Here is a 53047-nt window from a genome sequence, read left to right as displayed (position 1 = left end):
CCAGCTGCCGCCGCCGAACGTGACCGGCACGCTGCACATGGGCCATGCGTTCAACCAGACCATCATGGACAGCCTCACGCGGTACCACCGCATGAAGGGCTTCAACACGGCCTGGATCCCCGGCACCGACCACGCCGGCATCGCCACGCAGATCGTGGTGGAGCGCCAGCTGCAGCAGCAGGGCGTGAGCCGCCACGACCTGGGCCGCAAGAACTTCGTGGCCAAGGTGTGGGAGTGGAAGGAGCAGTCCGGCAACACCATCACCACCCAGATGCGCCGCATGGGCGACACGGTGGACTGGTCACGCGAGTACTTCACGATGGACGACAAGCTCTCGCGCATCGTGACCGAGACCTTCGTCCAGCTCTATGAGCAGGGCCTCATCTACCGCGGCAAGCGCCTCGTCAACTGGGATCCGGAGCTCAAGACCGCCGTGTCCGACCTCGAGGTCGAAAGCGAGGAGGAAGACGGCTCCCTCTGGCACATCAGCTATCCCCTGGCCAGCGGCCAGGGCGCGCTGACCGTGGCCACCACCCGTCCTGAGACCATGCTGGGCGACGTGGCCGTCATGGTCCACCCCGAAGACGAGCGCTACCAGCACCTGATCGGCCAGCAGGTCACCCTGCCCCTGTGCGACCGCACCATCCCGGTCATCGCCGACGAGTACGTGGACCGCGAGTTCGGCACCGGCGTGGTCAAGGTCACCCCGGCGCACGACACCAACGACTACGCCGTCGGCCAGCGCCAGGGCCTGCCGATGATCAACGTGCTCACGCTCGACGCCAAGATCAACGAGAACGGCCCCGCCAAATACCAGGGCCTGGACCGCTTCGCGGCGCGCAAGCAGATCGTCGCCGACCTGGAGGCCCTGGGCCTGCTGGTCGAGGTCAAGAAGCACAAGCTGATGGTCCCGCGCTGCGCCCGCACCGGGCAGATCGTCGAGCCCATGCTCACGGACCAGTGGTTCGTCGCCATGAGCAAGGTCAGCGACAAGGACCCCACCGGCAAGTCCATCGCCCAGAAGGCCATCGACGCGGTCGAATCTGGCCAGGTCCGCTTCGTGCCCGAGAACTGGGTCAACACCTACAACCAGTGGATGAACAACATCCAGGACTGGTGCATTTCGCGCCAGCTGTGGTGGGGCCACCAGATCCCGGCCTGGTACGACGAGGACGGCAAGGTCTACGTCGCCCGCGATGAGGCCGAGGCCCAGGCCCAGGCGCCCGGCAAGACGCTGCGCCGAGACGAGGACGTGCTCGACACCTGGTACTCCTCGGCCCTGGTTCCCTTCTCCACCCTCGGCTGGCCGGAGAAGACGCAGGACATGGACCTGTACCTGCCGTCCACCGTGCTGGTCACGGGCTACGACATCATCTTCTTCTGGGTCGCCCGGATGATCATGATGACGACGCACTTCACCGGCCGGGTGCCGTTCCGTCACGTCTACATCCACGGCCTGGTGCGCGACGCGCAGGGCAAGAAGATGTCCAAGTCCGAGGGCAACGTGCTCGACCCGGTGGACCTGATCGACGGCATCTCGCTGGCCCCGCTCCTGGACAAGCGCACCACCGGCCTGCGCAAGCCCGAGACCGCGCCGCAGGTGCGCAAGCTCACCGAGAAGGAATTCCCCGAGGGCATCCCGGCCTACGGCGCCGATGCCCTGCGCTTCACCTTTGCCTCGCTCGCCTCGCTGGGCCGCAGCATCAACTTCGACTCCAAGCGCTGCGAGGGCTACCGCAACTTCTGCAACAAGCTCTGGAACGCCACCCGCTTCGTCCTCATGAACTGCGAGGGCCAGGACCTGGCCGAGGAAGGCGCGACCCGGACCGCCGCGGACCGCTGGATCGTCTCGCTGCTGCAGCAGGTCGAGGCCGAGGTCGCCAAGGGCTTCGACGAGTACCGCCTGGACAATGTCGCCAACGCCATCTACCAGTTCGTCTGGGACGAGTACTGCGACTGGTACCTGGAGATCGCCAAGGTCCAGATCCAGACCGGTGACGATGCCCAGAAGCGCGGCACCCGCCGCACCCTGATCCGCGTGCTCGAAGCGATCCTGCGCCTGGCCCACCCGGTCATCCCCTTCATCACCGAGTCGCTGTGGCAGGTGGTCGCCCCCGTGGCCGGCAAGGGCGGCGACTCCGTCGCCGTCGCACCCTACCCGCAGTCGCAGCCCGAGTTCATCGACGCCGCCGCCATCGCCTGGATGGGACGCCTCAAGCAGGTCGTCGATGCCTGCCGCAACCTGCGCGGCGAGATGAATGTCTCGCCCTCCACCCGCCTGCCGCTGTACGCCGTCGGCGACGCCGCCTTCCTGCGCGAGGCCGCCCCGGTGCTGCAGGCCCTGGCCAAGCTCAGCGAGGTCAAGGTCTTCGACGACGAGGCCGCCTGGGCCGCGGCCGCCCAGGCTGCGCCGGTGGCCGTGGTGGGCGATGCCCGCCTGTGCCTGTTCATGGAGATCGACGTCGCCGCCGAGAAGGCCCGCCTGGCCAAGGAAGCCGCCCGCCTCGAGGGCGAGCTGGCCAAGGCGAACGGCAAGCTCGCCAACGAGTCCTTCGTCGCCAAGGCGCCGCCCGCGGTCATCGAGCAGGAGCGCCTGCGCATCGCCCAGTTCAGCGCCACGCTGGCCCGGGTGCGCGAGCAACTGCAGCGCCTGGGTGCCTGAAGCCGGGGCCGGCTGGATGCCGCGGCATCCGGCCGTTAAGATGACCCGCGGCAGGTGTCCCCGTCCGACAGCAGCTCGCGCCTGAGGCAGACGCCCCCGGCCGGCTCCGGCCGGGACATTCAGGCGAACCCACCGATCCCCACGAACGCAGTCGATGAAGCCCTCCAGCACGCTCCAGAAGGCCGTCTTTCCCGTCGCCGGGCTCGGCACGCGTTTCCTGCCGGCCACCAAGGCCCAGCCCAAGGAAATGCTGCCCATCGTCGACAAGCCCCTGATCCAGTACGCCGTGGAAGAGGCCTACGAGGCGGGCATCCGGCACATGGTTTTCGTCACCGGCCGCAGCAAGCGCGCCATCGAGGACCATTTCGACACCGCCTACGAACTCGAGACCGAACTCGAAGCCGCCGGCAAGGACCAGCTTCTGGAGCTCGTGCGCTCCATCAAGCCCGAGGACATGGACTGCTCCTATGTGCGCCAGTCCCGCATGCTCGGCCTCGGACACGCCGTCCTGTGCGCGCAGCCCCTGGTGGGCAACGAACCCTTCGCCGTCCTCCTGGCGGACGACCTCATGATCGGGCCCGAGGGCGGCCGCGGCGTGCTCTCGCAGATGGCACAGAAGTTCAGGGAAGTCGGGACCTCGCTCCTGGCCGTCCAGGAAGTTCCGCTGGCGCATGTGCGCCGCTACGGCATCGCGGCCGGCGAGCCGGCTGGCGACGGCCTGCTGCGCGTGCGGCGCCTCGTGGAGAAGCCGCTCCCCGAGGACGCGCCGTCACGCCTGGGCGTGGCCGGCCGCTACATCCTCACGCCGGCCGTGTTCGACCACATCCGCCAGCAACCGAAGGGGGCCGGGGGCGAAATCCAGCTCACCGACGGCATCGCCCGCCTCATCGACACGGAGGGCGTCCATGCCTTCCAGTACCAAGGCAAGCGCTACGACTGCGGCAGCAAGCAGGGCTTCCTCGAAGCCACCGTGGAACTGGCGCTCAAGCACCCCGAGGTGGGGCAGGAATTCAGGCAGTACCTGAGAAGCCAGATCTGCTGAGGCCTGGCCAGGCCATCCGCCTCAGCGGCGGCGCAGCACGTGGATGTATTCGCTGCCGAACGTGCTCTGTTCGACCAGCTCATTGCCGGTCTGGCGGGCAAAGGCCTGGAAGTCCCGGACGGACCCGGCGTCGGTCGCCACCACCTTCAGCAGCTGGCCGGACTCGATCTCGGCGAGCGCCTTCTTCGCCTTGAGAATGGGCAGGGGGCAGTTCAGTCCGCGGGTGTCGATTTCCTTGGCGATGTCCATGGGTGCATCCTTAAGCTGTATCGATTCTAGGCGCTGGCCGGCGGCTCGAGGAAACGCGGCTCGATCCCCCGGCGTCGAAGCCAGTCCGCCAGCGCCAGCCCGGTGCCGGCACGCCAGCAGCGGACCTCGTCGAGCGCGAACCGTCGCCAGTCCACCAGTTCCGGCGACAGGCGCACCTCGCCATGGGCCACGGCGTGGAAGGCAATGATGACTTGGTTCATGCGCTGGAAGTCATACACGCCGATCAGGCTCAGCGCGCTCACCTCGAGCTGCGTTTCCTCCCGGATTTCACGCACGATGCCCGCTTCCGCGGTCTCGCCGGCCTCCATGAAGCCGGTGATCAGCGCATAAGTCTTGCCGGGCCAGGCCGCGTTGCGGGCCAGCAGCACGCCGCCTTCGTACTCGATCACCGCCGCCAGCACCGGCGTCGGGTTGTTCCAATGGGTCCAGCCACAGGCCGGGCAACGCAAACGCTCGCGCGGCCCGCCGTCCTCCTGCGCGGTGATAGGCGCCAGCCGGGCGGCGCACATCAGGCAGAAGCAGGGCGTCGCCGGGGTCATCGCACGTCAGGCGGGGAACACGCCGGTGGACAGGTACCGGTCCCCCCGGTCGCAGACGACGAAGACGATCGTCGCGTTCTCGACCTTCCGGGAGATCTCCTGCGCCACCCACAGGGCGCCAGCCGCCGAGATACCGGCGAAGATGCCCTCCTCGCGGGCCAGGCGGCGGCACATGTCCTCGGCATCGTCCTGGGACACGTACACCAGCTCGTCGACGGTGCTCGGGTCGTAGATCCGCGGCAGGTACTCCTGCGGCCACTTTCGAATGCCGGGGATGCGCGAACCTTCGCTGGGCTGCGCCCCGATGATCCGGATCGCGGGGTTCTTCTCCTTGAGGAAACGCGACACGCCGGTGATGGTTCCGGTCGTTCCCATCGCGCTCACGAAGTGGGTGATGCGGCCCCCGGTCTGTTCCCAGATCTCCGGGCCGGTGGTTTCGTAGTGGATACGCGGGTTGTCGGCGTTGGCGAACTGGTCCAGCACGCGCCCCTTGCCTTCGCGCTGCATGTTCTCGGCCAGGTCGCGGGCGTACTCCATGCCGCCGCTCTTGGGCGTGAGCACGAGCTCGGCGCCGAAGGCCTTCATGGTCTGGGCCCGCTCGATCGACAGGTCCTCCGGCATGATCAGCACCATCCGGTAGCCCTTGATGGCGGCGGCCATGGCGAGGGCGATGCCGGTATTGCCCGAGGTGGCCTCGATCAGGGTATCGCCGGGCTTGATGTCGCCGCGCTCCTCGGCGCGGCGGATCATCGACAGTGCCGGCCGGTCCTTCACCGACCCTGCGGGGTTGTTGCCTTCGAGCTTGCCCAGCACCACGTTGCCCCGCCGCTGGTTCTCCTGCGCGCCGATGCGCTGCAACGCCACCAGCGGCGTCTTGCCGATGGCGTCTTCGATGGTCGGGTACTTCATGCGTGTCACTGTGCCATAATTTTCGACCGCTCCTTCGAGCCTGGCCCGAGTGGTGAAATTGGTAGACGCAGGGGACTCAAAATCCCCCGCCGCAAGGCGTGCCGGTTCGATTCCGGCCTCGGGCACCACGCGATGTACCGCCCTTCCCGGGCGGAACCTTCCTCCGGACATGGTCACGAACTGGCACTGCCGCATTCGCGGCTAGAGTCATTCCAAAATGAACCTCATGTCCATCGCCAAGCCTCTTCCCGCAGCCGGCGGCGCCGAGCTGACCTTGAACACCTTCCGCGAAGTCGCGCGCGAGTGCCCGCCCGGCGCCGTGCTCACGGTGGAAGGCAACCAGCTGACCGTGCTGGGCAAAGGCAGCCTGAGCGGACGCGATGTCGCCATGGTCGGCCCCACCCTGGCGATCCGATCCTTCCGTGCGGTGATCAGCGAAGAAATCAGTCCGTTCGCCAGCCAGACGATCACCTCGCGGCACGGCCTGGCGGATGCCTCCAGCCGCCTCGAAGGGCACGCGGTCGAAGCACTGGTCGCCGAGGCCCAGGCCATACAGCAGCAACGGGACCTGGAGTTGGTGATGCTGGGCGTGGCCGATGCGGACCGGTTCAGGGCGCTCGGCAAACGCCCAACCGACTGACCGACCAGTCAGTCACAGGAAGATAATAAAAAACGTACTACTTTGTTTGACTAATTAAGAACTCTAGGGCATCTTTACTACTCGTCTGTAGTGCCTTGGAGTTGCTGTGATTACCCATCCCACCCAAGCCGAAGCCCGGAGCACCCCCTCCGCAGCCTCCGCGGTTCCCGCCCCTCGCGGCCAGCTCCTGGCGCCGGCGGACGAAGCCCTCTTCCGCAAGCTCGTTCATGACCACAGGCAGCGCCTGTACCGGTTTGTGGTCAAGCACATCGGCTGGGGCACCGATGCCGAAGACATCACCCAGCAAGCATTCGTCGAGGCGGCACACAGCTACTCCACATTCAAGGGTGAGTCTGAGTTGTCCACCTGGCTCTACGGCATTGCCATGAACCTGGTGCGCAACTACCTGTCACGCTCCCCCCACCGTCGCTATGTCTTCGAGGACGACGAAGTTCTCAATGAAACCTCCAGCAACCGGCCAGACCCGTCCGAGCAGCTGGCTCAGACTCAATCCGTCAAGGCCCTGCAGAAGGCCCTCGAGGAACTCCCGTCGGAAATGCGAGATGTGCTCCTGCTCGTGGCACTAGATGAATTGAGCTACGAAGAGGCCGCTGTGATGCTTTCCATCCCGGTAGGCACCGTGCGCAGCCGCGTGTCCCGCGCCCGCGCCTCGCTGCGCAAGCGACTTGCCGGCCAGCACCTCGGCCTGGGCTTCTGACCCCCCGCACGGCCGGCTCCTCCACGAGCCGGCCCCCAACCTCCACTCAGGGGCCGCCGCCCACCTTCAGCGGCGGCATCGAAGTCACCAGCTTCGGGCGGATCATGAACAGCCGCTCACGCTTCTGGATCACACGCGTCTTGTTGGAAAACAGCAGCCCGACCCCCGGGAGGTCCCCCAGCAGCGGCACCTTCTGGTCAGAGTCGACCGCCTGGTCCGAGCTGTAGCCGGCAATCAACAGCGCCTCGTCCTGCTGGACGATCGCCTGGGTGCTCACCACACTGCGCCGCACCGTCGGCAGCGAGTCGACCTGGCGGTCCTGGATCTGTCCGTCCTCGATATCGATCGTCAACTGGATCGACGGCTGTACGCCGTCCACGAGCCGGGGCGTCACGCGCAGGGTGGTTCCGGCGGTGACGGGCGAGACCGTGGCCACGCGCTCCCCCTGCACACGGATGTAGAAGGTCTCCGACAGGTCAAGGAGGGCCCCGATGTTGTCCGTGGTCAAGACCGAAGGGCGGCTCTGGATGCGGGCGTCGCCCCGGTTCTCGAGCAGGCGGATCTGAGCAATCAGGTGATTGCCCACGTCGAACGCCAGCGTGCTCGAATTGAAACTGCCCCCCGACGGCCCACGGACCACCGACAGCGTCCCCGGTGCCGGCGGCCCGATGACGCCGAATCCAGCCGCCGTGTCGCCCCTGCGGCTGGACCAGTTGATCCCGAGCTCACGCGCCCGTTCGGTGTTGATGTCGATGATCATGGCCTCGATCTCTATCAGCGCCGTCGGCACGTCGAGCTGTGCGATGAGCCGCTCGTACATCGGCATCCGCTCGGGAATGTCGTGGATGACCAAGGCGTTCAGGCGGGGGTCTGACTGGATCGAGGCCACGGTCCGCGCGCGCCCGTCCGACGCTCCTCTCGCATTGCCCGCAGCCCCCTGGGCCGGTGCCCCTCCGGCTGGCGCGCCGGCCCGTGACGCCGGTGCCTCAGCGGCAGGACCGGCCGTACCGGACGACGCGCCGACGCCCGCAACTGATTCGGAGGCCACGGTGGACGGCCGCAGCCCCGAGAGCACCGGCAGCGGCGACTCCGTCACGCCCCCCGCTGCGGCGGAAGCGCCCGCGCCTACACCCACCAGGTTGCGCAGCACCGTCGCCAGCCCAGCCTGGCGGACCTGCCGGTCGCGGTACTGGATCAACCGGTCCTCGGACGACGCGTGCCGCAGCCGGAACACCATCACCTGGTGAGCGCTCGCCCCCGGCGGCAACTGACGCAAGGTCGCCTCGATCAGGCCCACGTAAGCTGGAGGCCCGGACACCAGCACGATGCCCTGATCAGGCAGCTCGCCCCACCCGAACCGCGCGTCCAGGACGCCAAGGTCCCCCAGCGCCTGTCGCAGCTGCGCCTGGCTGCCGCTCGGGACGGGCAGGCTGCGGGTCACCGCATCACTCGCGCGGCTGACATGCAGCGTACCGGCATGGGTGAACCAGCTGAAGCCGTAAACGCCACCGAGGCGGGAGATGAACTCGGTGGGGTTGCGCGTCGTGAAGCGGCCATTCACCGTCCCTGCCACGCCGGGCTGCAGGGACAGCGACAGGCTGAACCCCGAGGCGAACTCGCCCAGGACACTCTCGAGGGACACATTGTTGGCGAAATAGCTGTAGGGGGCATCGGGCCATGGCACCGGCCCTGCGTGGGCCGCTCCCGCACAGGCTGCCATCCAGGCCACGATCACGCGGGCGCGCCGCACCGCAACACGAAGCGTCGACCAGCCGGAGACTTTCAGGACATGGAAGTTCATGGTGTCTCCCCTCAGGCGACGCGCCGGGCCGCCCATTCGCTGCACACGTCGCGCCAGAAGGTCAGCAGGTTGAGGAAAGCGCCCAGCTCCTTCTCGAGCCCCTCGACCCCGAGGGTGTTTGGCAGCACCCGCTGGAGTTGGAGGCTGTCGAAGGCCTCCTCTATCACCAAGCCGGCCGCATGGGCGCGCAGCAGCCCGGCCCCTTTGGCGGACAGGCGCAGCAGCAGGTCGTCCGCCATGCCTCGGGGCCATTGCCCCAGGTCGGCCAGCCTCGCGACCAGGGCAATCCGCCCTTCGGATGCGGGCCGCAGTTGCACCCGGTAGCGATCATCGAACTCCAGAACCAGCCGCCCGTCCGGGCGGAAGGCTTCGGGTCCGAGGCCGTTGCGGTCCGCGTAGGCACGCGCCAGCGGATGAATCGTAGTCATCGTCATCGCTCACTCCTCACTCTGGCCGATCTCCCGCACCATGCGCAGCACCGCGGCGACGGGTTCGATCAACTCGCTGGGGATGTACTGGTCGACCGAGGCGGTCTCCATCAGCGCCCAGGCCAGCGGCACGTTCTCGAGGACAGGGACGCCCGCTTCGCGGGCAGCTTGCACCATGCGCGCCGCCAGCGCGCCTTCCCCCTTGGCCAGCACGACCGGCAGGGGCGTCCGGCCTTCTTCATAGTCGATGGCGATGGCCAAGTGGACTGGGTTGGTCACCACCACGGAAGCCTGCCGGGTCTTCTGCACCGCCCCTTCCTGCAACATCTCCTGGTGCAGGTGCTTGCGTTGGTGCTTGATGTGCGGATCGCCCTCGGCTTCCTTGTACTCCTGCTTGACCTCGTCCTTGGACATCATCAACTGCTTGACGTGCTGGTGCCGCTGCCAGGCGAAGTCGGCTGCGGCGATGATGGCGTAGCCCACGGAGATCTTCACCATCATGGACTTGAGCAGCAGGCCCAGTGCGACCCCGACCCCCGCCAAACCCGCTTGAGGCAAGGTCAGTAGCACCGGCAGCGAGTCGCGCAGGACCACGTAGATGATGGCCGAGAGTACGGCGATCTTGAGGTTCGATTTGAGGAACTCGACCAGATTCTTCTTGCCGACGATGTTCTTGACGTTGTTGACGACGTTCAGTTTCTTCCCGGAGGGAGTGACCGACTTGATCGAAACCAGCATGCCGGTCTGGAGCATCTCGACGAACAGCCCGAGCCCGATCACGATCAGCAGGTAGGGCAGGAGCAGCGCGATCGAATCGCGCAGCAGCTGCGTCACCACCACGTTGACCGCGTCCTCGAACTGCATGCGCAGCACGCTCGCCGGCAGCACCATCATCTCCCCCAGGCGGCGCACGATGGCCTCGGAATCCGCCAGCATGTACCCGAACAGCGCAAGGATCAGGACCGTCTGGGTGAAGTCCTTGCTGTGGGCGACCTGGCCGTCCTCGCGCGCCTTCTCCAGCTTCTTGGGTGTCGGCAGCTCGGTCTTCTCGCTCATCGCCCGCCTCCCGCGGAGGACCGCCATTGGCCATCCAGGGCCGGAACGATCTCGCGCAATTGCTGCAGCTGGCTCCCCGTGTAGTCGAACAGCGTGGTCATGTACAGGATCAGGACCAGCAGGGCCAGGGCACTCTTGATTGGCATGGCCATGAAGAACACCTGCAGTTGCGGAACGAAGCGACTGACCAGCGCTAGCCCCATCTCCGAAAGGAACATGGCAACGATGGCGGGCGCCGACAGGACCAGCGCCGTGCGCACGATCCGCATCAACTGCTCGAGGAAGAATGGCGCCGCTCCCTCATGCAGCACTGGCGCCCACGAGAAGACGTTCCACAGCCGGAAGCTCTCGTACATCACCTCCAGGAGGAGCAGGAATCCGCCGCTGACGAAGAAGAAGACGATGAAGGCCTGGTTGAACAGGATTCCCAGTGGCGAGCTGTCGTTGCCGGTGAGGGGATTGAGGGAGGCCGCAATACTCGCCCCCCGCTGGTTGTCGATCAGGAAGCCGATGGCCTCGAAGACCCAGAAGGGAATGGCCACCATGAACCCGAGAATGAAACCAACGATCGCCTCCTTCACCAGGATCAGGAAGACCACGGCGCCGTCCGGCCCGGCCGAGGTCACCTGGGGCATCAGCGTCGGCGCTACCAGGGCGCCGAATCCCGCGGCCACCCCGAGGCGAAGCATGCCTGGCAACTGGGCGCGCCCGAAGATCGGGATGGCGATGAACATCCCCAGGATCCTGGGCTGCGAGTACGCCAGCGCCACGAGGAAGGCCTTGCCTTGGGTGTAGAGCGTGGCCTCGTCCATGACCGGCCTAGCGCCCGACCTGCGGGAACATCTCGAACACCGAGATCGTGTAGTTGTACAACTCACCGCCAACCCATCGCGCGGTGAGCGCGAGCATCGCCATCACGGCAATCAGCTTCACGGCGAAGGACAGCGTCTGCTCCTGGATCTGCGTCAGCGCCTGGAACAGCGAGAACAGGGTGCCGACCACCGAGGCCACGATGATGGGCGGCAGCGACAGCCACAAGGTGAGGTACAGCGCCTTGATCATGAAGTTGACGAGTTCGGCGGTATCCATGGTCCCTCACGCATAGGTCAATACCAGGCCCTGGATGAGGCGGGTCCATCCATCGACGGCGACGAACAGGAACAGCTTCAGGGGCAGGGAGATCGTCACCGGCGAGACCATCATCATCCCCATCGCCAGCAGGATGTTGGAGACGATCAGGTCGATCACCACGAACGGCAGATACAGCAGGAACCCGATCTGGAATGCGGAGGTCAGCTCACTCACGAGGAAGGCCGGCATCAGCACCAGGAAATCGGTGGGCTTGACGTCCGCGGCGAGCTCGGGCCCCCACATCTTCTGGGCGGTACGCACGAAGAAGTCACGCTGTTCGGGCTTGGTGTGCCGCTCCATGAAGCCCCGCAAGGGTTCTCCCCCCGTGCGGACGGCAGTCACCAGCGCAGCGACATTGCGCGTCGCGGCAGGCTGCTGCATCACGCCGTCGTAGATCCGGTTTCCGATCGGCGCCATGACGTAAAAGGTCAGGATCAGCGAAAGGCCGTACAAGGCCATATTCGGCGGGATCTGCTGCACGCCCAGCGCATTGCGAACCAGCATCATCACGACCGAGATCTTGAGGAACGACGTCGTGACCACCACCACCAGCGGCACCAGCGCGAGCAGCGCCAGGACGGCGAGTAGGGTGATGGGGTCGAGGCTGTTCATTCGGACGCCTCTTCCTCGCCGGAGGCTTCGGCCGGTTCGGGAGGCCTCTCCGGCTCGATGAGGCGCCCGACGACCACGCCCAGCCGGCCGTCGATTTCCACCAGCTCGCCCCGCCCCACCAGGACGCCGTTGACGCGCAGGTTGACTGCCGACGCGAGCGGCTGCTCCAGGTCGATGACCTGCCCCGGCTGCAGCGTGCGGATCTCCGCCAGGGTCATCGTCCGCTGCCCCAAATCGAACGACACCTGGAATGGCAACTGGTCCAAGTCTCCCGCCTGGGAAATATCGCCTTCGTCGACCATGGCATGACCTCCTTGCATGAATGGCTGGACCACCACCAGTCCCGCCCCTTCGCATCGCACGCGCAGGCCCGCTTCACCGGCTGACAGCCAGAACTCGCCCGCCGCCGTGAGGAAGGGATGCTGCAGAAGCACTGCATCGCCCGGGCGCAGCTGCGCGAACTCCTCCACCGTCAGGCCGGAACGCCCGATCTCGGCCCGCAGGCGCACCGGCAAGGAATCGACAGCCAGCTCGTTGCGAACGGAAGGAAGCCGGGCCACCAGGCCTGCGGCGAGCATGAGCCCGAGGCTGGAGGTGGCCAGACGTGCATGAATCACGGATTCGTCATGCGCCGCCTCGATCAGAAAGACATGGCGCAGCTCTGCGGGACGCTTGCCACCCCGCACCACGGCATCGATCGTGACCTGCCCCTTGCGCAGGGCTTCCAGCGCCTGCATGACTTGCGAGCCAGCGGCCTCCAGCAACGGAGTGACGAAGGCATCGGGCAGCGCGGGCACCTCCAGCGCGGGATGGCACGCCTGGACCCAGGCCTGGGCGGCACTCGCCGGAACGGCGAGTTCGAAAGGCGCCCCGCCCCACTGCAGCCGAATCCGCCATTCGCTGTCGTCCGGCTCGGACTGCCACGGCTCCATCAAGGGAACGAACCTGAGCGTCCACTCTCGCCCGCCCCATTGCACGGCATGCGCATGGGCGCGTTGCGCCAGTGCCGTACGCGCGAGGGCCTCCTGCCGGGTGAGGCGCGGCCACTCCGTCGCAATGGCGGGAGCGGACAGGGCCGCCGGCATCAGATCGAGGATGTCATGCTTCATGGCGCACCGCTCACCTCGAACAGTTGGGGATCTTCCTCGTCGTCGGCCTGCACCCGCAGCAAGACATCACGCCGCAGCTGCCGCGCCAGCTCGGGGGCCTGCAAGGGCGCCGCACGCACCAGGCGTCGCCGGGAGGTCTCGTCGCGGCACAGGAAGTCGACTTGCAGCCGCCCCTCGATTTCCTCGATCGACACGGTCACCCCGGGCAGGAGGTCGTCCTTCAGGTTCATCCGGACCTGCTTTCCGCCGGCTCGCCCCTCGCCCACCATCAGGCGGCTCAAGGCTTCGCCCACCCGGGAAGCGAGCTCCGAAGTCAGCGGATCGGCCGCACCGGCCGCCGGCTTCAGCGACCCCAGGAGCGATGCCGGCGACGGCAACCCCGCGGCGACGGGCGCGGGCCCCGGCGGTGGCGAGGCCATCGCCTGAGCGAACCGGTCACTATCTCCGGCGTCCGGTTGCGCCTGCTGGCCGGACGCACCTGTGTCGGGCGTTCCGGCGCCGAAGCGGGGGACCGAGACGTCCAGGCGGATGCTGCGGTCGGTACTCATTCGTCTGCCTCCCCGCCGCCCCATTCCGCACGGCTCTTGCGCATCTCGGCGGCCTCTTCCATCTCGGCATCCTCCTTGCGTTCGACTTCGCGGATCTGCGCCACCGCGTGGTTGCGGGCTAGCTCGACGAACTTTTCCTTCATCCGCGTCGCCTGCACGTGGGTGGTGCGGCAGTCGTCGAGCTCCTGCTGCTCCCGGACTTGCTCCTCGTGAGCGCGATCGAGGAGGACCGAGTGGTCTCGTTCCTGCGAGCGCATGGCGGCAACCGAGGTGTAGACATCCTGGATATCGCGGAGCAGCACGATGGCGCTGCACAGGTCGTCGAATAACGCCCGCTCCTGGCGCTCGGCGTGGGCGCGGAACTCCATCAGACGCCGTTCGGCCGACTCCCGCTCGGCCTTCGCACGGGCCAGGACCAGCCGCTGCTTGCGCACCGCGAGTTCGGCCTTCCCCTCCCTGAAGGTCTTGATCGCCAGCAGCTCACGGAACATCGACAGGGCCATGGCTATCTCCCCACGAGGGCCAGGAGTTGGTCCAGGGTGTCCGTGAAGGCCGATTTCTCGTCCGTCCGCTGCCGCAGGAAGGCGAGGATGGCCTCTTGCCGGTCGATCGCCTCGTCGGTCGTCTCGTCTCCCCCTCGCTTGTATTCACCGATCTTGACCAGCAGCTCGACTTCCGCGTACTTCGCCATCAGCTCCCGCAGCCGGCCCGCAGCTGCACGATGCTCCGGCGACACCACGTTGTTCATCACCCGGCTGGCTGAAGCGAGCACATCGACCGCGGGGTAATGGTTGGCCGCCCCGAGCTTGCGTGACAGGACGATGTGGCCGTCGAGAATGGACCGCGTTTCGTCGGCGATCGGCTCGGTCATGTCGTCGCCTTCGACAAGCACCGTATAGAGGGCAGTGATCGATCCGCGCTCGTTCATGCCCACGCGCTCCATCAGCTTGGGCAATGTGGCGAAGACGCTGGGTGGAAATCCCCGGCGGGTCGGAGGCTCTCCCGCTGCCAGGCCGATCTCGCGCTGTGCCCGGGCGAAGCGGGTGACGCTGTCCATCAGGAACAGGACCCTCTTGCCCTGGTCCCGGAAGTACTCGGCGATCGCGGTGGCCACATAGGCGGCCTTGGCCCGCTCCATCGAACTCTTGTCGGATGTGGCACAGACGATCACGCTCTTGCGGCGCCCTTCCTCGCCCAGCTCGTGCTCGAGGAACTCGCGCACTTCCCGGCCCCGCTCGCCGATCAGGGCGATCACGGTTACGTCGACGTTGGCGCCCTTGACCAGCATTCCCATCAGCGTCGACTTGCCGCCGCCAGCCGCGGCGAAGATTCCCATGCGCTGCCCCTCGCCGCAGGTGAGGGTGGCATCGAGTACCCGGACACCCAACTCCAGCGGCTGGTGGATCAGCCGCCGCTTGAGTGGGTCAGGCGCATCGGCGAAGACCGGATAGAACTTCTCTGAGACCAGCGGGCCGCGCTCCTTCTCGTCGAGGGGACGGCCCAGGCCATCGAGCACCCGCCCCAGCAGCCCGCTGCCCACCGGCACCATGTGGGCCCTGCCGGTCGGCACCACCTCGGTCGACCCGCTGATGCCGTACATGTCCCCGATCGGCGTGAGCAACGCCGCATCCTTGACGAAGCCGACGACCTCGGCCTTCATCTCGAAGTCCTCGCCCGGATTGCGAAGCAGGCACACTTCCCCGACCTTCACCGTCGGGACGACGGCCTTGATGATGGTCCCGATGACCTGCGTCACCCGTCCCTTGATGCGCAGGATCGGCGTGTCCTCCAAGGCCAGGGACATCATGTCGGTGACGTAGTCGAACTGGCGCATGGAGCTCATTCCCCGGTCAGACCCTGCTTCCCAGGACCTTCAGGAAGGCGGTCCGCAGGGCTTCGAGCTGGCTGTCGATACTGGCCTCCACCAGACCGATCTCGCTTTCCAGGATGCATGCGTCTCGCCCCAGCCGGCTGTCCGCCACGATGTCGAGGTAACCGACGCCCGGATACGCAGCCAGCAGGTCGTTGATCCGCTCCTTCACCGCATCGACCTGTTGCGGGTTCAGACGCAGGGTCATCTGCTTCTGGTTTCGGACCACCGACAGGACATTGCGCACGGTGATCAGGACCCGCTCGCGTTCGTCGAAGTCACAGATGATCTTCTGCACGGCCTGCATGACCAGGTCGACCATCTTCGACTCGACCTTGCTGAAGTAGTCGACATTCCGGGTGACGTTTTCGATCATCTGTTCGGCCTGCTCGAGCCGGGCCTCCTCCCGGCCCTCCTCGTAACCCCGGCGGCGCTCTGCCTCGAATACTTCCCGGGCAGACGCGACGATCTCCTCGGCCTGATTCCTGGCCAGTGCAATCGTTGCCTCCACACTCCGCAACGCGCCAAGCTCCGAGGCCCGCACGATCCTGCACCCCGGTTGCAACCCGATCTGCACGCTGTGGCGTGGCGTCAATGCGCCGTGGGGAATGAAGAAAGCCATTGCGGGTCCATCTCATGGAGTACGGCGCGTGCGACGCCCAGCGCGGCGGGGCCCGCCGCCAGGCCCTCGGGCAATTCTTCGACGGCCTGGCCAGCGACGGTGGGCAGGCGCCAGGTGGCTCGATGCGCCAGCGGCGGCGCCCCTTCGGCCAGGGCGAGTGCGAGCATCGCGCCTCCCAGGCGGGACGCTGCCGCCCGGACATCCGACACGTCGAGCCGATGCAGCGCATCCCGACCCGCCAGCACACCTGCGCGATGCCGCGCGAAGTCGAGGCCATCTTCGCCCAGGCTCTGCGTGAGGGTTGCGACCTCCTCCCGCGAAATGACCTGGCGCACCGCAGAGGCGATCACGACCAGGCCACACCACAGGGCCAATCGTTCGAACTCCGGGTCGGGTAGCAAGGCGATTGGCAGAACGGGATCGTCGAGCCTTTCGACCGGATCCCATGCGGCGTCCTGCAAAAAGGCGGCAGACCAATGGCGGTGCACGATCCGGTCGATCCTGCCACCCCCACTGCCAGCCTCACCCCATACGCGCATCGAGGCCGGCAGGAATTGAGTTCTGCGGGACGCATGGACCCAGCGGGCAGGACACAGGTTGAACGACAACCAGGCCTCGGTCCAGGGCTGATCCATCCATCCGGGTTGGGCGACGCCTGGCATCGGTCAGGCCTCCGGCTTCGGGGTGGCGCGGTTCGGCCACCAGTACTTCCACGCCAGGAATCCTGTCCCGCCGACGCACAGGAACAGGAGCATGGCGAGGACGACGACGACGGGGAGCAAGGCGTCCGAAGCCTGTCGCGCCTCGCCCGGGGATGCGGGCTTCCCGGGCTGCGCATTCACCAGGATGATCGACACCTTGTCCGCGGTCAGCCCGGGGATGCTGTTGGTCACCAGCCGGCGCACCAGCGGCTGGACGGTGTCGAGGTTGTAGCCCTCCTGGTGCTTGATGAAGACCGCCGCCGAGGACGGGACACCGGCCTCGCCCGTCGGGCTGCGCTCGGGCAGCACCACATGGACGCGCGCCACCACGACACCGTCGATTTGCGACAGCGTCGCGCCAAGCTCCTGCGACAGGGCATACAGGTACCGCGCCCGCTCCTCCAGGGGGGAGGAAATCAGGCCTTCCTTCTTGAACACCTGCCCCATGCCGGCAAAGCGCTCACGGGGCAACCCTTTGTCTCGCAGAAGATCGACGGCCCGCCCCATCTGGTCGGACGCGATGCTCACACCGACCATCCCCTCCTTGCCTGGCACCTTTTCCGCCGGGATACCCGCGTTCTGCAGGGCCGCCATGACCTCGTTGGCCTCGGACTCGGGCATGGCGGACATCAGCTCGACCTTCCGCCCGCACCCTGAGACGGCCATCGCCAGGATTGCCAGGGCCACCCATGACAGGAGCGATCGAAGGAAGGTCATGGCATCTTGACCAGTTGGTCCACGTTCTGGATCGACTTGCTGACCACCTTACCCAGGAGGTCGTACTGCAAGGAGGTCACCGCCACCTGGAACTGCAGCGACAAACCTTGCTGGAGCGTCAACGGAGCCGCATTGGGGTCCAGGACCGCCTGGATCTTCCCGTGGGCGGCTCGCATGTCGTTCGAGACGTTCTGCATGGTGGAGAGGATCGATTCGCCCAGGTTGAGTGGCCTTCCGGGCGCCATCGATCCGACCGGCAGAGCGATTCCACTGGTTAGGGCGGCCGGGCCCGCGGGGTCGTCCGGTGCGACGGAACCTGCCGGCCGCATAATCTCGGCGAATCGCGCGGCCGCGGCACCGTCGGCGGGCGGAAGCGAAGCAGGGACAGTCACGACAGCGGGTGCCGGTGTCGCCGCGACAGAGGCCGCAGCTGCGGCGATGGCGGTCAGGTCCATGTCATTTCCCCTCAAGGACGGTGGCGGACTCGCCGAGCATGGCCTTCGCGAGCGGGAAGCCGCCGGCAAGGCGCAGCGCACGCACGTGCTCGCTGCCGCGACCGGCCAGCTGGAGTGCCAACGCACGGAAGGTGTGGAGTACAGGCGCGTCCTGGTCATTCACGCGCAGCAGCCCGCGGTCCAGGGTTAGGACGGCGTCGTTCGCACTGCCATGGTTCATTTGGGCGGACGCGAGCCCGACATACACCGCAGCGCTCTCAGGCCTGACGCGCTCCAGCGCCTCGAAGATACGCTGCGCCCGACGTGCATCGCCACGTGCCGCAGCGAGGAAACCGATCTCCGTCAACAGCCTGGCTTCATTGGGTTCGACAGACATTCATGTTTTCGATGACAGCAGTTCCGCCAATGCCTTGGCGCGTGACAGCACGCCCGGCACTGTGTCTCTCCCCTCACAGAATCGGATCACCACCTCCAGCGCCGCCAAGGCATCCTGGGGGCGTTGCATCAACAGCAGGCACTCCGCGACGTTGAGCGCATGACGCGGGTCGTCCGGGTCCAGCTGGAGCGCGAAGTGGTAGACCTCCATCGCATCCTCGAACCTGCCAAGGAGGCGATGCGCCAGCGCCAGCCCATTGAGATACCGAGGCTGGGTGGGCTTGAAGGTGGTCAGCATGCAGAACTGCCGGAACGCAGCCTCGTGCTGGCCTGCGGCGACCTGCTGGCGGGCCAGTGCGTAGATCGATTCGGCCTCCGCATCCGTCAGCAGGTTGCTGGAGGGAAGCTCCTCCAGTACACGGCGGATCTCTTCGATGGAAGCGCCTGCGGGGTTGAACGTCGTGTCCATGGCCTGATCCCGAGCGGCCTCAGCCGCGTGCGATCACCTTCGCCTGTTCGGCGTTGGCGGCCCACATCTCCCTCAGCGAGCGTGTCAACTCGTCCGCCGCCTGCTTGGCGTTCGAGGCGTTCTCCTGGGCACGTTGCGCATTGCCGAGTCGGCCTTCGCGCTCCTTGTCGATCAGCAAGGCTTTGGCGCGTCCCACGGAGGCATCCTGCTGGCTACCAGCGGCAGCGAGTTCGGTGATCCCGCCCAGCGCCGACCCAACGCCCTGGGCCGTCGCCACATTGGGCGTGCTGGCGGCAACCTTTGCCTGAATGACCCCTTGGACGATCATTCCAGCGCCTTTGACCGTGGAGGCATCGCGCTCCTTCTGTGCGGCGAGCAGGCTGGTCTTGAAAGACTCTTCCGCCTTTTCCTCAGCGATGGATCGCTCCTTTGCTCCCACCTCTCGCTCCAGGTTGCGAATCTCATGCATTACCTGGATGAAAAGGAGTTGGAACTCGTAGAGGCTCGGACCTCGCGACTCGGACTCGATCTTCCCGGCGGCGGAGCTCATCGCAGCCAAACGCTCAGGGTCGGGCTTGGCTTCCTCCAGCTGACTCGTGGGATCCCAGCCCTCTGCGAGTGCCGTCCGGATCCGGCCTGCCGCCGCTGCATACTGCTCTGACGAGACTTCAATGCCGACACGGGCCAACACAAGGCCCTTCAGCGGCTCGCCGTGTCTTGGCGCGGATGCAAAGGTCGGCAACGACGCCGTATGGACATTCGAATTCGAGATTTCAGGCATGGAACGCTCCAGGATTTCGTGGTCGGATTCACCCTCGCGCGGGAGGCTTCTGGCTCATGACCTGCTTCTGGCTCTCCCCCATCTCGTGGAGGATCTGGCTGACCATTTGCGTGAGCTCAGTCTGGTTCGTGTAGGCCTCCTTCAGGACTTCCTGATTGAGGTTCATCTGCGCGTAGAGCGTCTCGGCCAACGCCTTCACGCGCTGGATCTGGGCCTGAACCTTGTCGGCCTCGTAGGTGGCCTTGGCGACCTCGATGTTGATCATCCCCTTGTCGACCGCCTGCATGCTTTGCATGATCAAGGAGGCCTTCTGGATCGTAGATGCGTTACGGGCCAAACTCGCCGCTGTTGAGCTGCCCCCGGTCAACATGCTCAAGGCAACCATCTGGGCAACAGATGCGGCAACGGTGAAGGTGGCAGAAACGATCATCACCTGCTGATCGTCGGCCCCCATCTGGCTTGCGATCTCGCCCATCGCTTCGCCATAGGCGGCCGGGTTGATGACTCCCTGGCCCAGTCCGCCCATGATCTTTCCGACCGACTCGGCTGCCGATGCCTTGACACCGCAGGCCTTGAGTGACTCCGTCAGTGCGCCCTTGATCAGGCGATCTGTATCCAGCGGAGGGCCTCCAGCGGCTCGGCTGATGTCACTCAGGATGGCCGTCCCAAGGCTGAGGAAGGCGAAGTTCGAGATCGCCGCCTTGACAGCGGGCATCTTGACCCCGGGAATGGAGGTCAGCAGGCCAATACCCGTGGCCATGCTGAGGAATTTCGACAACCGGCCGAACATGCCGAACACGCCGCCGCCCTTCATCTTGGCAGCAATGCGCGCGCACTTTCGGCCCCACTCCTCGATCTTTCGGATCTGCTCTTCGTTGTTGCGCTTGTTGATCGTTCGATCGCCCTCGAGACCCTTCTGCGCAGCCTTGATCTGTAGTTGCGACGACTCCTCAATCAGGTAGGCCAACCCGAAGATGCCGGCTGCCGAAACCTGGGATGCCGAAGGCCTCTCAAGCATTGGAGTTCCGTTGCCATCGGTGATGCGCGGAACGCCTCCGCGCGGAAGACCAATTCGCGCCGGTTCACCGTCCCGTCCACGGATTTCGATGAAACGTGGAGAAGCGCCGCCGCCCGGCCCGGACGTCTTGCCAGCCTGACCCTCACCGCCCAGCCAGGTTGTCGGCGGCAGATGGCCGCCCGCACGGATGTCAGTGCTCATGACCGTCTCCGGTGCCATCGGCGGCATGTCTTACCAGCAGGGATGCGAGCCCCTGCGCACGCTGTAGGAGGGCGTCGTGGACGCCGGGCTCACACTGCGCGATCACCGTATCGAGACTCTCGAGCGCGTCATCCACCCGGCCGAGGGATAGAAGGCATTCGCTCAGGTGAAAAGTAGGCGCGGGGTCTGCGGGGTCAAGGACGATAGCGACGGTGTAGACCTTGAGGGCATCCTCGAGCCGCCCGGCCATTTGCAGACTGGCGCCCAAGCCGATGGCGAAGCGCGGCTCCATGTGGTCGTTGAGCGCCAGGTAGCCGAAGACATGGACCGCATCCTGGTAGCGACCTTGCTCATAGAGCCCGTGGGCGACCGCATACAGCGATTGAAGGTCGGCATCGGCCAATCCTCGCAGATGCCCCAGCGGCTCGCCCGCCAGCAACGCATCGCCCAGTCGGTCGGCCAGAAGCGCGGCAGAATCGAATGTTTCGTTCATCGGTCGCTCACAGGGTCCGTGGATCGCTAGCGTCAACGGCCGAAAATGGTCTGGAAGACTTCCCGCTGCGTCCGGTTCATCGTCGCCATCCCCTCGAAGTAGGTGGTCCGCAAGTTGTTCGTCTGAGTGAGCCGCATCGTTTCGATCTGCTGCATCGCGCTCACCGAATCGCTTTCCCCCTGGATGCGGGTGAGGGCGGCCTGGATCTGCGACTTGGGAATCACGCCAGAAGTCACGGACGCAGCCGGCTCACCCGCTGCGCCGCCGCCGACCTTGGCCATCTCCTGGCGAAGACGCGCATCGCCACGGTCGCCATGTCGATCCGTGTAGCTGGCGAGCGCCTTTCCCGCGGGTGACTTCAGGAAGGTTCGGACCTCGTCCAGAAGAACAGGGCCCCCAACCCCTGTTAGGGCGGCAGCATCCTTACTCTCAACGTAAGTGTCTTTCGTAAATGGCACCACACGCATCAGACGCTCACGCGCCTTCGCGTCAGTGAGGAAAGTGAGGATCTCCGGAGTGACTTTCTCGAGCACTTCGGGACTTGCGGCCAACGCTGGCAAAGGCTCTTCTGCCGCGACGACTGTCGAGCTGGTTACGGTCGATGAGCCAATAGCCGCGGTCGACTCAAAAGGCTGCACACCCAACTTGCTCGAAAGGTTGTCGATCTTCGTCTTCAGCGCCGGGTTGGCATCGAGGATGGCCTTGATGTCCTCATTGGGCTTCTTGTTGCTGCACAGGCCATCCAGGTCCTGCAACGCCGATTTCAATTCGGTGAAGTCCTTGATGCGTTGGGTCGTAGAGCTGAAGGTCTTGATCATGCTTTCCATCTGCATGTCGACCACTTGGGTCCTCTCCGCCAGCGCCAGCATGTAGAGCATTGGCGGATCGAGGCGCTGGACCGGCTTGCTTTCGACCGGCGCGACGGGGGTATTGCCCCCGACTTGCATTGTGGACATGGGCGGCTCCCTTGTTGGACTTGATCTGGCTCTTTCCGGACCCGAGGGGTCAGACCAACTGGCGATTCCTGCGTATGGAGCGCCTAGCAGGGGCGCCTCCATCCGCGGAAGCCATCACTCTCTCGAGTTCTTCGTCTGCACGCTGCTGCTCCTCTCGAACCATGCGTTTCACGCTCTCTCGGTCGAGCGGATCGAGCCTGTCCATGACGCGCGCCAGCTTGGCGAGATCGATGCCGCTGTCCTCGAGCAGGCGGTTGGTTCGATCACGGTCCTCGCGAACACGCTCCAGTAGGGCGTCGGCTTCGGCCAGGATCCTCGCGATGCGGTCGTCGGATTCGTCCACGGATCGTCTCCATGCAAGTGGTCTTGTTCTGCCTCGGCCCCGCGTGAGCTGCGATGCCATCACGGCAGGTCGGAGCATCAGTAACCGGGGCTTGGATTCGGTTCCGGCCAATCTACGGACGATCGTCAAAGGAACCACGCCGGAGGCCGTGTTACTACCGGCCAGCACGGCCCTCGCCACCCGCCATCCCGCCTCACGACCGCCTCACCCAGGAGCCAGCATGCACCCCCGTGTCGACAGCAACGCCTTTGGCCCGATCCCGTCAGGTCCCGGCTTCAGCCAGCAGGCGTCCACGCCCTCCGGCTCCCTGCGTGGCGACGCTTGCGTAGCGAAGGACCCGGCGCGGATGCTGGCGGACGCAGCGGAGGAAACGAGCCGCGAGTTGGCCGACAAGGTGGGCCAGAAGTCCCTCGGTGCACGCCAGGTCAAGGCGGGCAAGCGCCCCATGACGCTGTCGATTGAAAAGTGCCAGGAGTACCTTGAAAAGGCTCGGTCCCTCGACGACAAGGCACGTCAAGAGCAATTCACGCGGCAATGCCTGCAGACCGGCGCTCGGCAGGCACATGAACAAGCGGGCCGGCAAGCCCCGGGAAACCCGACGGAGCAATATGCCCTGCTCGAAATGACTCGCCTGGAGGGAAAGGCACGCAACGCCCCCCCGGACGTCATGGCGCGGATCGAGGCCGCGCTCGAAAACCTGGCCGATACCTACGGCAAGGAGATCGAGACCCGCCTCAATACGATCGATGCCGCCGTCAGCTACGGCGAGACCGCGAAGGAGATTTCGACCTTCCAGGCGAGCTTCGACGTTCTCGCCGCTCGCCGCATGAGCGTCGCCGGTACGCTCGACCTGGTCGTGCGGCAATTGGCCGGCGACCGGACCGGCTCGAAGCTGGAGTCCGGATTCGACGCCCTGATTGCCGCTACGGGCCGGCAGCTGGCGATCTGTTGCTCCGCCCCGGAGAAGGAGCACCTCCAAGCCGTCAACACGACCTTGAACGACCTCAAGGTCATGAACACGGTCAAGGCCGGTTGCGAGGAGTTGCTCGTCCGGACATTCGAGAGCGCCGCCAGGGGAGCCTGAGATGCTCCCCGCCTCCGATGCCGACGTGCAGGCGCAGGCATTCGAGTTGATGAAGGAACTGGTCGCGATCACGGGCGAGAAGTGGGTGAGCGCCAGCCGCTTTTCTGCGATCGCCGACCGCTTTGGCGCTAGCCAGACGCAGCAGCGCATCGTGTTCCTGACCGGAATCAAGGCCTTGATGCGCGATATCCCGGTCCAGGTCTTTCCGGACATGGACGCGCGCCAGGCGATCCTCAACGCTGTCCAAGATGCTCTCGACCATGCGATCGAGCAGGAAGACGAAGAACAAGAGGAGTAGGCCATGACGTGGATCCGCGACACCGTTGCTGATTTCGGCCGACACATCGGCATCGATTCCCTGGAGCTGGGGCCGGAAGAATCGGTCCAGCTGACCTTCGCCTCCGGCAGCATCCTGGCCGTCGAGCCGACCCACAGGCTCGACGAGGATGAAATCCTGGTCTACATGGGCCGCCCCGTCGGTCACCAGCTCGCGCCCCTGCTGCGCATCGCGATGACGAAGGCCCACGTCGACCATGGCGGCTCGATGCCGATCCAGGTCGCCTCGAGGGGCACCGGACCGGATGCCATGCTGATTGCGCTGGTACGGCTGCCCCACCGGACCTTCACGCCGCAGGCCCTGGTGCACGCCACGGATCACCTGGGCCGGTGGCTAGATGAAGTTTCGGCCGGCGGGAGCCGCTGAGGCAACGGTGGCGCCATGAGCGACTTCCGAATCGGTTCCGGTCCTTTCTTCGAGCGCGGGATCGACCAGATCACCTTCCGGCGCAACGAGGGTGCGCAGGGACTTCCTGACCGGCACCACCTGATCCCCGCCGACCAGGCCAGTCGGCCGCAACTTGAAAGGTTGCTGGCACGTCCGACGCTGGACAGCCTCGTCGAGGACGCCATCACGCCCGATATCGAGGACCCGGAACTCCTTCTTCCGGCCCGGTTCAGGGGTGTCCTCAAGAACACCTTGGCGACATTGAGGCGCCGGTCGGAGAAGGAAAAGGATCCGCGGTCGAGGAATGCCCGCGCGCTGGCCCGGGCTGCCGGGCTGCTCGCAGAGGAGGACGAGCTCCGCGACCTGGCACAGATGTACCTGTCCACGCTCTACCAAGGCTGAAACCCACATGGACAAGGACGAACGCTCACTCCTCCGGATGCTCGCCCATGTCCTCCTGCAAAACGCACGGCCAGAGAAGGCGGCGATCCTTCTTTCCGCATTGGACGTGATGGAGCCCGAGCAACCCCAGGTCCTGAGAAGCCTCGCCGTGAGCCTGCTGAGGGCCGGCAAGGCCGGACAAGCGCTGGAGACCCTGGACCGCCTAGCCATCGCTGGCGGGGGCGACGCAGTCTTCCACCTTCTGCGGTCCCAGGCCCTGCTGGCGCTGGACCGGTCTGACGAGGCGCACGCGGCGATGCAGGCGTTCCTCGCCCAGCGCAAGTCTGTCCCGCCAGTCCCCGAACCCTGAGGCCACTATGCAAGCCTTGCAAGCCCAACTCCAGCGGGTCGTTCTTCTTGCCACGAGCCGCAACGACCTCGTCCTCGCCTTCATGCTGGTGGCCATCATCTTCATGATGATCCTGCCACTCCCGACCTGGCTGGTGGACGTGCTGATCGGGGTGAACATGACCGTCTCGGCCATGCTTCTGATGGTGGCGATGTACCTCCCCTCCCCGCTGGCCTTCTCCAGCTTTCCCTCCGTCCTGCTGGTCACCACATTGTTCCGCCTCGGGATCTCGATCGCCACCACGCGGCTGATCCTGCTCCAGGGGGACGCCGGACACATCATCTTCACCTTCGGGAACTTCGTCGTCGGCGGCAACCTCGTCGTAGGTCTCGTCGTCTTCCTGATCCTCACCATCGTGCAGTTCGTGGTGATCACCAAGGGCGCCGAGCGGGTGGCCGAGGTCGCTGCGCGCTTTTCACTGGACGCCATGCCGGGAAAGCAGATGTCGATCGACGGCGACATGCGCGCCGGGACGATCGACATGGAAGAGGCCAAGCGCCGCCGCCGTGTGGTGGAAAAGGAGAGCCAGCTCTATGGCGCCATGGACGGCGCGATGAAGTTCGTCAAGGGCGACGCCATTGCAGGACTGATCATCGTGGCGGTCAACCTGCTCGGGGGGATCCTGATTGGAACGATGCAGCGCGGGATGACCGCCGGCGAGGCGGTCAAGACCTACTCCATCCTCACGATCGGCGATGGATTGATCGCGCAGATTCCGGCACTGTTCATCGCCATCTGCGCCGGCATGATCGTGACGCGGGTCCAGGGTGACGAAGGTCCATCGAACGTGGGGCGCGATATCGGGGCACAGGTCCTCGCGCAGCCGAAGGCGCTGGTGATCGCCTCCGCGGTGGCGCTGGGCATGGGGTTGATCCCGGGCATGCCAACGCTCACCTTCCTGGCCCTGGCCGGCGTCCTTGGCGGCGTCGGATTCACCCTCATACGGGGAACCCGCAAAGTGGTCGACGCCCGGACCGGTCAGGTGACCGAAGTACCGGCCATGCAGGCCGCCGGCGAGACCGACAAGAAGACCAAGCCCGACGCAGGCGAGGAGTTCGCCCCGACCGTTCCCCTCCTGATGGACGTGGCCTCGCACCTTCGCGCGAGCTTCGACCCCCAGATGCTCAATGACGAACTGCTCAAGATCCGCAGGGCCCTCTATTTCGACCTTGGCGTACCGTTCCCCGGCATCCAGTTGCAGTTCAACGACAGCCTTGCTCCGGAGACTTACAACATCATGCTGGCCGAGGTCCCGGTCTCCCAGGGCAAGCTGCGCCCGGACCACCTCCTGGTGCGGGAGGCCACCCACAACCTCGACGCACTGCAGGTGCCTTACGAGACGGACAAGAAGTTCCTTCCGAACATCCCGACCCTGTGGGTCACCACTTCACTGAAGGAATCGATGGCAAAAGCCGGGATCGCGTTCATGGATCCGGGCCAGATCCTCACCTACCACCTTGCATTCGTCCTCAAGCGGTATTCGGGGGACTTCCTCGGCATCCAGGAGACCAAATTCCTGCTGTCCGCGATGGAGGCGAAGTTCCCGGACCTCGTTCGCGAAGCGACTCGGGTCCTGCCGATCCAGAAGATCGCCGAGATCCTGCAGCGGCTGGTGTCCGAGGACATCTCGGTTCGAAATCTCAGGACGATCCTCGAGGCCCTGATCGAATGGGGGCAGAAGGAAAAGGACTCGGTGCTCCTGACCGAGTACGTGCGGTCCACGCTCAAGCGGCACATCAGCCACAAGTACTCGAGTGGGCAGAACTTGCTTCCGGCCTACCTGCTGGCGCCCAACGTCGAGGACGTGCTGCGTGGCGCGATCCGGCAGACCAGCGCCGGCAGCTATCTGGCGCTGGAGCCAGCGACCAGCAAGCGGCTGGTCGAGAACATCAAGAAGACGGTGGGCGACCTGTCGGCAGGCGTCCAGAAGCCTGTGCTCCTGACATCCATGGACATCCGCCGTTACCTGCGAAAGATGATCGAGCAGGACCTGTACGAGTTGCCGGTCCTCAGTTACCAGGAACTGACCCAGGACATCAACATCCAGCCGCTGGCCAGGGTGGAACTATGAGTCCGCGGGCCTCAGACGCTGGCAAGCGCGGTATCGATGCCGGGCGTGACGACGAACAACTTCAGGAACCCGCTCATCTCGAAGACGTCGCGGACCATGTCGCGCATGCCGGACAGGGCCAGCCGGCCCTGCGCCGCGCGCAGCTTCTTGCCTGCCAGGAGGATCACGCGAAGGCCCGCGGAGCTGACGTAATCCATGTCGGAGAGGTCGAAGACGAGCCGGGTGCACCCGGCTTCTATGCGCTCGAGGACGACGCGTTCGAGCTCGGGGGAGGTGGCGCTGTCGAGGCGGCCCACGGGACGCAGGATGGTGATGTCACCGCGTGTTTCCTGATGGAGGTTCATCGCTCGCAACCTTAAAAAGAAGGTTTTTATTTTAGTCATTTATTGCTAAAAACATACCCATGGACAGAGACCGCATGCTCGAACTGCGAGTGCTGACTGGCACCCACGCCGGTGCGCGGGCGCTGCTGTCCGAGGGCCCCCAGGTCCTGGGGAGCGCCAGCGATTGCGACCTGATCCTGAGCGACGAGGGCGTGCAGGGGAGGCACCTTCGGATCGAGCGCGATCCGGATGGCGGGATCGTCCTGCGATGGGAGGACGAGGCCGTCACCCCGCTGCGTATCGCGGCCGGTGAAGGCGCGGACATCGGACCGGTGCAGATCGCCATCGACGAAGCCGGCGCACCGTGGCGTACCGACATGCCGCTGCGAACCCCCGTGAGGACAGGCACGGGCGCCACCGGCCCCCACGCGGACGAAGCGCCCCATGCCGGCATCGAACCGGGAGCGGTCGCGCCGTCGGCCCTGGGCGCTCCTGGCGCTCGCCGCAGACCGAAGACTGCGTCGAACTGGCACCGTCGGGCGGCCCTCGGAGGCGCGGTGATGCTCGCGGTTCTGCTCACCATCGGTGCATGGAACTGGCGGATGCGGCTGGCGGTCCCCGTCGCGCAGACGCCCGTGCCCGCCCTGGATGCCGCGCCGCCAACCCAGGCCGCTACCCTGGACCGGGTGATCCGCCAGCTCGGGATGGCCCATCGCGTGCGGGTCGAGACCCGTCCCGGCATGATTTCGGTCGTACGGGCCGTGGGCATCTCGGACGAGGAGGCGGAGGTACTGGCCATCGCGTTGTCACGGCTGTCGCCAAGGCCCGCGCTCGAGATCACATCCGACCAGGAGCTGGCCGCCGCGGTCGCGGAATTCGTGTCCCGCATGGCCCGCGAAAAGGCGCCTGGGCTGAGGGTCCGCTACCTCGGGGACGGTCGCTTCGCGGTGGCCGGGCGGGTGGCAGATGACGGCCTGCGGCGAGAGATCCAGTCGGACCTCAAGCAAGCGTTCGCCCAGGCGCGCGAATTCGAGTGGCATTTGGTGACATCGCCGGAGGCCACCACGAGCCTCGTCGAAGACCTGCGCAACGCCGGCTTCGACGACGTCGCCGGGAGGTGGGACGAAGGCGCGGCGCGCCTGAGCGTCAGCCTCGACGAGAGCAGGGTCCGTGCATGGGAGGTTGCGCTAGCCCGGCTCGTAGGCACGCACAACCTGCCGCTGCGCGCGACGATGACGCTTCGCCAGCCGCCCCGAGCACGGCCCGGCCCGCCACAGCCCGCGCTAAGAAGCGTCATGGGAGGACCCCTGCCCTATGTGGTGCTGGTCGATGGGCGCAAGGTGATTCCAGGCGGCGATGCGGATGGATGGACGCTGGTCGAGATCCAGGCCCGCGCGGTGGTGTTCGAAGGCGTCGGCGGGCGCAGGGTCAGCATGGAGCGATGACGATGGAGCACATGACCGAACTCGAAGGACAACTGGCGGGACATCAGGGCGACCAGGTTCGCCGGGCGTCAGAGCAGACCCTGGACCATATCGAGCAGCGCCTTCGCACGCGGATCAACGCCGGCCTTCCGGCGGGCGAATTTGCGACTGCGAATGCGCTGCTCGATGCCACCCTCGCCGCACGCGAGGTTCTCGAACGCTGGCCCTCGACGGGCAAGCACCGTTGATCCCACCATCCAGGAAACGCTCATCACCCAGGAGGTCAAGATGGCAGCAAGCAATTCGATCAGCATGGAGTCCCTCAACACCACGCTCACGCCGGTCTACAACAGCGCAGAGACGAAACTGTTGACCCGGATCGAGGGCCTCGGCGAGAACCCGAGTACCGGCGAAATGATGCTGATGCAGCAGGAGATGACCCGGTGGACCATGCTGGTGCAGATCCACAGCACGCTGGTCAAGGACTTCAAGGACGCGATGCAGGGCGTGATCTCGAAGATGAACTGAGGGCGCCTGCGCACTCAGACCCGCATGAAGTGGGCCTGCACGCGTGGTTCGCCCCGATCCGGGTCTGGCTGCCCCTGGACGGCGGGCGCGCCTGCTGGCGCCTCGAGGAGTACGCCCCATTCCTCGACGGCCGAAATGAAGCGGGCCACCAAGTCCGCGAATGATGCCGGGTCCGCACCCTCGAGGGGCACCGAACGGCACAAGACGATTTCGTTGTAGAGGGTGTCGACCGCGAGCGTGGCACCCGCGGTCCGTGCGCCAAAGAGATTGCCTTCAAGCAGCTGCAGGAAGACGGCTTCGCGACCCTCGCTCGGCACGGTCCCCAGCGTGCTGTAGATCTGCAGGCAGTCGTTGGCGGCATCGTGCTCGAAGTTGACTGCGATCTTGCCGTCGACGAGCAGACGCGCACACCCGTTGGCGTCGAAGGTGAAGCCGGGAAGGTTCACCCCGCGCCCGAGGTTCTGGAGAAGGTCTGCTGCGTTCATTGCGTTCCCCGAAACGGCCGACATGGTCCAGCTTAGCCGCCGCGACGTGGCTTGTGAAGACGAGATGTCATGCGCAGGCCAGTCCCCGCTCCCCAGGCACATAGCGCAACGACACGCAGGTGATGTCGTCGGCCTGCGCCGTCCCGCCCTCGAATCGCCGGACCTGGCGCAGCAGGGCCTGCGGCAGGTCGCCCACGCCGCCATGGGCCATCACGGTGTCGAGAAGCCGGTCCTCGCCGAACATGCCGCCTCCCGGGTCATGCGCCTCGGTGATGCCGTCCGTGTAGAGCAGCAGGGTGTCCCCGGCACGCAGTTGCACATGCCCCGACAGGAAGTCGACCTCGTCGAAGATGGCGAGCGCCGCGTTCTGGTTGCGAGGAAGCATGGACACCCCGGCGCAGCGATCGCGGATGACCGGTGGGTTGTGGCCGGCATTGACAAAGTCGAGCGCGCCGCTGCGCAGGTCCAGCACGGCGAAGAAGGCGGTGACGAACATCATCTGCTCGTTCTCGGCGCACAGCTGGTCGTTGAGTCGGGCCACCACCTGCGCGGGCTCACGCAGGAACATCGCATTGCTCTTGAACAGCGTGCGCGAGATCGCCATGAAAAAGGCGGCCGGGATGCCCTTGCCCGACACGTCGGCAACGACGAGCGCGAGGTGGTCATCGTCGATCATGAAGTAGTCGTAGAAGTCGCCGCCGACCTCGCGGGCGGGCACCATGAGTGCGTTGACCTCGACATCCCGCGCCGGCGGCGGGTGACGCGGCAGGATGGACTGCTGCATGTGGCGCGCGATCTCCAGCTCCTGCTGGAGGCCGGCCAGTACGGTCTGGTGTGCCATGGCTTGGTGGAGTTCGCGCAGCAGCCCCACCAGCCGGCCGTGCTGGATGCTCAGGAGCCCGGTCATTCGGGCGAGGATGCGGGTGAGTTCAGCCAGCGAGTCCTCGCCGGCAGCGGCGGACCCAGCTACCCCCGGAACGACCTCGAGGGCACGGAGAATGTCGGAGCGGACATCGGCGTCGAGGCTGTCGGCAAGGAGCCTCAACTGCTGGTGGATCGATCCGGCCTGGAGCATGCGCGGCGCATCGCAGGGTTCGCTCAGGGCGTGCATCCGCAGCAGCTCGTTGCGTACCGAGGACAGGCCCAAACCAAGCGCCGCAAGGAGGAGGCTGGCCCCTGCAGAGGCCAGCTCCGGCGACATCCACGGAAGCCGGTCACGATGCCAGAGGGCCACCGCGAATACGATCCACAGGCCAGCCCAGGCGAGCACGAAGGGGGGCGCGGTTCGAACCCTAGACGACATCGCCATCACTCATGTGGTGTTCCTCCCCGCAAGCCACTCGCGCCAAGACCATCACGTTCGCGCCAAAACGCGAACCATCAGGTTAACATCGATCGACTGTGACCTTTCACACGGCGTCCAGATGAACGCAAGCACGCTTCCGCCCAGCGCACCGTTCCGGCGAGACCTGCGCAGCCGGGTCGGCGAGTTCGATGCGCTCGCAAGGTCGCTGACGGCCTGGGGCGAGACCCAGGGCGTGTCCGCCCGTGCCATGCAGGGCGTCGTGCTGATACTCGACGAACTGTTCGCGAATGTGGTCATGCACGGCTACCGGGACGATCCGGACGGCGATGTCGCCATCGAGGCCATGCTGGTCGATGGTCAGGTGCAGGTGACGCTGACCGACCACGCCCCGCATTTCAATCCGCTCGAGGTCGACGAGCCGGACATCAGCCTGGATCTCGAGGAGCGGGAAATCGGCGGCCTCGGGCTGCTGTTCGTGCGCCGAACCGCCGATGCCCTCGCCTACGAGTCCCTCGATGCGCAGGGCCGGCCGGCCAACGTGCTGAGGTACGCCAAGCGCGTCGCCTGAGGTCCGCGAGCCGCGTGGCGGCACGCGGCGCATCCGCCCGCCCACAGGCATCACCGGCGCCAGCCGACACGGCGCCGGTTCGACCGCGCTAGCGTCGCTTCTGGCGCGACGACCCCGCGCTCCTCGCGCGACGACCATGCATCCGCGGCTTTCCTGCCCCCCCTGCAGGCGCATCGCGCCCAGCCTGCACCGGTGGGTCCCCTATGCGATCGTGGCGCTGGCGTTGTTGGCTGTTTCGCAGTTGCTATGGCGATGGCAGACATGGCCCGTCAGGACGCTGCTGAACGCTCTCGAGGCGCCCCCCCCTTGAAACCTTCCGTGCGGGTCCAGACCGCGGTCGGCGCGATCCTGGGCGCCTGGGCCGTGGGCCTGGTGGTGGCAAGTGCGCGGTTGCAGGCCTGGCAGCAGGAAATGGCACAGGTGTTGGCCGAGGTCCAGGCGGACGCCCTGGTGCGGGCCAGCCCAGGGGGAGCGGCCGGCGCCGCACAGCCCCAGTGGCAGCGCCAGCGCGCCATCGCGCTCATGACGGCCGTGGAGCGACTGCAGGACGGTGCGGCCTGGACATGGGTCATGCCGGGCTCCTGGTCGGTGTTCGATGACCTCGAGGAACGCGCCCTGGCCCGCATCGGGCGGACCTTCGGCCAGGGCGTGGTACAGGCGCTCGGCCGAGAGGTCGAGCGCCGGGCGGCGGCCGCGAGCGGCGCGTCCCTGCACCCCGGCACGGGATACCTCGAGGAAGGCGGAGGGTGCGGCCTCCCCCCGGTTGCCGCCGGCGGGCTGGAGCTGCCGGTCGAGGCGACGCCCGAGTTCATCGCCGTGTTGCGACTGGTCGAAGAGGCCGAACGACTGGACCAGGCCACCGCAGCCTTGCGCCGCCTGCGGCACCCGCACGCGCACGCGGACGACCTGCGGCTCCTGGCGGACTCGATCCTCGGTACGGCGCTGCGCGGGTCGACCCCGCGCAGCCTCGCCTGGTTCGCCGCCCATGGAGACCCGCAGGACCCCGGGTTCGACGCGATGACGCTGCGGCTACAGGGAGCAATGCGTTGCGGCGTGCGCGCCGCCATGGACAGGCTGCACCGGCGACTGGTCGAGGACAACCCGCTCCTGGCCCTGGAGCAGGCGGCCTGGCTGTCGGCGCGCGCCGACCTGTTCAACCGTGAAGAAGGCACCGCCCTGGCGCGCCTGCACCGGGCCTCTGGGCAGCTCGAGGCGCTCGACGCGCTGCTGGCGACACAGCCGCATGGCTGGATGGGCGACGAGGCCGCGCCGTTCGGCAGGGCCCACCAGGCGCTGGTCGATCGCATGAGGACGATGACCTCGCTGGGGCCGGAGTTCGCGCAAGCGCTCGAACACTCGGCGCAGGACTGGCGCGAGCGGCTGCAGGCGCGACTCGCCGAACGGCTCGCCCGCAGCGCCGACCGCCTGGCCTGGGATCGGGACCATCACCGACTCACCCTACCCCCCGGTCGCGCTGCCCTGCGCGAAGGCCTCCGGGCGCTGTTGCGCGAGCCGTTCATGGCGCCACGGGACGACGGCAAAACGCCGGAGGCCGCATCGGCCCAGACGGCCACCCCGGTGGCCTTGGTGCCTCCGGAGGCCTTGGCGGACCTCGTCGAGCAGCGCCTGCGCGTCGAGCGCGAGGTGCTGCCCCGGCTGCCCCAGGCGTTGCAGGTGCCGGCCCGGGCGTTCGTCGATCAACGCGTGGCGGGACTGGCCCTGACGCAGGCCCGGTCCTGGCTGCTGGAGGCGCCGCCCCAGGTGCGCGAGGACCGTCTGCGGCAGCTCCAGGCCGACCTCGAGGCGGCGGGGGCGCCCTCGCTGTCGGCGTGGATCGGCCTGCGCCTGGCCGAGGAGGCGCTCGGCTCGCCCCTCGAATCGCCCCTCAGTACGCCGGGCGCCCCAGCAGGCCGGCCGCCACCTGCGGATAGCGCAGGCGAAGCCGAAGCTCCTGCTTCATCCGCCGATTGACCAGGCGGCGCGACTCGCTCATGAAGCTCAGAAGCACCAGCGGCAGCTGCGACTGCGCCGTGCTGCGCGCCAGCCGAGGCGGCCGCGGAAGGCCGTACAGGTCGGCCGCCAGGTCGAAGTAGTCGCCCATCTTGAGCTCGGTGTCGTCGCTGGCGTTGTAGACCCGCTGCGGTGCGCCGTGCCATAGCGCCGCGAGCATGGCGCGGGCGAGGTCGTCGGCGTGGATGTGATTGGTGTAGACGTCGTCCTCGGCCCGCAGCACCGGCGTGCCCCGCTGCAGTCGCTCACGCGGCGTTCCGCCCTCGCGGTCGACGGCATAGATGCCGGGGATACGCAGGATGTTCGACCGCACCCCAGCGGCGCGGCCGAAATGGCGCACCAGCGCCTCCGCATCGGCCCGCCGCTGGGCGCGCGGGGTGGAGGGCGCGACGGGGCGGCTCTCGTCGACCCGCTCGCCGCCGCAATCGCCGTACACGCCGCTGGTGGAGCCGTAGGCCAGGGACCGCGGCGGCGTGCGCCGGCGCAACGCGCGCAGCAGGGCCTGGGTCCGCGGGTCCCGCCACCACTGGCCGCCCGCCTCCGACGGGGGCGGCGCGAGGTGGACGACGCGGGTGGCCAGCCCTGCGAGCCGCGCGAGGGTGGCAGGCTGGTCGAGGTTGCCGGCCAGCGGTGTGATGCCCGCGGCCCGCAGCAGGGGCGCGCGTGCGGGCGAGGAACTCAGGGCCAGCAGGCGCGCGCGGCCGGCCTGGGCGCGGGCGACCCGCAGCCCGACGTCGCCGCAGCCGACGACCAGCAGGCGCTCGCGCCGGAAACGGGCCGGCAGCGCGCCGAGGGGGGTCTGGTTTGAAGGCAAAATTCGTGGGTTTGATATCGAAGAAAACGAGGATACCCAAGATGACCAGCGTGACCGCCGCGGGCGGCTCCTTCCAGGTGACCGTGCAACCCAGCGGGCGCAGCTTCGGCGCGGAAGCCGGCGAGACCCTGCTGGCCGCCGCCATCCGCCAGGGCATCGGCCTGCCCTATGGCTGCAAGGACGGCGCCTGCGGCTCCTGCAAGTGCCGCAAGCTTGAGGGGACCGTGACCCATGGCCCCCACCAGAGCAAGGCGCTCAACGCCGACGAGGAGGCCTCGGGCTACATCCTGACCTGCTGCGCCACCGCCTCGTCCGACGTGGTGCTGGAGTCGCGCCAGGTGACCGACGAGAGCGCCTTCCCGGTCAAGAAGATGCCGGTGCGCGTGCAGGCCCTGCAGAAGCTCTCGCACGACGTGATGCTGGTGCGCCTGCAGCTGCCCGCCGCGGACACCATGAAGTTCCATGCCGGCCAGTACGTGGAGTTCATCCTGCGAGACGGCGCGCGCCGCAGCTATTCGATGGCCAACGCCGCGCACCTGATGGTGCGCAACGAAGGTGGCGTGGCCAGCGGCCCCGCGGTGGACCTGCACGTGCGCCACATGCCGGGCGGCAAGTTCACCGACCATGTGTTCACCGCGATGAAGGAAAAGGACATCCTGCGCGTCGAAGGCCCGTTCGGCAGCTTCTTCCTGCGCGAGGACTCCGACAAGCCCATCGTCCTGCTCGCCTCCGGCACCGGATTCGCGCCGATCAAGGCCCTGATCGAGCACATGCAGTTCAAGGGCATCACCCGCCCCACCGTCCTGTACTGGGGCGGCCGCCGTCCCGGTGACCTGTACATGGACGACTGGGTGCGCGCACAGTGCGCGCAGATGCCGAACCTGCGCTACGTGCCCGTGGTTTCCAACGCCCTGCCCGAGGACAACTGGACCGGCCGCACCGGCTTCGTCCACAAGGCGGTCCTGGAGGACCTGCCGGACCTGTCCGGCCACCAGGTCTATGCCTGCGGCGCGCCCATCGTGGTGGAGTCGGCTCGCACCGAGTACAGCGCGCAGGCCGGCCTGCCGCCCGAGGAGTTCTACGCCGACTCCTTCACCTCCGAGGCGGACAAGCACGGCGGCTGACGCCATTGACCCGCCGCCCGGTAACAGCACGTAACCGGGGTTGATGAGACCCCGGCGGCTTTCCATAACTTCAGGCCCGCTCACCTGGAAACAAGGAGAGACCGCCATGAGCCTCCTGCACCTGCCCCACGGCATCTTCCACCGCCACCCGGCGCAGCATCCCGTGAAGGCGGCCAAAGCCGCCCGCGTCACGCAGGCCCGGCGCAAACAACTGGGAATCCGCGGGCTGCAGGTACTCGGGGGCCTCGCCCTTGCCGGCGTCATCGTGGCGCTCAACGTGCTGCTGTCGCAGCGCACGGAGCAGGCCCTGGCTCCCAGCGAATTTGTGCAGGCTGCGATCGCGGCTTCCATCGCCACGGTGGACGAATTCGCCGAGGCGAAACTGCGGGCCGTGGAAGCGGAATTTCCGCCCCAGTTCTGAGGCACCGGTCGCGCGGCGGGCCGCGGCCGGGTCAAAATCGGCGTCATGAAACGCCGTCACCTCCTTGCCCTTTCCGCCGCGGCGGCCTGCGCCGCCCCGTTGTCCACGCTGGCCCAGTCGCGCCCGTTGCGGCTGGTCGTGCCGTATGCCGCCGGCGGCCCGATCGACGTCACCGCGCGTGCGCTCGCCGAGCGGGTGCGTGAGACGCTGGGCACAGTGATCATCGATAACCGCCCGGGCGCGGGCGGCAACCTCGGCGCCGACCTGGTGGCCAAGGCGGCGCCGGACGGCCTGACCATCGGCGTCGCTGCGGTGGCCACCCACGCGATCAACCCCTGGCTGTTCTCGAAGATGCCGTACGACGCCGCGCGCGACTTCGCCCCCATCACCCAGATGGTGCGGGTGCCCAACGTGCTGGTGATGAACGCCGAGACCGCGCAGCGCCTGAAGATCCAGACCCTGGCCGACCTGATCGCCTACGCCAGGGCCAACCCCGGCCGGCTCAATTACGGCAGCGGCGGCAATGGCAGCGCCGGGCACTTGGCCGGCGAGATGTTCAAGCGCGATGCGGGCATCTTCGCGGTGCACATTCCCTACAACGGCGGCAACCCCGCGCAGCTGGCGCTGCTGTCCGGGCAGGTCGACTTCAACTTCGACAACCTGGCCACCGCCGCGCCCAACATCCGCGCAGGCAAGCTCAAGGCCCTGGCGGTGACGACGCTGCAGCGCTCCACCGCGCTGCCCGAGATCCCCGCGGTGGCCGAGACGCTCAAGGGCTTCGCCATCGACACCTGGTGGGGCCTGGTGGCGCCGGCCGGCACGCCCGCCGACGTGGTGCAGCGCCTGAACCAGGCCTTCGTCGCGGCCCTGGGTGCGCCCGAGACGCGCAGCCGCTTCGGGCAGCTCCTGGCCGAGCCGGTGCCCACCACGCCGGAGGCCTTCGGCGCCTTCATGCGCGCCGAGCTCGCCAAGTACGAGCGCGTGGTCAAGGCCTCGGGCGCCAAGGTGGACTGAGCGCCGGTCGATCCGGCGGCGCCCCTCGCGCCGTCCTACGCCGGGCGTGGGACATGTCCCACGAGCCCGGCAACGCCAGGTTCCTAGATTGGCCCTTCGAGCCTGCCTCGAAGAAAGGTCGATCATGCGAGCACGCCTCCTGCTCCTGTCCGCCCTGGCTGCCCTGTCCGCTGAAATGCCGGCGATGGCGCAGACCAGCGGCAACCCCTCCACCGCCTCCTGGTGGGAGCCCGGCTCGGGCCGCACCTCGATCGGGCTGAACCTGGGCCGATCCCGCTTCCACACCGACTGCGCCGCCGGCTTCGGCTGCGACAACCGAAACACCTACTGGAGCCTGTACGGGCGCAACATGGCCAGCGACCGCTGGGGCAGCCAGCTGTCCCTGGTGCACATGGGCGAAGCCGACCGCGGGGGCGGCGGCACCCGCGCCTACGGGCTGGACCTGAGCCTGGTGGGCCGGGTCCCGGTGACCCAGTCCCTCGGCGCCTACGGCAAGGTGGGCGCGGTCTGGGGCCACACACGCGTGAACACGGCGGCCGCCGCGGGCCTGCCCTCCGGCACCGAGAACGGGCTGGGCCTGTCCTTCGGCGCGGGCGTGAGCTGGGACTTCACGCCCAAGCTGTCGGCGGTGCTGGAATGGGACCGCTACGACTTCAAGTTCGCGGGCACCGGCCGCGAGGGCGTGCGGGCCACCAGCCTGGGCCTGCAGTACCGGTACTGACCCCCGCGGACGCGCCGCTCACTCGCCGAGGTAGGCGGCGCGGACCTTGGGGTCGTCCAGCATGCGGCGGGCCTCGCCGGACATGGTGATGAGGCCTGACTCCATGACGTAGCCGCGGTCGGCGATCTGCAGCGCGCGGCTGGCGTTCTGCTCGACGAGGACAATGGTCACGCCCTGGGCGTGGACGTCACGCACCACCTCGAAGATCTTGTCGACCATGATGGGCGACAGGCCCATGGAGGGCTCGTCGAGCAGCAGCACCTTCGGCCGGCTCATGAGGGCACGGCCCATGGCGAGCATCTGCTGCTCGCCGCCGGACATGGTGCCCGCGAGCTGGTCGCGGCGCTCCTTCAGGCGCGGGAAGATGGTGAAGACCTTGTCGATGTCGGCCAGGATGTCCGCGGAGTCGTGGCGGATGTGGGCCCCCATCTGCAGGTTCTCGAGGATGGTCATGCGGGTGAACACGCCGCGGCCCTCGGGCACCATGGCGAGGCCACGCTTGACCAGGTCCCAGGCGCCCTGCCCCTTGATGCTCGAACCCAGGAATTCGATGTCGCCGCCGGCCATGCCCAGCGTGCCGGTGATGGCCTTCATGGTGGTGGTCTTGCCGGCACCGTTGGAGCCGATCAGCGAGACCAGCTCGCCCGCGCGGACCTCGAAGTCCACGCCCTTGACGGCCTGGATGCCGCCGTAGGCGACCTTCAGGCCCGCGACCTTGAGCAGTACGTCCGCCATCTCAGTGTCCTCCCGTGCCGAGGTAGGCCTCGATCACCTTCTCGTTGCGCTGCACCTCGGCGGGCGTGCCCTGCGCGATCTGCTTGCCGTAATCGAGCACGGTGACGCGGTCGCACAGGCCCATGACCAGCTTCACGTCGTGCTCGATCAGCAGGATGGTGCGGTTGTCCTTGCGGATCCGGTCTATCAGCTCGCGAAGCTGCACCTTCTCGGTGGCGTTCATCCCGGCGGCGGGCTCGTCGAGTGCGATCAGCTGCGGGTCGGTGGCCAGGGCGCGGGCGATCTCCAGGCGGCGCTGGTCGCCGTAGGACAGCGTGCGGGCCTTGAAATCGGCGTACTTGCCGATGCCCACGTAATCGAGCAGTTCCTGCGCCCGGGCCGCGATGGCGGCCTCCTCGGCGCGGAACGCCGCGGTGCGCAGGATCGCCCCCACCAGGCCCGAGCCGGTGCGGATGTGGCGGCCCACCATGACGTTTTCCAGCGCCGTCATGTCGGAGAACAGGCGGATGTTCTGGAAGGTGCGCGCAATGCCCGCCTTGGCCACCTCGTGGACCGCGGTGGGCTGGTAGGGCTTGCCCGCCAATTCGAAGCTGCCGCTGTCGGGGGTGTAGAGACCGGTGATCACGTTGAAGAACGTGGTCTTGCCCGCGCCGTTGGGGCCGATCAGGCCGTAGACCTGGCCGCGCTCGATGGTGAGGCCCACATCGGACAGGGCCTGCAGCCCGCCGAAGCGCTTGGAGATGCCGGCCACGCGAAGGACGATGTCTGCCATGGCGGTCTCCTCAGGCGGCCTTGTTCAGGGACTTGCCATGCTCGGGCGAGGGCCACAGCCCGCGCGGGCGCAGCAGCATGACGATGATCATGGCCAGGGCGATCAGCAGCTGGCGCAGGATGGAAGCGTCCAGCCGCCCGCCGGTCATGGCCTGCAGGTCCAGCAGGCCCGAGACCCAGCGCAGCACCTCGGGGAGCGCCGACAGCAGCACCGCGCCCAGGATCACGCCCGGCAGGTGGCCGATGCCCCCGAGGACCACCATGGCGACGATCATCACTGACTCCATCAGGCTGAACGACTCGGGCGAGACGAACCCCTGGAAGGCCGCGAACATCGCGCCCGAGACGCCGCCGAAGGTGGCGCCCATGCCGAAAGCGAGCAGCTTCATGTTGCGGGTGTTGATGCCCATGGCCTTGGCGGCGATCTCGTCCTCGCGGATCGCCATCCAGGCACGTCCGATGCGCGAGAGCTCCAGGCGGTGGCAGATCACGACGCTGGCGACCACCAGCAGCAGGAACAGGTAGTAGTAGAGGGTGACCGAGGACACGGTGAACCCGCCGAGCTCAAGCGGCTTGCCGAAGTTCAGGCCGAAGATGCGGATCGGGTCGATCTGGCCCAGGCCCTTGGGGCCGTTGGTGAGGTTGACCGGGTGGTCGAGGTTGTTCAGGAACACCCGGATGATCTCGCCGAAGCCCAGGGTCACGATGGCCAGGTAGTCGCCCCGCAGCTTCAGCGTGGGCGCCCCCAGCATCACGCCCAGGATGCCGGCGAGCAGCGCCCCCAGCGGCACCACCAGGAAGATGGAGGTGTGCAGGCCGGTGGGGAACATCTGCGCGAACCAGGCGAAGGTGTCGGACAGGTGCGGCGAGGCCATCAGGCCGTACATGTAGGCGCCGATGGCGAAGAAGGCGACGAAGCCCAGGTCCAGCAGGCCGGCGAAGCCCACCACGATGTTCAGGCCCAGGGCGAGCAGGACGTACAGCAGCGCCATGTCGGCGATGCGGACCCAGAAATTGCCCATGGACTGCAGCAGCAGCGGCAGGAGCAGCAGGAGGACCGCCGTGACGGCCAGGGTGCGCTTGTTCTGGAAGTTCAGCATGTGCGGGTCTCCGGTCTCAGGCGCGGTCCGCCACGCGCTCCCCGAGCAGGCCCGAGGGGCGCAGGGTCAGCACGATGATCAGGACGATGAAGGCGAAGATGTCGGTGTAGTGGCTGCCCAGCACGCCGCCGGTGAGGATGCCGATGTAGCCCGAGCCGATGGATTCGATCAGTCCCAGCAGCACCCCGCCCACCACCGCGCCGGCGAGGTTGCCGATGCCGCCGAACACCGCCGCCGTGAATGCCTTGAGGCCAGGCAGGAAACCCATGGTGTGCTGCACGGTGCCGTAGTTCAGCGCCCACATGATGCCCGCCAGAGTGGCCAGCACCGCGCCGATGATGAAGGTGGCCGAGATGACCATGTCCGGCTTGACGCCCATGAGCGCCGCCACCCGCGGGTTCTCGGCGGTCGCCCGCATGGCGCGCCCCAGCTTGGTGTAGTTCACCAGGTACATCAGCACCGCCAGCGAGATGGCGGTGATGGCGAGGATCAGGACCTGGGTGGTGGTGATCACCGCGCCGCCGATGTTCAGGGGCGCCACCGGCAGCACCGAGGGATAGGGCTTGTAGTTCGGCTTGAAGATGATCATCGCCAGCGTCTGCAGCAGGATGGACATGCCGATGGCGGTGATCAGGGGCGCGAGCTTGGGGCTGTTGCGCAGGGGCCGGTAGGCGACCTTCTCGATGGCGAAGTTCAGGGCGGCGGCAACGACGCAGGAAACCACCAGGGCCACCAGCAGCATCAACCACCCTGGCATGCCGGGCACCGCATCCTGCAGGCCGGTGAGGATCGCCCAGCTCGTGAGGGCCCCCACCATCAGCACCTCGCCATGGGCGAAGTTGATCAGGTTGATGATGCCGTACACCATGGTGTAGCCCAGGGCTACCAGGGCATACATGCTGCCCAGGACCAGACCGTTGATGATCTGCTGAAGCAGGATATCCATGACGCGTGTTCTCCGTTGTGGCCCGGGTCCGTCAGTCAGTTAGCAAAAAACCCGCCATGTGATGCGCGGGTCCCGGATCTGCAGAAGATTCTAGCCACCGCGCTGACGCGCCCCCGGCGGGTTTTCCCTGCGCGGCGCCGGCCGCCGTGGCTACGTCTTGCCAGCCTCGCGATCGCGCTCACGCAGCATCCGCAGCTTCTCCGCGATGCGGATCTCCAGGCCCCGCTCCACCGGCTGGTAGAAGCGCGCCGGCGCCATGCCCTCGGGGAAGTAGCGCTCGCCCGCGGCGTAGCCGCCCTCCTCGTCGTGGGCATAGCGGTAGCCCTTGCCGTAATCGAGGTCCTTCATCAGCTTCGTGGGGGCATTGCGAAGGTGCATGGGCACCGGGCGGGTGCCGTCCTTCTGCACGAAGGCGCGCATCTGGTTGTAGGCGGTGTAGACCGCGTTGGACTTGGCGGCCACGGCCAGGTAGACCACGCACTCGGCCAGCGCCAGCTCGCCCTCGGGCGAGCCGAGGCGCTCGTAGACCTCGGCGGCATCCAGCGCCAGGCGCAGCGCGCGCGGGTCGGCCAGGCCGATGTCCTCGGCAGCCATGCGCACCAGGCGGCGGGCGATGTAGCGCGGGTCGGCGCCGCCATCGAGCATGCGCACGAACCAGTACAGGGCGGCGTCCGGGTCGGAGCCGCGCACGCTCTTGTGGAGGGCGCTGATGGTGTCGTAGAACTGCTCGCCGCCCTTGTCGTAGCGGCGCATGCGCTCGCCCAGCACCTTGAGCAGCCAGGCGTCGGTGATCTCGGCGAGCTTCTGCGCGCCGGCGGCGACCGAGAGGGTCTCCAGGGTATTGAGCAGGCGGCGCGCGTCGCCGTCCGCATAGGCCAGCAGGCGCGCCAGGGCCGCCGGCTCCAGCGCCGGCACGGCGCCGATGGCCTGGGCCCGCTGCACCAGCTGCGAGAGGTCGTCCTCCGACAGCGGCTGCAGCACGTAGACCGCGGCACGCGAGAGCAGCGCGGAGTTCACCTCGAACGAGGGGTTCTCGGTGGTGGCCCCGATGAAGGTGAACAGGCCCGACTCCACGTGCGGCAGGAAGGCGTCCTGCTGGCTCTTGTTGAAGCGGTGGACCTCGTCGACGAAGACGATGGTGCGCTGCGCCTGCAGGCCGGAGGCCGCGTGCTGGGCCTGTTCGACCGCCTCGCGGATGTCCTTCACGCCGCCGAGCACCGCGCTGATGGTGATGAACTGCGCGTCGAAGGCCTGGGCCATCAGGCGGGCGATGGTGGTCTTGCCCACGCCCGGCGGGCCCCACAGGATGCAGCTGTGGGGCTGGCCCGACTCGAACGCGATGCGCAGGGGCATGCCCTCGCCAAGCAGGTGCTGCTGGCCGATGACGTCGGCCAGGGTGGCGGGACGCAGGCGCTCGGCGAGCGGGGGATGGGCCGAAGCCTTCGGGGAACTCATTCGAGCCCCCGCGCCCGGGACGGCGTGTCCTCGCTGCCCCCCGAGGGGGCACGAACTTGCTTGGGGCGGCCCGGCGCTGCGTTCACTGCCGGATCACGTCGGCGCCCGCAGGCGGCCGGAACTGGAAGGTGGACTCGGGCAGCGCGGGGTTGACCTCCACGCGCGAGAAGCTCATGACCGAGCGCTGGCCGAAGGCGTCGAGGATCTCCAGCGCCGCCAGCTCGGGGCCGCGGAAGCCCACGCGCACGCTGCGCAGCTGGCCATCCTTCGCCCTGGGCGTGGCCTGCACCCACTGCAGGCCGCCCTGGTCGGGCGCGGCGGCGAGCTCGAAATCCTGGCGCAGGGCCGCGAGGTCGGCGGCGGTGGCGATCAGCGCCGCCGGGGTGGAGGCGAGCACCTGCGCCTGGCGGCGGGCGGTGACCTGGTTCAGGTCCGGGTCGTGCAGCCACAGGGTCTGGCCGTCGGCGACGATGGTCTGCTCGAAGGGCTTGCGGTAGGTGAAGCGGAAGCGGCTCGGGCGCTGGAACTCGAAGGTGCCTGACGAGGCCTTGGTGCGCGCCGGCTGCCCCTCGCGGACCGGGCCGGTGACGGCCTGGGTGAACTCGGCGCGCCCGGTGCGGGCGGAGCGCAGGAACGCTTCGAGCGCCTCCAGGCCGTCGGCGCGCGCGGGCAGCGCCGCGGCCGCCAGCAGGGCGCACAGGCCCAGGCACAGGGCACGTCGGAACAGGGCCACGCTCACTCCGCGGTCCGGTTGGGCACGAGGATGTCGCGCTGGCCCTGGCCGTTCATGGCACTGACGAGGCCGGCGTTCTCCATGTCCTCGACCAGGCGGGCGGCGCGGTTGTAGCCGATCTTGAGGTGGCGCTGCACCAGAGAAATGCTGGCCTTGCGGTTCTTGAGGACCACCTCGACCGCCTGGTCGTACATCGGGTCCTTCTCACCACCGCCCTCGCCGCCCTCGCCGCCTTCGCCGCCGGGGCCGCCCTCGTCGTCGACGGTGCCGCCTTCGAGGACGCCCTCGATGTAGTTGGGCTCGCCGCCCTGCTCCTTGAGGTAGCTGACCACGCGGTGCACTTCGTCGTCGCTGACGAAGGCGCCGTGCACGCGCACCGGCAGGCCGGTGCCGCTGGCCATGTACAGCATGTCGCCCATGCCCAGGAGCGCCTCGGCGCCCATCTGGTCGAGGATGGTGCGGCTGTCGATCTTGCTGGAGACCTGGAAGGCGATGCGGGTGGGGATGTTGGCCTTGATCAGGCCGGTGATCACGTCCACGCTGGGGCGCTGGGTGGCCAGGATCAGGTGGATGCCGGCGGCGCGCGCCTTCTGGGCGAGGCGGGCGATCAGCTCCTCGATCTTCTTGCCCACCACCATCATCAGGTCGGCGAGCTCGTCGATCACCACCACGATGTGGGGCAGGCGCTCGAGCGGCTCCGGGCTGTCGGGGGTGAGGCTGAAGGGGTTGTAGATGAACTCCTCCCGCGCCTTGGCCTCGTCGATCTTGGTGTTGTAGCCGGCGAGGTTGCGCACGCCGAGCTTGGCCATGAGCTTGTAGCGGCGCTCCATCTCGGCCACGCACCAGTTCAGGCCGTGGGCGGCCTGGCGCATGTCGGTGACCACGGGCGCGAGCAGGTGCGGGATGCCCTCGTAGACCGACATCTCCAGCATCTTGGGGTCGATCATCAGCAGGCGGACGTCGCGCGCCTCGGCCTTGTACAGGAGCGACAGGATCATCGCGTTGATGCCCACCGACTTGCCCGAGCCGGTGGTGCCGGCAACCAGCACGTGCGGCATCTTGGCGAGGTCGGCCACCACCGGGTTGCCGATGATGTCCTTGCCCAGGCCCATGGTGAGGAGGGACTTGGCCTCGTTGTACACCTGCGAGCCGAGGATCTCGGAGAGGCGGATGGACTGGCGCTTGGCGTTGGGCAGCTCCAGCGCCATGTAGTTCTTGCCCGGGATGGTCTCGATCACGCGGATGGACACCAGCGACAGCGAGCGCGCCAGGTCCTTGGCGAGGTTGACGATCTGCGAACCCTTCACGCCGGTGGCCGGCTCGATCTCGTAGCGGGTGATCACCGGGCCGGGCTGGGCCAGCACCACCCGCACCTCGACGCCGAAGTCCTTGAGCTTCTTCTCGATCAGGCGCGAGGTCATCTCCAGCGTCTCGGCGGAGACGGTCTCCTGGCGGCCCGGGGCGCCGTCGAGAAGGTCGACCTGGGGCAGGTTGCTGTCACGCAGCTCGGTGAACAGCGGCTTCTGGCGCTCCTTGGCCACGCGCTCGCTCTTGGGGACCTCGACCACCACCGGCTCGATGAGGACCGGCGTGTGGTGCTGCTCCTCGATCTCGTGACGCTCCTCGAGCACGGTTTCCTCGCGCTCGCGGGCGGCCTGCTGGCCGAAGGCGAGGTCCTCCTGGATCTCGCGCTGCTCGCGGCGGGCCGCGAAGAAGCCGTCGATGCGGGCGCCGATGTGCTCGGCCACCTGGCCCCAGGAGAACCGGAAGACGGCGCCCATCGCCAGCACCACCAGGGTGAGGCAGACCAGGCCCGATCCGGTGAAGCCGAGCCAGTGCACGGCCGACGGGCCGGCCAGGTAGCCCAGGGCGCCGCCGGCGTGGTCCGGCAGGCGCGGCTCGAAACGGTAGAGGCGCGACCACTCGAGGGCCGAGCTGGCCACCAGCAGCAGGGCCAGGCCGGCCCAGAAGGCCAGGCGGTCACGCAGGCCGCGGGGCGGGGGCGCATCGTCCATGCCGGCGCGCATCCAGCGCGCCAGCGCCGCGAACCAGGCCCGCACGCCGGCCGCCACACACCACCAGACCGAGTAGCCCAGGAGGAAGAAGCTGGCATCAGCCAGCCAGGCGCCCAGGCGGCCACCCCAGTTGCGCACCGGGCCGCCCGTGCCCGAGGTGGAGAACGCCGCGTCCTGCACCGAGTGCGTGACCAGGGCCAGCAGCCAGAACGCCAGCGCCAGCAGCCCCAGCACCAGGGCGATCTCCTGGGCGAAGCGGCCCAGGCCGGGACGGTCATCGGCCTCGCGCGAGGCCGTGGGGGAGGTCAGGGTATGGAGCGAATACGTCATGGACTGCGGTGCGAACCCGCCTAGATTATCCGAGGGTACTGAGCCGATCCTTGATCAGCATGGACCCGTCCTCGCGGGTTTCGATGAAGCCGCGCTCTTCGAGGTCCTTCATCACGCGGCTGACCATCTCGCGGGAAGCGCCCACCATCTTGGCGATGTCCTGGCGGGAGATGCGTTCGCGGATGGTGAGCAGGCCCTCGCGATCGGGTTGGGCGAACTCCAGCAGGGCGCGGGCGACGCGGCCGTAGACATCCATCAGGGCGAGGGATTCGATCTTGCGGTCGGCCTGCCGCAGGCGCTGCACCAGGCCCTTCATGATGGCGTAGGCCATCGAGCTGTTCTCCGGCAGGCAGCGGGCGAACTCGGCGCGGCCCAGGGCGAGCATGTCGGTCTGCACCTCGGCGCGGACGGTGGCGGAATGGGCCTCGTTGTCGATCAGGCTCATCTCGCCGATGTAGTCCCCGGGCTGCAGGGTGGCGAGGATGACCTCGCGGCCGCGCCGGTCCGAGGTGATGACGCGGGTGCGGCCGGTGAGGATGATGAACAGGGTGTTGGACTTGTCCCCCTGCTCCACCACCACCTCGCCGCGCTTGAAGCGGCGCTTGACCACGGCATCCGCCACCGACTCGGCCTGGGCCGAGGTGAGCAAGGCGAACAGGGGAACCCGGCGAATGAGCTCCAGGTTGGAAAGCATCGACATCTCCACCCTCCCCGGCCGGGTGCCTGCCCGGGTGGCGGCGAACCTCGACCATCGGTTCTTACAATCGCTGCCATCAAAAGGGACAAGTGCCCGGCCCGCCAAGGCGAGGGATACTTGCCGACTGGCCCAGAAATGTACACCGCGCGTGAAACCGTACGCGCAAGTTTTACCAACATGAGCACACAACACGCCAAAGTCCTCATTCTCGGCTCCGGCCCGGCCGGCTACACCGCCGCCATCTACGCCGCGCGCGCCAACCTCAACCCGCTGCTGATCACCGGGATCGCCCAGGGCGGCCAGCTCATGACGACCACCGACGTCGACAACTGGCCCGCCGACGTGCACGGCGTGCAGGGCCCCGAGTTGATGCAGCGCTTCATGGAGCATGCCGAGCGCTTCAAGACGCAGATGGTGTTCGACCACATCAACCAGGTCGACCTGTCCAAGCGCCCCTTCACCCTCACCGGCGACAGCGGCACCTACACCTGCGACTCGCTGATCATCGCCACCGGCGCGTCGGCCCGCTACCTGGGCCTGCCCTCCGAGGAGGCCTTCATGGGCAAGGGCGTGAGCGCCTGCGCCACCTGCGACGGCTTCTTCTATCGCGACCAGACCTGCTGCGTCGTCGGCGGCGGCAACACCGCCGTCGAGGAGGCGCTGTACCTGTCCAACATCGCCAGCAAGGTCTACCTGGTGCACCGCCGCGACAAGTTCCGCGCCGAGCCGATCCTGGTGGACAAGCTGATGGAGAAGGTGGCGGCCGGCAAGATCGTCCTCAAGACCTTCAAGACGCTGGACGAAGTGCTGGGCGACGCGACCGGCGTGACCGGCATCCGCGTGAAGGACGTCAACGACGGCAGCACCGAGGACATCGAGCTCAAGGGCTGCTTCATCGCCATCGGCCACTCGCCCAACACCGGGATCTTCCAGGGCCAGCTGGAAATGAAGGACGGCTACCTCATCACCCAGGGCGGCAACAACGGCTTCGCCACGCAGACCAGCGTGCCGGGCGTCTTCGCCGCGGGCGACGTGCAGGACCACGTGTACCGCCAGGCCATCACCAGCGCCGGCACCGGCTGCATGGCGGCCCTGGATGCACAGCGCTTCCTCGAGCAGCACGAGTAATCGAGGCGCGACAGGCCGGTTCACGCGCCGCCGCGGAACCGGCCTTGCCGGGCCCTCGAGGGTGCCCCGCCAGGGCCCGTGGCGCAGCCGCTGCGGGCTGGGCTATAATCGCAGGCTTTGCTGGATCCGTGCCTGGGAATGCACATGCCGGCAGATGGGTTACCGCCACCCGAATAATTCTGGCGAGGTGAGGTGCTCGCGACAGCGACCACCGTTTTGACTGGAGTGCTCCATGGCACGCAAGTGTGAAGTCACGGGCAAGGGCCCGATGGTCGGGAATAACGTTTCCCACGCCAACAACAAAACCAAGCGCCGGTTCATGCCGAACCTGCAATACCGCCGTTTCTGGGTCGAGAGCGAGAACCGCTGGGTGCGCCTGCGCGTTTCGAGCGCCGCGCTGCGCCTGATCGACAAGAACGGTATCGACAGCGTGCTGGCGGACCTGCGTGCCCGCGGCCAGGCCTAATCAAGGAGAATAGACATGGCTAGCAAAGGCGGACGCGAGAAGATCAAGCTGGAGTCCACGGCCGGTACCGGTCACTTCTACACCACCAGCAAGAACAAGAAGACGATGCCCGAGAAGATGGCGATCATGAAGTTTGATCCCAAGGCTCGCAAGCACGTCGAGTACAAGGAAGTGAAGCTGAAGTAATTCGGCCCACCCCAGGAAAAGCCCCGCACCGCGGGGCTTTTTCTTTGGCGCGCCGCTGGTCAGGCGGGGCGCCGGCCTTCGGGCGGGCAGGCTTCCCGCTCGGCGCGGCGGCGGGCTTCGATCTCGCGTTCGATGCGGTCGATCTCCATGCGGATACCCCGCCACGCGCCGGTGAGGGGCGCGAAATAGAGGCGGATGCTGTCCTTGAGGATACGACCGAGTGCAAGGCGCTGCTTCGTCATTTGAACGTCTCCTTGGCCAGTGACCAGCCACTGCGAGCGAGATACAGGGCAAACAGTACCAAATCCATCGCCAGCATGACGTGGGCCGAGAACTCGATCGCCCACTGCGTGAACAAGCTCACACCCAGGCGCTGGACCGACCCGGCCGCCAGGTCAAGCGCGACCGCAAGCCCACCCAGGACACCGAAGATGAAGGTGCCGAACAGCATGTGCATGAGCTGTTCCTTCACCAGTTCGCGGTGGTTTCCCACGATCGCCCTCCCCCTCTGTGCGCGGCGCAGTGTAGGGGGGACGGGTTGTCGGTGTCGAGATAAAACTGTTGCCGCGCTGGAAAAGAAAAAGCCCCGCGGTGCAGGGCTCTTTCAAGGCGACGCCTGGCGCGTCAGGCGTGCGCGGCGCGCAGGCGCTGGGAGAAGTGCTGCAGGCGGGCGATGCCGCTGTCCTCGGCGCGCTTGCACCAGGCGGCCAGGTCGGCGGCCAGCTGCTCGCGCGAGACGCTGGTGTTCAGCCACATCTGGCGCAGCTCCTCGCGCATGGTGAACATCTTGTCGATGGCCGGGTGGGCGGCGCGGGCCTGGGCCAGCTGGGCGCGGGCGTCGGCCGGCACGCGGTCGTCCTCACGGTGCAGCCACCGGCGGCAGGCCTTGAGCAGCGCGGAGTCCTGGCCCTTGGCGGTGACGGCGGAGATCTCGTCGGCGCAGGCGCGGCGCATCTCGCGGGCGTAGCGGGCCATGACCTCGTAGCGGTTGGCGATGACCGCCTCCAGGGTCTTCTCGTCGGCCACCGGGCGGATGGAGCCCAGCTGCAGCTTCGGCGGCACCTTCTTGACCTTGGCCCAGCCCAGCTTCTCGAAGAAGCGGATGTAGACCCAGCCGATGTCGAACTCGTACTTCTTGACGGAGAACTTGGCCGCCGTCGGGTAGGTGTGGTGGTTGTTGTGGAGTTCTTCGCCGCCGATCAGGATGCCCCAGGGCGAGATGTTGGTGGAGGCGTCGGGCGCCTCGAAGTTGCGGTAGCCCCAGTAGTGGCCGATGCCGTTGATGATGCCGGCGGCGGTGACGGGGATCCACAGCATCTGCACGGCCCAGACCGTGAGGCCGGCGGCGCCGAACAGGAGCACGTTCAGGATCAGCATGATCGACACGCCCAGCGCGCTGTGGCGGGTGTACAGGTTGCGCTCGATCCAGTCATCGGGCGTGCCATGGCCGAACTTGGCGACGGTCTCGGCGTTCTTGGCCTCGGCGCGATACAGCTCGGCGCCCTTCCAGAAGACGGTCTCGATGCCGCGGGTCTGCGGGCTGTGGGGGTCGTCCTCGGTCTCGCACTTGGCGTGGTGCTTGCGGTGGATGGCGACCCACTGCTTGGTCACCATGCCGGTGCCCAGCCACAGCCAGAAGCGGAAGAAGTGGGAGGGGATCTTGCCCAGGTCCAGGGCGCGGTGGGCCTGGCTGCGGTGCAGGAAGATCGTCACGCTGGCGATGGTGATGTGGGTCGTCACCAGGGTGTAGATGACGATCTGCCACCAGGTCAGATCCAGCAGGCCGTGGGCGAAGAAATCGATCGCCGCGTTCAGCACGGCCCAGTCAGGAAGCATCATAGGGGGGGAGTCAGTCCTCAAAGGTCAATCGATCGATTTTACGGCTGAGGGTTCCCCAACGCCAACCCCCGAGAACTTAATGACTCACCATGACCCCATGATTTTCAGGTCTTGACCCACGCCGCGGCGAAAAAGCCGTCCATGGCATGGCGGTGCGGCCACAGGCGCAGGTAGTCGCCCGAGCACAGGGCCTGGACATCGCCGAGCTTCAGGCCGGCCAGGGCCTCGGCAGCCGGCAGCACGCGGAAGGACGGGTCCTCCGCGGTGAAGGCCTGGGCGATCGCCTCGTTCTCCTCGCGCAGCACGCTGCAGGTGGCGTAGACCAGCCGGCCGCCCGGCTTGAGCAGGCGCGCAGCGCTGCGCAGGATGGCGGCCTGCTTGGCGGTGAGCTCCGCCACCGCCTTGGGCGACTGGCGCCACTTCAGGTCAGGGTTGCGGCGCAGGGTGCCCAGTCCGGAGCAAGGCGCATCCACCAGCACCCGGTCGATCTTGCCGGCCAGGCGCTTGATGCGGTCGTCACGCTCGTGGGCGATGGCCGCGGGGTGCACGTTGGACAGGCCGCTGCGCGCCAGGCGCGGCTTGAGCGCGTCGAGGCGGTGGGCCGAGGTGTCGAAGGCATAGAGCCGGCCGGTGTTGCGCATGGTGGCGCCGATGGCCAGGGTCTTGCCGCCAGCGCCGGCGCAGAAGTCGACGACCATCTCGCCGCGCTTGGCGTCGAGCATGGCGGCGAGCAGCTGCGAGCCCTCGTCCTGCACCTCGATGGCGCCGCGCGTGAAGGCGTCCAGCTTGGTCAGCGCGGGCTTGCCCTCCAGGCGCAGGCCCCAGGGCGAGAACGGCGTGGGCTGCGAGGCAATGCCGGCGGCCTTCAGCTCCTTGGCGACGTCCTCGCGCTTGGCGGTGAGCGCGTTGACCCGCAGGTCCAGCGGCGCGGGGCGGTTCAGGCTGTCGACCAGGGCCCAGAACGCGTCGCCGAGCTGCTCCTTGAGCGGCTGCACCAGCCATTCGGGCAGGTTGTGGCGGTGGCGCTCCAGCAGGTCCTCGGGGCGCACCGCGTCGCACTGGTCCAGCCAGCGCTTTTCGGTGTCGTTCAGGGCGCCCTGGAGGAAATCGCGCGGGCCGGCGAAACCCAGGATGGCCATGCGCCGCTCCTTGGGGCCGCTGCCCGAGGGCGCGAAGTGGTCGAACAGCAGCTTCTGGCGCAGGACGGCGTAGACGGTCTCGGCCAGGGTGGCGCGTTCGCGCGGGCCGAGGTTGCGGTGGTCGCGGAAATAGCGCGAGACCACGGCATCGGCCGGGTGCTCGAACTTGAGGGCGAGGCCGACGAGTTCGGCGCAGGCGTCGAGCAGGGCTTTGGGATGCATGGCGGGCCTCAGAGGGTGGGCAGCAGGCGCGCAATGGCCCGGGGATAGATCTGGTGTTCCTGCGTCAGCACGCGGGAGGCCAGCACCTCGGGCGTGTCACCGGGCAGCACCGGGACGACGGCCTGCTCCAGGATGGGACCGTGGTCCAGTTCGGCGGTGACCTGGTGCACCGTGGCGCCGGCGAACTTGCAGCCGGCCTCGATGGCCCGCTGGTGCGTGTGCAGCCCCGGGAAGGCGGGCAGCAGCGAGGGATGGATGTTCACCAGCCGCCCCTCGTAGCGGGCGACGAAGCCCGGGGTGAGGATGCGCATGAACCCCGCGAGCACCACCAGCGCGGGCTGGTGGCGGTCGATCTCGGCGGCAAGCGCGGCGTCGAAGGCCTCGCGGCCCGCGAACTGCTTGTGGTCGACGATGGCCGTCGGGATGCCCGAGCCGGCGGCGAAGGCCAGGCCCTTGGCGTCGGCACGGTTGCTGATGACGGCGGCCACACGGGCGCCGAAGCGGGACTCCCAGTCCTCGCGCCGGGCCGCGTGGACGATGGCGGACATGTTCGAGCCGCCACCGGAGATCAGGATCACGATGTTCTTCATGGAGGCCGCGATTATCCCAAGCGCGGCGCCCCTGCCCCGATCGGGCCGGCTCAGGCGCTGCGCTCGACCGGCTTGTCCGAGAAGCGCATCGAGAAATCGACCGCCTGGATGTCCTTGATCAGGCCGCCGACCGAGATGCGGTCCACGCCGGTCTCGGCGTACTCGCGCAGCTGGTCGAAGGTGACGCCGCCGGAGATCTCCAGGCTGCAACCCGCACCCGCCATCTTCACCGCCTCGCGGATGGTGGCGATGTCCATGTTGTCCAGGAGGACCATGGTCACGCCCGCGTCCAGGGCCTCGCGCAGCTGCGCCAGCGTCTCGACCTCGACCTGGATGAATTCCACCGGCCGGGTGGCCGCCAGGGCCTGGGCCGCGCGGAAGGCCGGGGTGAGGCCGCCGGCCGCGGCGATGTGGTTCTCCTTGATCAGGATCGCGTCGTACAGGCCCATGCGGTGGTTCTTGCCGCCGCCGCAGCGCACCGCGTATTTCTCGGCGATGCGCAGGCCGGGGATGGTCTTGCGCGTGTCGAGGATGGCGGCGCGGGTGCCACGGACCACGTCGACATACGCGGCGGTCTTGGTGGCCACGGCGCTGAGGGTCTGCAGGAAGTTCAGGCAGACGCGCTCGGCGGTGAGCAGCTCGCGGGCGCTGCCGGTGATCTCGACCACCTTGGCGCCGGGCGTGGTGCGCCCGCCATCGCGCACCAGCCAGTTCGCGCGGGCGCCCGGCGCCACCTGGCGCAGCACCTCGTCGACCCAGGGCTGGCCGCAGACCACGGCGGCCTCGCGGCAGATGATGGTGGCCGTGACCTGGCGCTCGGCC

At 67.4% G+C, this 53047-nt stretch carries 64 protein-coding genes and 1 tRNA gene (2 of these 65 running past the window's edge); 23 read left to right on the top strand and 42 right to left on the bottom strand.

Annotation, left to right across the window (positions count from 1 at the left end):
* Both ACT80S_RS15035 and galU read left to right on the top strand, forming a co-directional pair.
* A protein-coding gene (locus ACT80S_RS15035; RefSeq protein WP_377417245.1) for a valine--tRNA ligase crosses the window boundary here: on the top strand, window positions 1–2662 show its 3' portion. The gene continues 164 nt to the left of window position 1, outside the view; only the last 2662 of its 2826 coding nucleotides appear in the window; the start codon falls outside the window, past its left edge; it ends in the stop codon at window positions 2660–2662.
* 154 nt (window positions 2663–2816) lie between these two features.
* Window positions 2817–3704, top strand: coding sequence for a UTP--glucose-1-phosphate uridylyltransferase GalU (gene galU / locus ACT80S_RS15030; RefSeq protein ID WP_377417243.1), 888 nt, complete (start codon window positions 2817–2819; stop codon window positions 3702–3704).
* 21 nt (window positions 3705–3725) lie between these two features.
* On the opposite strand, the gene ACT80S_RS15025 is transcribed toward galU, so the two are convergent.
* Genes ACT80S_RS15025 through cysM form a run of 3 tightly spaced genes read right to left on the bottom strand, consistent with a single transcriptional unit; the run spans window position 3726 to window position 5422 of the window.
* Window positions 3726–3953: a sulfurtransferase TusA family protein gene (locus ACT80S_RS15025; RefSeq protein WP_377417241.1), complete on the bottom strand. Its 228-nt coding sequence runs from the start codon at window positions 3951–3953 to the stop codon at window positions 3726–3728.
* 26 nt (window positions 3954–3979) lie between these two features.
* Window positions 3980–4513: an NUDIX domain-containing protein gene (locus ACT80S_RS15020; RefSeq protein ID WP_377417239.1), complete on the bottom strand. Its 534-nt coding sequence runs from the start codon at window positions 4511–4513 to the stop codon at window positions 3980–3982.
* A gap of 6 nt (window positions 4514–4519) precedes the next feature.
* Window positions 4520–5422 (bottom strand): cysteine synthase CysM, encoded by a 903-nt coding sequence (gene cysM, locus ACT80S_RS15015; RefSeq protein ID WP_377417237.1) that lies wholly within the window; start codon window positions 5420–5422, stop codon window positions 4520–4522.
* 43 nt (window positions 5423–5465) lie between these two features.
* Between cysM and ACT80S_RS15010 the strand changes: the two genes are divergently transcribed.
* From ACT80S_RS15010 to ACT80S_RS15000, 3 genes are all read left to right on the top strand, one after another.
* A tRNA-Leu gene (locus tag ACT80S_RS15010) sits at window positions 5466–5550 on the top strand.
* 98 nt (window positions 5551–5648) lie between these two features.
* Window positions 5649–6062 carry a hypothetical protein gene (locus ACT80S_RS15005; RefSeq protein ID WP_377417235.1) on the top strand — a complete coding sequence of 138 codons (414 nt, stop codon included), beginning with the start codon at window positions 5649–5651 and terminating at the stop codon, window positions 6060–6062.
* A 187-nt stretch (window positions 6063–6249) separates the two neighbouring features.
* Window positions 6250–6780: an RNA polymerase sigma factor gene (locus tag ACT80S_RS15000; protein ID WP_377417262.1), complete on the top strand. Its 531-nt coding sequence runs from the start codon at window positions 6250–6252 to the stop codon at window positions 6778–6780.
* Window positions 6781–6826: 46 nt separating this feature from the next.
* On the opposite strand, the gene sctC is transcribed toward ACT80S_RS15000, so the two are convergent.
* From sctC to ACT80S_RS14895, 21 genes are read right to left on the bottom strand one after another with little or no spacing between them, the layout of a single operon-like run.
* Complete coding sequence (gene sctC / locus ACT80S_RS14995; protein ID WP_377417234.1) at window positions 6827–8581, bottom strand: type III secretion system outer membrane ring subunit SctC; 1755 nt, start codon at window positions 8579–8581, stop codon at window positions 6827–6829.
* An 11-nt stretch (window positions 8582–8592) separates the two neighbouring features.
* Window positions 8593–9015, bottom strand: a complete 423-nt coding sequence (locus tag ACT80S_RS14990) for a hypothetical protein (RefSeq protein ID WP_377417232.1) — start codon at window positions 9013–9015, stop codon at window positions 8593–8595.
* 3 nt (window positions 9016–9018) lie between these two features.
* A complete protein-coding gene (gene sctU, locus ACT80S_RS14985; RefSeq protein WP_377417230.1) occupies window positions 9019–10065 on the bottom strand; it encodes a type III secretion system export apparatus subunit SctU in 1047 nt (348 codons plus the stop codon).
* Complete coding sequence (sctT, locus tag ACT80S_RS14980) at window positions 10062–10877, bottom strand: type III secretion system export apparatus subunit SctT (protein WP_377417228.1); 816 nt, start codon at window positions 10875–10877, stop codon at window positions 10062–10064. Before sctT ends, sctU begins: the two co-directional genes overlap by 4 nt.
* 7 nt (window positions 10878–10884) lie before the next feature.
* Window positions 10885–11154, bottom strand: coding sequence for a type III secretion system export apparatus subunit SctS (gene sctS / locus ACT80S_RS14975; protein WP_377417226.1), 270 nt, complete (start codon window positions 11152–11154; stop codon window positions 10885–10887).
* A gap of 6 nt (window positions 11155–11160) precedes the next feature.
* Window positions 11161–11808, bottom strand: a complete 648-nt coding sequence (gene sctR, locus ACT80S_RS14970; RefSeq protein ID WP_377417224.1) for a type III secretion system export apparatus subunit SctR — start codon at window positions 11806–11808, stop codon at window positions 11161–11163.
* On the bottom strand, window positions 11805–12917 hold the full coding sequence (sctQ, locus tag ACT80S_RS14965; RefSeq protein WP_377417222.1) for a type III secretion system cytoplasmic ring protein SctQ: 1113 nt from the start codon (window positions 12915–12917) through the stop codon (window positions 11805–11807). Before sctQ ends, sctR begins: the two co-directional genes overlap by 4 nt.
* Window positions 12914–13465: a hypothetical protein gene (locus ACT80S_RS14960; RefSeq protein WP_377417220.1), complete on the bottom strand. Its 552-nt coding sequence runs from the start codon at window positions 13463–13465 to the stop codon at window positions 12914–12916. The genes sctQ and ACT80S_RS14960 overlap by 4 nt, the downstream gene beginning before the upstream one ends.
* On the bottom strand, window positions 13462–13968 hold the full coding sequence (gene sctO, locus ACT80S_RS14955) for a type III secretion system stalk subunit SctO (RefSeq protein WP_377417218.1): 507 nt from the start codon (window positions 13966–13968) through the stop codon (window positions 13462–13464). Before sctO ends, ACT80S_RS14960 begins: the two co-directional genes overlap by 4 nt.
* 2 nt (window positions 13969–13970) lie before the next feature.
* On the bottom strand, window positions 13971–15299 hold the full coding sequence (gene sctN, locus ACT80S_RS14950; protein WP_377417216.1) for a type III secretion system ATPase SctN: 1329 nt from the start codon (window positions 15297–15299) through the stop codon (window positions 13971–13973).
* Window positions 15300–15315: 16 nt separating this feature from the next.
* Complete coding sequence (locus ACT80S_RS14945) at window positions 15316–15957, bottom strand: HrpE/YscL family type III secretion apparatus protein (RefSeq protein WP_377417214.1); 642 nt, start codon at window positions 15955–15957, stop codon at window positions 15316–15318.
* Entirely contained in the window at window positions 15927–16619 is a 693-nt protein-coding gene (locus ACT80S_RS14940) for a SctK family type III secretion system sorting platform protein (RefSeq protein WP_377417212.1), read from the bottom strand. Before ACT80S_RS14940 ends, ACT80S_RS14945 begins: the two co-directional genes overlap by 31 nt.
* 3 nt (window positions 16620–16622) lie before the next feature.
* On the bottom strand, window positions 16623–17375 hold the full coding sequence (gene sctJ / locus ACT80S_RS14935; protein WP_377417210.1) for a type III secretion system inner membrane ring lipoprotein SctJ: 753 nt from the start codon (window positions 17373–17375) through the stop codon (window positions 16623–16625).
* Complete coding sequence (sctI, locus tag ACT80S_RS14930) at window positions 17372–17830, bottom strand: type III secretion system inner rod subunit SctI (protein WP_377417208.1); 459 nt, start codon at window positions 17828–17830, stop codon at window positions 17372–17374. The genes sctJ and sctI overlap by 4 nt, the downstream gene beginning before the upstream one ends.
* A gap of 1 nt (window position 17831) precedes the next feature.
* Entirely contained in the window at window positions 17832–18206 is a 375-nt protein-coding gene (locus ACT80S_RS14925; protein WP_377417206.1) for a tetratricopeptide repeat protein, read from the bottom strand.
* Entirely contained in the window at window positions 18207–18674 is a 468-nt protein-coding gene (locus ACT80S_RS14920) for a tetratricopeptide repeat protein (RefSeq protein WP_377417202.1), read from the bottom strand. It lies immediately after the preceding gene.
* A gap of 19 nt (window positions 18675–18693) precedes the next feature.
* Window positions 18694–19455 (bottom strand): hypothetical protein, encoded by a 762-nt coding sequence (locus ACT80S_RS14915; RefSeq protein ID WP_377417199.1) that lies wholly within the window; start codon window positions 19453–19455, stop codon window positions 18694–18696.
* A gap of 28 nt (window positions 19456–19483) precedes the next feature.
* Window positions 19484–20674, bottom strand: a complete 1191-nt coding sequence (locus ACT80S_RS14910; RefSeq protein ID WP_377417197.1) for a hypothetical protein — start codon at window positions 20672–20674, stop codon at window positions 19484–19486.
* Complete coding sequence (locus ACT80S_RS14905) at window positions 20664–21167, bottom strand: SycD/LcrH family type III secretion system chaperone (RefSeq protein WP_377417194.1); 504 nt, start codon at window positions 21165–21167, stop codon at window positions 20664–20666. The genes ACT80S_RS14910 and ACT80S_RS14905 overlap by 11 nt, the downstream gene beginning before the upstream one ends.
* Window positions 21168–21199: 32 nt before the next feature.
* Window positions 21200–22123, bottom strand: coding sequence for a hypothetical protein (locus ACT80S_RS14900; RefSeq protein ID WP_377417191.1), 924 nt, complete (start codon window positions 22121–22123; stop codon window positions 21200–21202).
* A gap of 49 nt (window positions 22124–22172) precedes the next feature.
* Complete coding sequence (locus ACT80S_RS14895; protein WP_377417188.1) at window positions 22173–22466, bottom strand: hypothetical protein; 294 nt, start codon at window positions 22464–22466, stop codon at window positions 22173–22175.
* 220 nt (window positions 22467–22686) lie between these two features.
* On the opposite strand from ACT80S_RS14895, the gene ACT80S_RS14890 reads away from it, so the two are divergent.
* The 6 genes from ACT80S_RS14890 to sctV are packed head-to-tail and all read left to right on the top strand — an operon-like array spanning window position 22687 to window position 27135.
* A complete protein-coding gene (locus ACT80S_RS14890; protein ID WP_377417185.1) occupies window positions 22687–23550 on the top strand; it encodes an HrpJ domain-containing protein in 864 nt (287 codons plus the stop codon).
* A gap of 1 nt (window position 23551) precedes the next feature.
* Window positions 23552–23848 (top strand): TyeA family type III secretion system gatekeeper subunit, encoded by a 297-nt coding sequence (locus ACT80S_RS14885; RefSeq protein WP_377417182.1) that lies wholly within the window; start codon window positions 23552–23554, stop codon window positions 23846–23848.
* 3 nt (window positions 23849–23851) lie between these two features.
* Window positions 23852–24253: a hypothetical protein gene (locus ACT80S_RS14880; RefSeq protein ID WP_377417179.1), complete on the top strand. Its 402-nt coding sequence runs from the start codon at window positions 23852–23854 to the stop codon at window positions 24251–24253.
* Between the two features lie 15 nt (window positions 24254–24268).
* Complete coding sequence (locus tag ACT80S_RS14875) at window positions 24269–24676, top strand: hypothetical protein (RefSeq protein ID WP_377417177.1); 408 nt, start codon at window positions 24269–24271, stop codon at window positions 24674–24676.
* A gap of 7 nt (window positions 24677–24683) precedes the next feature.
* The gene (locus ACT80S_RS14870; RefSeq protein WP_377417174.1) at window positions 24684–25025 is read left to right on the top strand and encodes a tetratricopeptide repeat protein; all 342 of its coding nucleotides are present in this window, start codon (window positions 24684–24686) and stop codon (window positions 25023–25025) included.
* A 7-nt stretch (window positions 25026–25032) separates the two neighbouring features.
* Window positions 25033–27135, top strand: a complete 2103-nt coding sequence (gene sctV, locus ACT80S_RS14865; RefSeq protein ID WP_377417171.1) for a type III secretion system export apparatus subunit SctV — start codon at window positions 25033–25035, stop codon at window positions 27133–27135.
* Between the two features lie 11 nt (window positions 27136–27146).
* On the opposite strand, the gene ACT80S_RS14860 is transcribed toward sctV, so the two are convergent.
* Complete coding sequence (locus ACT80S_RS14860; protein WP_377417168.1) at window positions 27147–27479, bottom strand: STAS domain-containing protein; 333 nt, start codon at window positions 27477–27479, stop codon at window positions 27147–27149.
* A 74-nt stretch (window positions 27480–27553) separates the two neighbouring features.
* Here ACT80S_RS14860 and sctD point away from each other — a divergent pair, with 74 nt between their 5' ends.
* The 3 genes from sctD to ACT80S_RS14845 are packed head-to-tail and all read left to right on the top strand — an operon-like array spanning window position 27554 to window position 29410.
* Window positions 27554–28903, top strand: coding sequence for a type III secretion system inner membrane ring subunit SctD (sctD, locus tag ACT80S_RS14855; protein ID WP_377417166.1), 1350 nt, complete (start codon window positions 27554–27556; stop codon window positions 28901–28903).
* An 11-nt stretch (window positions 28904–28914) separates the two neighbouring features.
* Complete coding sequence (locus ACT80S_RS14850) at window positions 28915–29130, top strand: hypothetical protein (RefSeq protein ID WP_377417163.1); 216 nt, start codon at window positions 28915–28917, stop codon at window positions 29128–29130.
* A gap of 40 nt (window positions 29131–29170) precedes the next feature.
* Window positions 29171–29410, top strand: a complete 240-nt coding sequence (locus ACT80S_RS14845) for an EscF/YscF/HrpA family type III secretion system needle major subunit (protein WP_377417161.1) — start codon at window positions 29171–29173, stop codon at window positions 29408–29410.
* A 14-nt stretch (window positions 29411–29424) separates the two neighbouring features.
* On the opposite strand, the gene ACT80S_RS14840 is transcribed toward ACT80S_RS14845, so the two are convergent.
* Window positions 29425–29895, bottom strand: a complete 471-nt coding sequence (locus ACT80S_RS14840) for a type III secretion system chaperone (RefSeq protein ID WP_377417157.1) — start codon at window positions 29893–29895, stop codon at window positions 29425–29427.
* A gap of 67 nt (window positions 29896–29962) precedes the next feature.
* Window positions 29963–31165 (bottom strand): PP2C family protein-serine/threonine phosphatase, encoded by a 1203-nt coding sequence (locus ACT80S_RS14835; protein ID WP_377417154.1) that lies wholly within the window; start codon window positions 31163–31165, stop codon window positions 29963–29965.
* A gap of 154 nt (window positions 31166–31319) precedes the next feature.
* Between ACT80S_RS14835 and ACT80S_RS14830 the strand changes: the two genes are divergently transcribed.
* Together ACT80S_RS14830 and ACT80S_RS14825 are read left to right on the top strand one after the other, a co-directional pair.
* Window positions 31320–31769: an ATP-binding protein gene (locus ACT80S_RS14830; RefSeq protein WP_377417151.1), complete on the top strand. Its 450-nt coding sequence runs from the start codon at window positions 31320–31322 to the stop codon at window positions 31767–31769.
* A 306-nt stretch (window positions 31770–32075) separates the two neighbouring features.
* Complete coding sequence (locus ACT80S_RS14825) at window positions 32076–33740, top strand: hypothetical protein (protein WP_377417148.1); 1665 nt, start codon at window positions 32076–32078, stop codon at window positions 33738–33740.
* On the opposite strand, the gene ACT80S_RS14820 is transcribed toward ACT80S_RS14825, so the two are convergent.
* A complete protein-coding gene (locus ACT80S_RS14820; protein ID WP_377417145.1) occupies window positions 33655–34593 on the bottom strand; it encodes an SDR family oxidoreductase in 939 nt (312 codons plus the stop codon). The genes ACT80S_RS14825 and ACT80S_RS14820 overlap by 86 nt on opposite strands.
* A 41-nt stretch (window positions 34594–34634) precedes the next feature.
* Here ACT80S_RS14820 and ACT80S_RS14815 point away from each other — a divergent pair, with 41 nt between their 5' ends.
* The 4 genes from ACT80S_RS14815 to ACT80S_RS14800 all read left to right on the top strand — a co-directional run bounded on the left by ACT80S_RS14815 (window position 34635) and on the right by ACT80S_RS14800 (window position 37873).
* On the top strand, window positions 34635–35717 hold the full coding sequence (locus ACT80S_RS14815) for a CDP-6-deoxy-delta-3,4-glucoseen reductase (RefSeq protein WP_377417142.1): 1083 nt from the start codon (window positions 34635–34637) through the stop codon (window positions 35715–35717).
* A 106-nt stretch (window positions 35718–35823) separates the two neighbouring features.
* Window positions 35824–36138 carry a hypothetical protein gene (locus ACT80S_RS14810; RefSeq protein ID WP_377417140.1) on the top strand — a complete coding sequence of 105 codons (315 nt, stop codon included), beginning with the start codon at window positions 35824–35826 and terminating at the stop codon, window positions 36136–36138.
* Window positions 36139–36183: 45 nt separating this feature from the next.
* Complete coding sequence (locus ACT80S_RS14805; RefSeq protein ID WP_377417137.1) at window positions 36184–37152, top strand: tripartite tricarboxylate transporter substrate binding protein; 969 nt, start codon at window positions 36184–36186, stop codon at window positions 37150–37152.
* A 124-nt stretch (window positions 37153–37276) separates the two neighbouring features.
* Window positions 37277–37873, top strand: coding sequence for an outer membrane protein (locus ACT80S_RS14800; protein WP_377417134.1), 597 nt, complete (start codon window positions 37277–37279; stop codon window positions 37871–37873).
* 18 nt (window positions 37874–37891) lie between these two features.
* Here the strand turns inward: ACT80S_RS14800 and ACT80S_RS14795 are convergent, their stop codons facing one another.
* The 8 genes from ACT80S_RS14795 to ACT80S_RS14760 all read right to left on the bottom strand — a co-directional run bounded on the left by ACT80S_RS14795 (window position 37892) and on the right by ACT80S_RS14760 (window position 46658).
* Window positions 37892–38608 carry an ABC transporter ATP-binding protein gene (locus ACT80S_RS14795; RefSeq protein ID WP_377417132.1) on the bottom strand — a complete coding sequence of 239 codons (717 nt, stop codon included), beginning with the start codon at window positions 38606–38608 and terminating at the stop codon, window positions 37892–37894.
* Window position 38609: 1 nt separating this feature from the next.
* Window positions 38610–39380 carry an ABC transporter ATP-binding protein gene (locus tag ACT80S_RS14790; RefSeq protein WP_377417129.1) on the bottom strand — a complete coding sequence of 257 codons (771 nt, stop codon included), beginning with the start codon at window positions 39378–39380 and terminating at the stop codon, window positions 38610–38612.
* 10 nt (window positions 39381–39390) lie between these two features.
* The gene (locus ACT80S_RS14785) at window positions 39391–40479 is read right to left on the bottom strand and encodes a branched-chain amino acid ABC transporter permease (RefSeq protein WP_377417128.1); all 1089 of its coding nucleotides are present in this window, start codon (window positions 40477–40479) and stop codon (window positions 39391–39393) included.
* 16 nt (window positions 40480–40495) lie between these two features.
* The gene (locus ACT80S_RS14780; protein ID WP_377417124.1) at window positions 40496–41425 is read right to left on the bottom strand and encodes a branched-chain amino acid ABC transporter permease; all 930 of its coding nucleotides are present in this window, start codon (window positions 41423–41425) and stop codon (window positions 40496–40498) included.
* Between the two features lie 150 nt (window positions 41426–41575).
* Window positions 41576–42880 carry a replication-associated recombination protein A gene (locus ACT80S_RS14775; protein WP_377417121.1) on the bottom strand — a complete coding sequence of 435 codons (1305 nt, stop codon included), beginning with the start codon at window positions 42878–42880 and terminating at the stop codon, window positions 41576–41578.
* Between the two features lie 82 nt (window positions 42881–42962).
* Window positions 42963–43613, bottom strand: a complete 651-nt coding sequence (lolA, locus tag ACT80S_RS14770; RefSeq protein WP_377417119.1) for an outer membrane lipoprotein chaperone LolA — start codon at window positions 43611–43613, stop codon at window positions 42963–42965.
* 2 nt (window positions 43614–43615) lie between these two features.
* Window positions 43616–45958: a DNA translocase FtsK gene (locus tag ACT80S_RS14765; RefSeq protein ID WP_377417117.1), complete on the bottom strand. Its 2343-nt coding sequence runs from the start codon at window positions 45956–45958 to the stop codon at window positions 43616–43618.
* A 25-nt stretch (window positions 45959–45983) separates the two neighbouring features.
* The gene (locus tag ACT80S_RS14760) at window positions 45984–46658 is read right to left on the bottom strand and encodes a Crp/Fnr family transcriptional regulator (protein ID WP_377417114.1); all 675 of its coding nucleotides are present in this window, start codon (window positions 46656–46658) and stop codon (window positions 45984–45986) included.
* A gap of 174 nt (window positions 46659–46832) precedes the next feature.
* Between ACT80S_RS14760 and trxB the strand changes: the two genes are divergently transcribed.
* The 3 genes from trxB (at window position 46833) to rpmG (ending at window position 48435) form a co-directional block, all read left to right on the top strand.
* Window positions 46833–47783 (top strand): thioredoxin-disulfide reductase, encoded by a 951-nt coding sequence (trxB, locus tag ACT80S_RS14755; protein ID WP_377417112.1) that lies wholly within the window; start codon window positions 46833–46835, stop codon window positions 47781–47783.
* Window positions 47784–48015: 232 nt separating this feature from the next.
* Entirely contained in the window at window positions 48016–48249 is a 234-nt protein-coding gene (gene rpmB, locus ACT80S_RS14750) for a 50S ribosomal protein L28 (RefSeq protein ID WP_377417110.1), read from the top strand.
* A gap of 15 nt (window positions 48250–48264) precedes the next feature.
* Window positions 48265–48435: a 50S ribosomal protein L33 gene (rpmG, locus tag ACT80S_RS14745; protein WP_191820063.1), complete on the top strand. Its 171-nt coding sequence runs from the start codon at window positions 48265–48267 to the stop codon at window positions 48433–48435.
* Between the two features lie 59 nt (window positions 48436–48494).
* Here rpmG and ACT80S_RS14740 read toward each other — a convergent pair whose 3' ends face one another.
* The 6 genes from ACT80S_RS14740 to nadC form a co-directional block, all read right to left on the bottom strand.
* Window positions 48495–48677: a hypothetical protein gene (locus tag ACT80S_RS14740; RefSeq protein WP_377417107.1), complete on the bottom strand. Its 183-nt coding sequence runs from the start codon at window positions 48675–48677 to the stop codon at window positions 48495–48497.
* Window positions 48674–48892, bottom strand: coding sequence for a hypothetical protein (locus tag ACT80S_RS14735; protein WP_377417105.1), 219 nt, complete (start codon window positions 48890–48892; stop codon window positions 48674–48676). Before ACT80S_RS14735 ends, ACT80S_RS14740 begins: the two co-directional genes overlap by 4 nt.
* A 167-nt stretch (window positions 48893–49059) precedes the next feature.
* On the bottom strand, window positions 49060–50274 hold the full coding sequence (locus tag ACT80S_RS14730; protein ID WP_377417102.1) for a DesA family fatty acid desaturase: 1215 nt from the start codon (window positions 50272–50274) through the stop codon (window positions 49060–49062).
* A gap of 104 nt (window positions 50275–50378) precedes the next feature.
* On the bottom strand, window positions 50379–51635 hold the full coding sequence (locus ACT80S_RS14725) for an RsmB/NOP family class I SAM-dependent RNA methyltransferase (RefSeq protein ID WP_377417099.1): 1257 nt from the start codon (window positions 51633–51635) through the stop codon (window positions 50379–50381).
* 8 nt (window positions 51636–51643) lie between these two features.
* A complete protein-coding gene (purN, locus tag ACT80S_RS14720; protein ID WP_377417097.1) occupies window positions 51644–52225 on the bottom strand; it encodes a phosphoribosylglycinamide formyltransferase in 582 nt (193 codons plus the stop codon).
* Between the two features lie 50 nt (window positions 52226–52275).
* Window positions 52276–53047: the 3' portion of a carboxylating nicotinate-nucleotide diphosphorylase gene (gene nadC, locus ACT80S_RS14715; RefSeq protein WP_377417095.1), read on the bottom strand. It continues 98 nt past the right edge of the window; the window shows 772 of its 870 coding nt (coding positions 99–870); the start codon falls outside the window, past its right edge; its stop codon occupies window positions 52276–52278.

The sequence above is a fragment of the Ramlibacter sp. MAHUQ-53 genome (assembly GCF_052600055.1).
Note: the sequence above shows the minus strand (reverse complement) of the source record. Positions and strands in the feature narration are given on the sequence as shown.

What these genes read in the sequence shown, in the direction of transcription:
- ACT80S_RS14880 (WP_377417179.1), top strand. Translation starts at nt 23,852, where the DNA reads ATGACGTGGATCCGCGACACCGTTGCTGATTTCGGCCGACACATCGGC.
- galU (WP_377417243.1), top strand. Translation starts at nt 2,817, where the DNA reads ATGAAGCCCTCCAGCACGCTCCAGAAGGCCGTCTTTCCCGTCGCCGGG.
- ACT80S_RS14990 (WP_377417232.1), bottom strand. Translation starts at nt 9,015, where the DNA reads ATGACGATGACTACGATTCATCCGCTGGCGCGTGCCTACGCGGACCGC.
- ACT80S_RS14800 (WP_377417134.1), top strand. Translation starts at nt 37,277, where the DNA reads ATGCGAGCACGCCTCCTGCTCCTGTCCGCCCTGGCTGCCCTGTCCGCT.
- ACT80S_RS14785 (WP_377417128.1), bottom strand. Translation starts at nt 40,479, where the DNA reads ATGCTGAACTTCCAGAACAAGCGCACCCTGGCCGTCACGGCGGTCCTC.
- sctO (WP_377417218.1), bottom strand. Translation starts at nt 13,968, where the DNA reads ATGGCCCTGTCGATGTTCCGTGAGCTGCTGGCGATCAAGACCTTCAGG.
- ACT80S_RS14725 (WP_377417099.1), bottom strand. Translation starts at nt 51,635, where the DNA reads ATGCATCCCAAAGCCCTGCTCGACGCCTGCGCCGAACTCGTCGGCCTC.
- ACT80S_RS14730 (WP_377417102.1), bottom strand. Translation starts at nt 50,274, where the DNA reads ATGATGCTTCCTGACTGGGCCGTGCTGAACGCGGCGATCGATTTCTTC.
- ACT80S_RS14925 (WP_377417206.1), bottom strand. Translation starts at nt 18,206, where the DNA reads ATGTCTGTCGAACCCAATGAAGCCAGGCTGTTGACGGAGATCGGTTTC.
- ACT80S_RS14875 (WP_377417177.1), top strand. Translation starts at nt 24,269, where the DNA reads ATGAGCGACTTCCGAATCGGTTCCGGTCCTTTCTTCGAGCGCGGGATC.
- sctD (WP_377417166.1), top strand. Translation starts at nt 27,554, where the DNA reads ATGCTCGAACTGCGAGTGCTGACTGGCACCCACGCCGGTGCGCGGGCG.
- ACT80S_RS14850 (WP_377417163.1), top strand. Translation starts at nt 28,915, where the DNA reads ATGACCGAACTCGAAGGACAACTGGCGGGACATCAGGGCGACCAGGTT.
- ACT80S_RS14885 (WP_377417182.1), top strand. Translation starts at nt 23,552, where the DNA reads ATGCTCCCCGCCTCCGATGCCGACGTGCAGGCGCAGGCATTCGAGTTG.
- ACT80S_RS14945 (WP_377417214.1), bottom strand. Translation starts at nt 15,957, where the DNA reads ATGGCTTTCTTCATTCCCCACGGCGCATTGACGCCACGCCACAGCGTG.
- sctQ (WP_377417222.1), bottom strand. Translation starts at nt 12,917, where the DNA reads ATGAAGCATGACATCCTCGATCTGATGCCGGCGGCCCTGTCCGCTCCC.
- ACT80S_RS14760 (WP_377417114.1), bottom strand. Translation starts at nt 46,658, where the DNA reads ATGTCGATGCTTTCCAACCTGGAGCTCATTCGCCGGGTTCCCCTGTTC.
- sctT (WP_377417228.1), bottom strand. Translation starts at nt 10,877, where the DNA reads ATGGACGAGGCCACGCTCTACACCCAAGGCAAGGCCTTCCTCGTGGCG.
- ACT80S_RS14735 (WP_377417105.1), bottom strand. Translation starts at nt 48,892, where the DNA reads ATGCACATGCTGTTCGGCACCTTCATCTTCGGTGTCCTGGGTGGGCTT.
- sctU (WP_377417230.1), bottom strand. Translation starts at nt 10,065, where the DNA reads ATGAGCGAGAAGACCGAGCTGCCGACACCCAAGAAGCTGGAGAAGGCG.
- ACT80S_RS14890 (WP_377417185.1), top strand. Translation starts at nt 22,687, where the DNA reads ATGCACCCCCGTGTCGACAGCAACGCCTTTGGCCCGATCCCGTCAGGT.
- ACT80S_RS14870 (WP_377417174.1), top strand. Translation starts at nt 24,684, where the DNA reads ATGGACAAGGACGAACGCTCACTCCTCCGGATGCTCGCCCATGTCCTC.
- ACT80S_RS15005 (WP_377417235.1), top strand. Translation starts at nt 5,649, where the DNA reads ATGTCCATCGCCAAGCCTCTTCCCGCAGCCGGCGGCGCCGAGCTGACC.
- ACT80S_RS14775 (WP_377417121.1), bottom strand. Translation starts at nt 42,880, where the DNA reads ATGAGTTCCCCGAAGGCTTCGGCCCATCCCCCGCTCGCCGAGCGCCTG.
- ACT80S_RS14940 (WP_377417212.1), bottom strand. Translation starts at nt 16,619, where the DNA reads ATGCCAGGCGTCGCCCAACCCGGATGGATGGATCAGCCCTGGACCGAG.
- ACT80S_RS14920 (WP_377417202.1), bottom strand. Translation starts at nt 18,674, where the DNA reads ATGGACACGACGTTCAACCCCGCAGGCGCTTCCATCGAAGAGATCCGC.
- ACT80S_RS14790 (WP_377417129.1), bottom strand. Translation starts at nt 39,380, where the DNA reads ATGGCAGACATCGTCCTTCGCGTGGCCGGCATCTCCAAGCGCTTCGGC.
- ACT80S_RS15020 (WP_377417239.1), bottom strand. Translation starts at nt 4,513, where the DNA reads ATGACCCCGGCGACGCCCTGCTTCTGCCTGATGTGCGCCGCCCGGCTG.
- purN (WP_377417097.1), bottom strand. Translation starts at nt 52,225, where the DNA reads ATGAAGAACATCGTGATCCTGATCTCCGGTGGCGGCTCGAACATGTCC.
- ACT80S_RS14915 (WP_377417199.1), bottom strand. Translation starts at nt 19,455, where the DNA reads ATGCCTGAAATCTCGAATTCGAATGTCCATACGGCGTCGTTGCCGACC.
- ACT80S_RS14960 (WP_377417220.1), bottom strand. Translation starts at nt 13,465, where the DNA reads ATGAGTACCGACCGCAGCATCCGCCTGGACGTCTCGGTCCCCCGCTTC.
- cysM (WP_377417237.1), bottom strand. Translation starts at nt 5,422, where the DNA reads ATGAAGTACCCGACCATCGAAGACGCCATCGGCAAGACGCCGCTGGTG.
- ACT80S_RS14860 (WP_377417168.1), bottom strand. Translation starts at nt 27,479, where the DNA reads ATGAACCTCCATCAGGAAACACGCGGTGACATCACCATCCTGCGTCCC.
- sctC (WP_377417234.1), bottom strand. Translation starts at nt 8,581, where the DNA reads ATGAACTTCCATGTCCTGAAAGTCTCCGGCTGGTCGACGCTTCGTGTT.
- sctI (WP_377417208.1), bottom strand. Translation starts at nt 17,830, where the DNA reads ATGGACCTGACCGCCATCGCCGCAGCTGCGGCCTCTGTCGCGGCGACA.
- sctV (WP_377417171.1), top strand. Translation starts at nt 25,033, where the DNA reads ATGCAAGCCTTGCAAGCCCAACTCCAGCGGGTCGTTCTTCTTGCCACG.
- ACT80S_RS14795 (WP_377417132.1), bottom strand. Translation starts at nt 38,608, where the DNA reads ATGGCGGACGTACTGCTCAAGGTCGCGGGCCTGAAGGTCGCCTACGGC.
- ACT80S_RS14845 (WP_377417161.1), top strand. Translation starts at nt 29,171, where the DNA reads ATGGCAGCAAGCAATTCGATCAGCATGGAGTCCCTCAACACCACGCTC.
- rpmB (WP_377417110.1), top strand. Translation starts at nt 48,016, where the DNA reads ATGGCACGCAAGTGTGAAGTCACGGGCAAGGGCCCGATGGTCGGGAAT.
- ACT80S_RS14810 (WP_377417140.1), top strand. Translation starts at nt 35,824, where the DNA reads ATGAGCCTCCTGCACCTGCCCCACGGCATCTTCCACCGCCACCCGGCG.
- ACT80S_RS14780 (WP_377417124.1), bottom strand. Translation starts at nt 41,425, where the DNA reads ATGGATATCCTGCTTCAGCAGATCATCAACGGTCTGGTCCTGGGCAGC.
- ACT80S_RS14830 (WP_377417151.1), top strand. Translation starts at nt 31,320, where the DNA reads ATGAACGCAAGCACGCTTCCGCCCAGCGCACCGTTCCGGCGAGACCTG.
- sctR (WP_377417224.1), bottom strand. Translation starts at nt 11,808, where the DNA reads ATGAACAGCCTCGACCCCATCACCCTACTCGCCGTCCTGGCGCTGCTC.
- ACT80S_RS14805 (WP_377417137.1), top strand. Translation starts at nt 36,184, where the DNA reads ATGAAACGCCGTCACCTCCTTGCCCTTTCCGCCGCGGCGGCCTGCGCC.
- ACT80S_RS14840 (WP_377417157.1), bottom strand. Translation starts at nt 29,895, where the DNA reads ATGAACGCAGCAGACCTTCTCCAGAACCTCGGGCGCGGGGTGAACCTT.
- sctJ (WP_377417210.1), bottom strand. Translation starts at nt 17,375, where the DNA reads ATGACCTTCCTTCGATCGCTCCTGTCATGGGTGGCCCTGGCAATCCTG.
- ACT80S_RS14740 (WP_377417107.1), bottom strand. Translation starts at nt 48,677, where the DNA reads ATGACGAAGCAGCGCCTTGCACTCGGTCGTATCCTCAAGGACAGCATC.
- ACT80S_RS15025 (WP_377417241.1), bottom strand. Translation starts at nt 3,953, where the DNA reads ATGGACATCGCCAAGGAAATCGACACCCGCGGACTGAACTGCCCCCTG.
- sctS (WP_377417226.1), bottom strand. Translation starts at nt 11,154, where the DNA reads ATGGATACCGCCGAACTCGTCAACTTCATGATCAAGGCGCTGTACCTC.
- ACT80S_RS14905 (WP_377417194.1), bottom strand. Translation starts at nt 21,167, where the DNA reads ATGAACGAAACATTCGATTCTGCCGCGCTTCTGGCCGACCGACTGGGC.
- ACT80S_RS14900 (WP_377417191.1), bottom strand. Translation starts at nt 22,123, where the DNA reads ATGTCCACAATGCAAGTCGGGGGCAATACCCCCGTCGCGCCGGTCGAA.
- ACT80S_RS14815 (WP_377417142.1), top strand. Translation starts at nt 34,635, where the DNA reads ATGACCAGCGTGACCGCCGCGGGCGGCTCCTTCCAGGTGACCGTGCAA.
- rpmG (WP_191820063.1), top strand. Translation starts at nt 48,265, where the DNA reads ATGGCTAGCAAAGGCGGACGCGAGAAGATCAAGCTGGAGTCCACGGCC.
- ACT80S_RS14765 (WP_377417117.1), bottom strand. Translation starts at nt 45,958, where the DNA reads ATGACGTATTCGCTCCATACCCTGACCTCCCCCACGGCCTCGCGCGAG.
- ACT80S_RS14910 (WP_377417197.1), bottom strand. Translation starts at nt 20,674, where the DNA reads ATGAGCACTGACATCCGTGCGGGCGGCCATCTGCCGCCGACAACCTGG.
- sctN (WP_377417216.1), bottom strand. Translation starts at nt 15,299, where the DNA reads ATGCGCCAGTTCGACTACGTCACCGACATGATGTCCCTGGCCTTGGAG.
- trxB (WP_377417112.1), top strand. Translation starts at nt 46,833, where the DNA reads ATGAGCACACAACACGCCAAAGTCCTCATTCTCGGCTCCGGCCCGGCC.